At 66.5% G+C, this 56,964-nt stretch carries 51 protein-coding genes and 1 tRNA gene (2 of these 52 cut by a window edge); 32 read left to right on the forward strand and 20 right to left on the reverse strand.

What is annotated here, in order from left to right; translation table 11 throughout:
* The 3 genes in view from OOZ48_RS04730 to OOZ48_RS04740 are tightly spaced (at most 36 nt apart) and all read left to right on the forward strand, a layout consistent with a single transcriptional unit that may run on beyond the window.
* Window positions 1–76 carry the 3' portion of an inositol monophosphatase family protein gene (locus tag OOZ48_RS04730; RefSeq protein WP_269496121.1) on the forward strand. The gene continues 704 nt to the left of window position 1, outside the view, so only the last 76 of its 780 coding nucleotides appear in the window; the start codon falls outside the window, past its left edge; its stop codon occupies window positions 74–76.
* A 10-nt stretch (window positions 77–86) separates the two neighbouring features.
* A complete protein-coding gene (locus OOZ48_RS04735) occupies window positions 87–1,679 on the forward strand; it encodes a TerC family protein (protein WP_269496123.1) in 1,593 nt (530 codons plus the stop codon).
* A gap of 36 nt (window positions 1,680–1,715) precedes the next feature.
* Window positions 1,716–2,570 carry an undecaprenyl-diphosphate phosphatase gene (locus OOZ48_RS04740; RefSeq protein WP_269496125.1) on the forward strand — a complete coding sequence of 285 codons (855 nt, stop codon included), beginning with the start codon at window positions 1,716–1,718 and terminating at the stop codon, window positions 2,568–2,570.
* Here OOZ48_RS04740 and OOZ48_RS04745 read toward each other — a convergent pair.
* From OOZ48_RS04745 to OOZ48_RS04755, 3 genes are all read right to left on the reverse strand, one after another.
* A complete protein-coding gene (locus tag OOZ48_RS04745; RefSeq protein ID WP_269496336.1) occupies window positions 2,567–3,361 on the reverse strand; it encodes a UDP-2,3-diacylglucosamine diphosphatase in 795 nt (264 codons plus the stop codon). The two genes, OOZ48_RS04740 and OOZ48_RS04745, sit on opposite strands and share 4 nt — an antisense overlap.
* Window positions 3,354–3,863, reverse strand: coding sequence for a peptidylprolyl isomerase (locus OOZ48_RS04750; RefSeq protein WP_442867536.1), 510 nt, complete (start codon window positions 3,861–3,863; stop codon window positions 3,354–3,356). Before OOZ48_RS04750 ends, OOZ48_RS04745 begins: the two co-directional genes overlap by 8 nt.
* 160 nt (window positions 3,864–4,023) lie before the next feature.
* On the reverse strand, window positions 4,024–4,608 hold the full coding sequence (locus tag OOZ48_RS04755) for a tetratricopeptide repeat protein (protein ID WP_269496130.1): 585 nt from the start codon (window positions 4,606–4,608) through the stop codon (window positions 4,024–4,026).
* A 276-nt stretch (window positions 4,609–4,884) separates the two neighbouring features.
* Between OOZ48_RS04755 and cysS the strand changes: the two genes are divergently transcribed.
* From cysS to OOZ48_RS04785, 6 genes are all read left to right on the forward strand, one after another.
* Window positions 4,885–6,327: a cysteine--tRNA ligase gene (gene cysS, locus OOZ48_RS04760; RefSeq protein WP_269496133.1), complete on the forward strand. Its 1,443-nt coding sequence runs from the start codon at window positions 4,885–4,887 to the stop codon at window positions 6,325–6,327.
* Window positions 6,328–6,330: 3 nt separating this feature from the next.
* On the forward strand, window positions 6,331–6,984 hold the full coding sequence (locus OOZ48_RS04765; protein WP_269496136.1) for a DNA-3-methyladenine glycosylase family protein: 654 nt from the start codon (window positions 6,331–6,333) through the stop codon (window positions 6,982–6,984).
* 28 nt (window positions 6,985–7,012) lie between these two features.
* Window positions 7,013–7,978, forward strand: coding sequence for an acetyl-CoA carboxylase carboxyltransferase subunit alpha (locus tag OOZ48_RS04770; protein ID WP_269496139.1), 966 nt, complete (start codon window positions 7,013–7,015; stop codon window positions 7,976–7,978).
* Entirely contained in the window at window positions 7,978–8,991 is a 1,014-nt protein-coding gene (gene tilS / locus OOZ48_RS04775) for a tRNA lysidine(34) synthetase TilS (protein WP_269496142.1), read from the forward strand. The genes OOZ48_RS04770 and tilS overlap by 1 nt, the downstream gene beginning before the upstream one ends.
* A gap of 50 nt (window positions 8,992–9,041) precedes the next feature.
* The gene (locus OOZ48_RS04780; RefSeq protein WP_269496145.1) at window positions 9,042–10,310 is read left to right on the forward strand and encodes an aspartate kinase; all 1,269 of its coding nucleotides are present in this window, start codon (window positions 9,042–9,044) and stop codon (window positions 10,308–10,310) included.
* A gap of 38 nt (window positions 10,311–10,348) precedes the next feature.
* Window positions 10,349–10,441, forward strand: a tRNA-Ser gene (locus OOZ48_RS04785).
* Between the two features lie 246 nt (window positions 10,442–10,687).
* On the opposite strand, the gene OOZ48_RS18515 is transcribed toward OOZ48_RS04785, so the two are convergent.
* The 4 genes from OOZ48_RS18515 to OOZ48_RS04800 form a co-directional block, all read right to left on the reverse strand.
* On the reverse strand, window positions 10,688–10,873 hold the full coding sequence (locus tag OOZ48_RS18515) for a type II toxin-antitoxin system HicA family toxin (protein WP_442867527.1): 186 nt from the start codon (window positions 10,871–10,873) through the stop codon (window positions 10,688–10,690).
* Window positions 10,870–11,142, reverse strand: a complete 273-nt coding sequence (locus OOZ48_RS04790) for a DUF1902 domain-containing protein (protein ID WP_269496147.1) — start codon at window positions 11,140–11,142, stop codon at window positions 10,870–10,872. Before OOZ48_RS04790 ends, OOZ48_RS18515 begins: the two co-directional genes overlap by 4 nt.
* 245 nt (window positions 11,143–11,387) lie before the next feature.
* Window positions 11,388–11,606: a hypothetical protein gene (locus tag OOZ48_RS04795; RefSeq protein WP_269496150.1), complete on the reverse strand. Its 219-nt coding sequence runs from the start codon at window positions 11,604–11,606 to the stop codon at window positions 11,388–11,390.
* 23 nt (window positions 11,607–11,629) lie between these two features.
* A complete protein-coding gene (locus OOZ48_RS04800) occupies window positions 11,630–12,169 on the reverse strand; it encodes a hypothetical protein (RefSeq protein ID WP_269496153.1) in 540 nt (179 codons plus the stop codon).
* 168 nt (window positions 12,170–12,337) lie between these two features.
* On the opposite strand from OOZ48_RS04800, the gene OOZ48_RS04805 reads away from it, so the two are divergent.
* Window positions 12,338–13,252, forward strand: coding sequence for an ATP adenylyltransferase family protein (locus OOZ48_RS04805; RefSeq protein WP_269496156.1), 915 nt, complete (start codon window positions 12,338–12,340; stop codon window positions 13,250–13,252).
* A 39-nt stretch (window positions 13,253–13,291) separates the two neighbouring features.
* On the opposite strand, the gene OOZ48_RS04810 is transcribed toward OOZ48_RS04805, so the two are convergent.
* Both OOZ48_RS04810 and OOZ48_RS04815 read right to left on the reverse strand, forming a co-directional pair.
* On the reverse strand, window positions 13,292–14,521 hold the full coding sequence (locus tag OOZ48_RS04810) for a nucleoside recognition domain-containing protein (RefSeq protein ID WP_269496158.1): 1,230 nt from the start codon (window positions 14,519–14,521) through the stop codon (window positions 13,292–13,294).
* Between the two features lie 102 nt (window positions 14,522–14,623).
* Window positions 14,624–15,766 (reverse strand): alpha-hydroxy acid oxidase, encoded by a 1,143-nt coding sequence (locus OOZ48_RS04815; protein ID WP_269496338.1) that lies wholly within the window; start codon window positions 15,764–15,766, stop codon window positions 14,624–14,626.
* A gap of 399 nt (window positions 15,767–16,165) precedes the next feature.
* Between OOZ48_RS04815 and OOZ48_RS04820 the strand changes: the two genes are divergently transcribed.
* Both OOZ48_RS04820 and OOZ48_RS04825 read left to right on the forward strand, forming a co-directional pair.
* The gene (locus OOZ48_RS04820) at window positions 16,166–17,311 is read left to right on the forward strand and encodes a porin (protein WP_269496162.1); all 1,146 of its coding nucleotides are present in this window, start codon (window positions 16,166–16,168) and stop codon (window positions 17,309–17,311) included.
* 525 nt (window positions 17,312–17,836) lie between these two features.
* The gene (locus OOZ48_RS04825; protein ID WP_269496165.1) at window positions 17,837–18,958 is read left to right on the forward strand and encodes a porin; all 1,122 of its coding nucleotides are present in this window, start codon (window positions 17,837–17,839) and stop codon (window positions 18,956–18,958) included.
* Between the two features lie 210 nt (window positions 18,959–19,168).
* Here the strand turns inward: OOZ48_RS04825 and OOZ48_RS04830 are convergent, their stop codons facing one another.
* Entirely contained in the window at window positions 19,169–19,906 is a 738-nt protein-coding gene (locus OOZ48_RS04830; protein WP_269496168.1) for a DUF4351 domain-containing protein, read from the reverse strand.
* Window positions 19,907–20,258: 352 nt separating this feature from the next.
* Between OOZ48_RS04830 and OOZ48_RS04835 the strand changes: the two genes are divergently transcribed.
* The 15 genes from OOZ48_RS04835 to OOZ48_RS18520 all read left to right on the forward strand — a co-directional run bounded on the left by OOZ48_RS04835 (window position 20,259) and on the right by OOZ48_RS18520 (window position 35,347).
* A complete protein-coding gene (locus OOZ48_RS04835) occupies window positions 20,259–20,618 on the forward strand; it encodes an NADH-quinone oxidoreductase subunit A (RefSeq protein WP_269496170.1) in 360 nt (119 codons plus the stop codon).
* Between the two features lie 17 nt (window positions 20,619–20,635).
* The gene (locus OOZ48_RS04840) at window positions 20,636–21,112 is read left to right on the forward strand and encodes a NuoB/complex I 20 kDa subunit family protein (protein ID WP_269496173.1); all 477 of its coding nucleotides are present in this window, start codon (window positions 20,636–20,638) and stop codon (window positions 21,110–21,112) included.
* Between the two features lie 42 nt (window positions 21,113–21,154).
* Window positions 21,155–21,769 carry an NADH-quinone oxidoreductase subunit C gene (locus tag OOZ48_RS04845; RefSeq protein WP_269496176.1) on the forward strand — a complete coding sequence of 205 codons (615 nt, stop codon included), beginning with the start codon at window positions 21,155–21,157 and terminating at the stop codon, window positions 21,767–21,769.
* Window position 21,770: 1 nt separating this feature from the next.
* Window positions 21,771–23,024, forward strand: coding sequence for an NADH-quinone oxidoreductase subunit D (locus OOZ48_RS04850; protein ID WP_269496179.1), 1,254 nt, complete (start codon window positions 21,771–21,773; stop codon window positions 23,022–23,024).
* Between the two features lie 42 nt (window positions 23,025–23,066).
* Complete coding sequence (nuoE, locus tag OOZ48_RS04855) at window positions 23,067–23,555, forward strand: NADH-quinone oxidoreductase subunit NuoE (protein ID WP_269496182.1); 489 nt, start codon at window positions 23,067–23,069, stop codon at window positions 23,553–23,555.
* Window positions 23,556–23,629: 74 nt separating this feature from the next.
* Entirely contained in the window at window positions 23,630–24,922 is a 1,293-nt protein-coding gene (gene nuoF, locus OOZ48_RS04860) for an NADH-quinone oxidoreductase subunit NuoF (RefSeq protein ID WP_442867537.1), read from the forward strand.
* Window positions 24,923–24,937: 15 nt separating this feature from the next.
* Entirely contained in the window at window positions 24,938–27,265 is a 2,328-nt protein-coding gene (nuoG, locus tag OOZ48_RS04865) for an NADH-quinone oxidoreductase subunit NuoG (RefSeq protein WP_269496188.1), read from the forward strand.
* The gene (gene nuoH / locus OOZ48_RS04870; RefSeq protein ID WP_269496190.1) at window positions 27,265–28,338 is read left to right on the forward strand and encodes an NADH-quinone oxidoreductase subunit NuoH; all 1,074 of its coding nucleotides are present in this window, start codon (window positions 27,265–27,267) and stop codon (window positions 28,336–28,338) included. The genes nuoG and nuoH overlap by 1 nt, the downstream gene beginning before the upstream one ends.
* 10 nt (window positions 28,339–28,348) lie before the next feature.
* Complete coding sequence (gene nuoI, locus OOZ48_RS04875) at window positions 28,349–28,837, forward strand: NADH-quinone oxidoreductase subunit NuoI (RefSeq protein WP_269496192.1); 489 nt, start codon at window positions 28,349–28,351, stop codon at window positions 28,835–28,837.
* A 15-nt stretch (window positions 28,838–28,852) separates the two neighbouring features.
* Window positions 28,853–29,473, forward strand: a complete 621-nt coding sequence (locus OOZ48_RS04880) for an NADH-quinone oxidoreductase subunit J (protein ID WP_269496195.1) — start codon at window positions 28,853–28,855, stop codon at window positions 29,471–29,473.
* Window positions 29,470–29,778 carry an NADH-quinone oxidoreductase subunit NuoK gene (gene nuoK / locus OOZ48_RS04885; protein WP_269496198.1) on the forward strand — a complete coding sequence of 103 codons (309 nt, stop codon included), beginning with the start codon at window positions 29,470–29,472 and terminating at the stop codon, window positions 29,776–29,778. Before OOZ48_RS04880 ends, nuoK begins: the two co-directional genes overlap by 4 nt.
* A gap of 10 nt (window positions 29,779–29,788) precedes the next feature.
* A complete protein-coding gene (gene nuoL, locus OOZ48_RS04890) occupies window positions 29,789–31,810 on the forward strand; it encodes an NADH-quinone oxidoreductase subunit L (protein ID WP_442867528.1) in 2,022 nt (673 codons plus the stop codon).
* Window positions 31,811–31,821: 11 nt separating this feature from the next.
* Window positions 31,822–33,309 carry an NADH-quinone oxidoreductase subunit M gene (locus OOZ48_RS04895; RefSeq protein WP_269496201.1) on the forward strand — a complete coding sequence of 496 codons (1,488 nt, stop codon included), beginning with the start codon at window positions 31,822–31,824 and terminating at the stop codon, window positions 33,307–33,309.
* A 12-nt stretch (window positions 33,310–33,321) separates the two neighbouring features.
* Window positions 33,322–34,806 carry an NADH-quinone oxidoreductase subunit NuoN gene (gene nuoN / locus OOZ48_RS04900; protein ID WP_269496204.1) on the forward strand — a complete coding sequence of 495 codons (1,485 nt, stop codon included), beginning with the start codon at window positions 33,322–33,324 and terminating at the stop codon, window positions 34,804–34,806.
* Window position 34,807: 1 nt separating this feature from the next.
* Window positions 34,808–35,347 carry a DUF2818 family protein gene (locus OOZ48_RS18520; RefSeq protein WP_269496206.1) on the forward strand — a complete coding sequence of 180 codons (540 nt, stop codon included), beginning with the start codon at window positions 34,808–34,810 and terminating at the stop codon, window positions 35,345–35,347.
* A 28-nt stretch (window positions 35,348–35,375) separates the two neighbouring features.
* Here OOZ48_RS18520 and OOZ48_RS04910 read toward each other — a convergent pair whose 3' ends face one another.
* The 6 genes from OOZ48_RS04910 to OOZ48_RS04935 all read right to left on the reverse strand — a co-directional run bounded on the left by OOZ48_RS04910 (window position 35,376) and on the right by OOZ48_RS04935 (window position 42,854).
* A complete protein-coding gene (locus OOZ48_RS04910; RefSeq protein WP_269496209.1) occupies window positions 35,376–36,458 on the reverse strand; it encodes an alpha-hydroxy acid oxidase in 1,083 nt (360 codons plus the stop codon).
* Window positions 36,459–36,515: 57 nt separating this feature from the next.
* The gene (locus OOZ48_RS04915) at window positions 36,516–36,914 is read right to left on the reverse strand and encodes a type II toxin-antitoxin system VapC family toxin (protein WP_269496342.1); all 399 of its coding nucleotides are present in this window, start codon (window positions 36,912–36,914) and stop codon (window positions 36,516–36,518) included.
* Between the two features lie 14 nt (window positions 36,915–36,928).
* The gene (gene vapB / locus OOZ48_RS04920) at window positions 36,929–37,168 is read right to left on the reverse strand and encodes a type II toxin-antitoxin system VapB family antitoxin (protein ID WP_269496212.1); all 240 of its coding nucleotides are present in this window, start codon (window positions 37,166–37,168) and stop codon (window positions 36,929–36,931) included.
* A 60-nt stretch (window positions 37,169–37,228) separates the two neighbouring features.
* A complete protein-coding gene (locus OOZ48_RS04925) occupies window positions 37,229–37,909 on the reverse strand; it encodes a Fe2+-dependent dioxygenase (RefSeq protein WP_269496215.1) in 681 nt (226 codons plus the stop codon).
* Between the two features lie 109 nt (window positions 37,910–38,018).
* Window positions 38,019–40,325: a TonB-dependent receptor gene (locus OOZ48_RS04930; RefSeq protein WP_269496218.1), complete on the reverse strand. Its 2,307-nt coding sequence runs from the start codon at window positions 40,323–40,325 to the stop codon at window positions 38,019–38,021.
* A gap of 288 nt (window positions 40,326–40,613) precedes the next feature.
* Window positions 40,614–42,854: a TonB-dependent receptor gene (locus tag OOZ48_RS04935; protein ID WP_269496222.1), complete on the reverse strand. Its 2,241-nt coding sequence runs from the start codon at window positions 42,852–42,854 to the stop codon at window positions 40,614–40,616.
* A 204-nt stretch (window positions 42,855–43,058) separates the two neighbouring features.
* On the opposite strand from OOZ48_RS04935, the gene serB reads away from it, so the two are divergent.
* Both serB and OOZ48_RS04945 read left to right on the forward strand, forming a co-directional pair.
* Window positions 43,059–43,916: a phosphoserine phosphatase SerB gene (gene serB, locus OOZ48_RS04940; RefSeq protein WP_269496225.1), complete on the forward strand. Its 858-nt coding sequence runs from the start codon at window positions 43,059–43,061 to the stop codon at window positions 43,914–43,916.
* 39 nt (window positions 43,917–43,955) lie between these two features.
* Window positions 43,956–46,016: a S9 family peptidase gene (locus OOZ48_RS04945; RefSeq protein WP_269496229.1), complete on the forward strand. Its 2,061-nt coding sequence runs from the start codon at window positions 43,956–43,958 to the stop codon at window positions 46,014–46,016.
* Between the two features lie 4 nt (window positions 46,017–46,020).
* Here the strand turns inward: OOZ48_RS04945 and OOZ48_RS04950 are convergent, their stop codons facing one another.
* The 3 genes from OOZ48_RS04950 to mfd all read right to left on the reverse strand — a co-directional run bounded on the left by OOZ48_RS04950 (window position 46,021) and on the right by mfd (window position 53,119).
* Window positions 46,021–47,343, reverse strand: coding sequence for an MFS transporter (locus OOZ48_RS04950; protein ID WP_269496232.1), 1,323 nt, complete (start codon window positions 47,341–47,343; stop codon window positions 46,021–46,023).
* Window positions 47,334–49,409 carry a TonB-dependent siderophore receptor gene (locus OOZ48_RS04955; protein ID WP_269496236.1) on the reverse strand — a complete coding sequence of 692 codons (2,076 nt, stop codon included), beginning with the start codon at window positions 49,407–49,409 and terminating at the stop codon, window positions 47,334–47,336. Before OOZ48_RS04955 ends, OOZ48_RS04950 begins: the two co-directional genes overlap by 10 nt.
* Before the next feature lie 242 nt (window positions 49,410–49,651).
* Entirely contained in the window at window positions 49,652–53,119 is a 3,468-nt protein-coding gene (mfd, locus tag OOZ48_RS04960; protein WP_269496239.1) for a transcription-repair coupling factor, read from the reverse strand.
* Between the two features lie 146 nt (window positions 53,120–53,265).
* Between mfd and OOZ48_RS04965 the strand changes: the two genes are divergently transcribed.
* From OOZ48_RS04965 to ispF, 3 genes are all read left to right on the forward strand, one after another.
* A complete protein-coding gene (locus tag OOZ48_RS04965; protein ID WP_269496242.1) occupies window positions 53,266–55,227 on the forward strand; it encodes a S8 family serine peptidase in 1,962 nt (653 codons plus the stop codon).
* 72 nt (window positions 55,228–55,299) lie between these two features.
* Window positions 55,300–56,070, forward strand: a complete 771-nt coding sequence (gene ispD, locus OOZ48_RS04970; RefSeq protein ID WP_269496245.1) for a 2-C-methyl-D-erythritol 4-phosphate cytidylyltransferase — start codon at window positions 55,300–55,302, stop codon at window positions 56,068–56,070.
* Window positions 56,067–56,558 carry a 2-C-methyl-D-erythritol 2,4-cyclodiphosphate synthase gene (ispF, locus tag OOZ48_RS04975; RefSeq protein WP_269496248.1) on the forward strand — a complete coding sequence of 164 codons (492 nt, stop codon included), beginning with the start codon at window positions 56,067–56,069 and terminating at the stop codon, window positions 56,556–56,558. Before ispD ends, ispF begins: the two co-directional genes overlap by 4 nt.
* Before the next feature lie 43 nt (window positions 56,559–56,601).
* On the opposite strand, the gene OOZ48_RS04980 is transcribed toward ispF, so the two are convergent.
* Window positions 56,602–56,964, reverse strand: partial view of a peroxiredoxin gene (locus OOZ48_RS04980; protein ID WP_269496251.1) — the 3' portion only. The gene runs 186 nt beyond the window's last position; the window shows 363 of its 549 coding nt (coding positions 187–549); the start codon falls outside the window, past its right edge; its stop codon occupies window positions 56,602–56,604.

Consider the following 56,964-nt stretch of genomic DNA (forward strand, 5'->3'; position numbering starts at 1 on the left):
CTGGATGGCCAGCGGCAACCTGCTGACGGCCACCCCGAAGGTATTCCCGCAGATGATCGGCTACCTGAGCGCCTGAGGACCGATCGATGGAATGGATGCTGGACCCTTCCGCATGGGTCGGCCTGCTCACCCTGATCGTCCTCGAGATCGTCCTCGGGATCGACAACCTCGTCTTCATCGCCATCCTGGTCGACAAGCTGCCGCCCAAGCAGCGCGACCGCGCGCGGGTGCTGGGCCTGGGCCTCGCGCTGGCCATGCGCCTGCTGCTGCTCACCCTCATGTCGTGGTTGATCAAGCTCACCGCGCCTATCGTGTCGTTCGGCGAGTTTGCCTTCTCGGGCCGCGACCTGATCCTCATCGGCGGGGGGCTGTTCCTCCTCACCAAGGGCACCTTCGAGCTGCATGACCGCGTCGAGGGGCGCACGGCGCATGCCTCGGGCTCGCGCCTGCATGCCGGCTTCTGGGTGATCGTCACGCAGATCGTGATTCTGGACGCGGTGTTCTCGATCGATTCCGTCATCACCGCGGTTGGCATGGTCGACCATCTGCCCGTCATGATGATCGCGGTGATCGTCGCGATGGCCATCATGCTGGTGGCCTCCAAGCCGCTCACGCAGTTCGTCAATGCCCACCAGACAGTGGTCATCCTGTGCCTGGGCTTTCTGCTGATGATCGGTTTCTCGCTGCTGGCCGAAGGCTTCAGCTTTGCCGTGCCCAAGGGCTACCTGTACGCGGCCATCGCCTTCTCGGTCATCGTCGAATCCCTGAACCAGCTGGCGCGCCGCAATATGCGCCGCGTCGAATCGCGCCGGCCCATGCGCGAACGCACCGCCGAGGCGGTGCTGATGCTGCTCGGACGCCGCCCCATGGTGGGCCCAGGCCTCGATACCGATCCGGGCATGGCGGCCGATGCGACGCCCATCGAGGCCTTCGGCGACGAGGAGCGCAACATGGTCAGCGGGGTGCTGACCCTCAGCGACCGCAACGTGCATTCGGTGATGACGCCGCGCACGGACGTGTCGTGGATCAACCTCGAGGCCGATCCAGCCGAGCTGCGCGAGCAGATCACCCGCGAGCCCCACAGTTTCTTTCCGGTGTGCCGCGGCACCCTGGACGAGGTCGTGGGGATCGGCCGCGCCAAGGAGCTGATCACCGATCTGTTGATCCACGGCACCATTCGCGAGACCCGCCTGCGCGAACCCATCATCGTGCACGAGTCGATCGAGATCCTGCAGCTCATGGATACGCTCAAGCGCTCCCGCGGCCTGCTGGTGCTGGTGGCCGATGAATTCGGCTCCATCGTCGGGGTGGTCACGCCCATCGACATCTTCGAGGCGATCGCCGGCGAATTCCCCGACGAGGACGAGGCGCCCGACATCATCGACCAGGGCAACGGACGCTGGCGCGTCGACGGCGCGGCCGACCTGCATCACCTCGAGCAGGTCATGCACACCGACGGCCTGGTCGACGAGGACGAGGAATACGCCACGATTGCCGGCTATCTGCTCGAGCGCTTCGGGCGGCTGCCGGCGGTGGGCGATTCCTGCGATCTCGTGCAGGGGGAATGGCCCGCATTCCGCTTTACCGTGCTCGAGATGGATGGGCGGCGCATCGCCACGGTCCAGATCGAGCGGATCCACCTGCCCGACCCGGATGCCGAGGCCGAGTCCTCCGACTAGGCCGACCGGCACAATACAGCACAGCGGAAAGGACGCATGAACGATAGCGCGTGGTTTTTGTTGCAGGCCCTGTTTCTGGGCCTCGTCGAAGGTTTTACCGAATTCATTCCGGTCTCCAGCACCGCCCACCTGCTGCTGGTGGGCGACTGGATCGGTTTTTCATCGGGCAACGACAAGGTGTTCGAGGTCGTCATCCAGCTCGGCTCCATCCTGGCGGTGATGTGGGTGTTTCGCGCGCGCATCCTGCAGATGCTGGGCGGCTTCTTCGCCGGCGATCCGCAAGAGCGCCGCTTTGTGTGGAACCTGGCGATCGCGTTCATGCCGGCCGCCGTGATCGGCGCCCTGGGGATCCGCTACGTCAAGGCGCTGTTCCATCATCCGGGCGTATTCGCCATCACCCTGGCGCTGGGCGGGCTCATCATGTTGTGGGTCGAGCGCAAGCCCCGCTATGCCAAGCGGCCCGACGACCCGTCCGAGACCGAGGTGTCGCAGCACGCCAGCGCGCATACGCTCGAGCAGATCAGCTGGAAGCAGGCACTGGCCGTGGGGTGCGCGCAGGTCCTGGCGATGGTGCCGGGCACGTCGCGGTCGGGGGCGACCATCATCGGCGGCATGCTGGCCGGGATCGATCGGCGCACGGCCACGGAATTTTCGTTCTTCCTCGCCATGCCGACGATGCTGGCCGCCTCGGTGTACGACCTGTACCGGCATGGTGCGGCCCTCGACGAGTCGCAGATGCTGGCGATCGTGGTGGGCTTTGTCGCGGCATTTCTCAGCGCCCTGGTGCTGGTGCGGGCCGTGCTGGCGTTCGTCGCGCGGCGCACGTACCGGCCCTTCGCCTGGTACCGCATCGGCCTGGCGGTGGTCGTGGCCTGCTGGGTGCTGCTCTAGCGTCCGGGCGTATCGCCGCCGCCCAGGGGCTCGTCCAGCATGAGGCGCGGGCCGCCGGCATCCAGCACCAGCCAGCCGCCGCGCCCGGGCGGCTGGTCGTAGTCCCAGTCCGGCAGGACGAAACGCCGGCAGGCGCGTCCGCCGGCATCCAGCGCGTGCACCGCAGGCCGGTGGGTATGGCCGTGGACCAGCACATCCGATCCCGAGGCCGCCAGCGCATCCGCGACGGCTCGTGGATTGACGTCCATGATCCGCATGGACTTGCCGCGCCGCGCCCGGCGGCTGCGGGCGCGGGCCCAGGCGGCGATGCGCCGCCGCAGGGCCAGCGGCAGCGCGAGGAAGGCCCGCTGCACCCACGGCGCGCGCACCAGGCGCCGCAGGCGCTGGTAGCCGGTGTCGTCGGTGCAGTATTGGTCGCCGTGGGCCAGCAGCAGTGTGCCCGCGGCCGTGGTCAGCAAAATTTCATCGTCCAGCAGGCGCGCGCCCAGGCTGCGGGCGAGCGCCGCGCCCATCAGGAAGTCGCGGTTGCCGTGTCCCAGCCACAGCGGGATGTCGTGCGCGGTGTCGCGCAGGGCCGTGAGGGCCCTGGCCAGCCAGGCCGGCGGATCCCGCAGGGCGTGGTCGTCGCCGATCCAGGCCTCGAAGATGTCGCCGCACAGGACGAGGGCGTCGGCCTCGCGACGCGCCCGTTCGAGGAAGCGGAAGAATGCCGCCGCCGTGCCGGGATTATGTTCGCCCAGGTGGATGTCCGAGGCGATCCAGACCGTGCCCGGCAGCGCGAGCTCACTCAACCAGGGTGGCGCTTTCGATGACGACGTCATCGACGGGGACGTCCTGGTGGAAGCCCTTGTTGCCGGTCTTGACCTGCTTGATCGCATCGACCACCTCGGTGCCCTCGACCACCTTGCCGAACACGGCATAGCCCCAGCCGTTGGAAGTGGGCGCGGTGAAGTTCAGGAAATCGTTGTCGGCGACGTTGATGAAGAATTGCGCGGTCGCCGAGTGAGGGTCGGCGGTGCGGGCCATGGCCAGCGTGTAGCGGTCGTTCTTCAGGCCGTTGTTGGCCTCGTTTTCGATGGGCGCGTGGGTTTGTTTCTGCTTCATTCCGGCTTCGAAGCCGCCGCCCTGGACCATGAAGTTGTTGATGACGCGATGGAATATCGTACCGTCATAAAAGCCTTCCTTGACGTAGGTGAGGAAATTTTCCACGGTCTTGGGGGCTTTTTCGGCGTCGAGCTCGATCAGCAGGTCGCCCTTGTTGGTGTGCAGTTTGACTTGGGGGTGGTTGCTCATGGACTTGCCTTGGTCATGGGTGGTGGGGCCTTGTGCGACGGCCGCCGCGCCCGGTATCAGGGCGACGGCGCAGGCCAGGCACAGAACGCGTATCCAGGAGGACAGGATACGCAGGAATGAGAGATGGGACATCGGGGCAGGTCTCCGGGGCATGGGACCGCTATTGTGCCGCATGGGCGGGGTCCGGGTCGACCGGGCGCTGTGCCGGCCTTGCGGGTTTGCCGCGCAACACGCGGGCCCGATCGAACGCCTGCTGGGCCAGGCGCGTGTCGACGTGGCCGAGGTTCTCCAGGGCCGGCACGAAGGCGGGATCGATCGTCAGAGCGGTCTGCAGCGCCTCGCGGGCGCGCTCGAGCTGGCCCATGCGGGCGTACTCGATGGCCAGTGCGTTCCAGGGTTCCGGCAGCTCCGGGAAATCGATGGTCATTTCGCGCCAGATCCTGGTGGCCTCGTCGTGGCGGCCCAGTTGGGCCAATGCGCGCCCATGCAGGTAGGCCAATTGGACGTCGGTGCCCAGGCTGCCGGCCTCCTCGCGCTGGGCCTGGCGTTTCTGGATCAGGTCCAGCGCGGCCTCGGCCCGCCCCTCGTCCAGCATGGCCGTGATGTGGCTGGTGATCTGCGAGGGCGTCAGGGGGATCGCGGTGTTGACGCCGGGGGTGGCGGCCTCGAGCAGGTCGGCGAAGGCGCGCCAGCCTCGCTCGGGCGGCGGAGGGTTGGTGAACTGGCCGGTTTGCGGATCGTACACCGGGTCCGCCAAAAGCCTGCCGTCCGCGTTAAGATGGTCAGCTGGGCTTTGGGCGGACGCCGCCGCCATGCAGGCGCACAGGACCAGTGCGGGGAAAGAATATCGAATCACGGCTGAGGGACGCCTATGTCTGGGGCTGAGGAAAATCGTCGGGGGAAGGTATACTTGTCAGCTCATTTTAGCCTTGCCGTGCGCGGGATGCCTGTGGCGGGCACGGCCTGCGCCACGCCTTGCAACCGCCGTCCCGCCGCCTTCCGCGCTCCTGCCTGACCGATCATGCTGCACATTTATAACACCCTTTCGCGCCGCAAAGAGGCCTTCGATCCCGTCGAGCCGGGGACAGTGCGGATCTATGTGTGCGGCATGACGGTTTACGATTTCTGCCACCTCGGCCATGCCCGGATGCTGGTGGGATTCGACGTGGTGCAGCGCTGGCTGCGGGCCAGCGGCTGGCGCGTGACTTTCGTGCGCAACATCACCGACATCGACGACAAGATCATCCGGCGCGCCGTGCAAAGCGGCCGGCGCATGCACGAGGTCACCGATTTCTTCATCGAGGCCATGCGCGCCGACGAGCGCGCCCTGGGGGTCCAGCCGCCGGATGCCGAGCCGCGCGCCACCGAATACGTGGGCCGGATGCTCGACATCATCGGCACGCTCGAGGCGCGCGGCCTGGCCTATCGCGGCGAGGACGGCGACGTCAATTTCTCGGTGCGCAAGTTCCCGGGCTACGGCAAGCTCTCGGGCAAGTCGCTCGACGACCTGCGTGCGGGCGAGCGCGTGGCGGTGGCCTCGGCCAAGCACGACCCCCTGGACTTCGTCCTGTGGAAGGCGGCCAAGCCCGACGAGCCCGAGGAATCGCGCTGGCCGTCCCCCTACGGGCCGGGACGGCCTGGCTGGCACATCGAGTGCTCGGCCATGAGCCACGCCTTGCTCGGCATGCCGCTGGACATTCACGGCGGCGGCCCGGACCTGAAGTTTCCCCACCACGAGAACGAGATCGCCCAAAGCGAAGGCGCTTTCGGCGGCACCCTGGCGCGGACCTGGATGCATTGCGGCCCGATGATGGTGGATGCCGAAAAAATGTCCAAGTCCCTGGGCAACTTCCAGCGCATCCGCGATACGCTGGCCGGGGGCACGCCCGCCGAGGATGCGGCGGACTACGAGGCCAACCCGCGCGAGGCCGAGATGCTGCGCTTCTTCATCGTGCGCAACCACTATCGCAGCATCCAGAACTACGCGCCCGACAACCTGCTCGATGCGCAGCATGCCCTCGACAGGCTCTATCAGACCTTGGCGAACGTGCCGCCCGATCCGGCCGGGATCGACTGGGATCATCCGGCGGCCGCGGCTTTCAAGGCCGCCATGGACGACGATTTCAACACCTCGGGCGCCGTCGCCGTGCTCTTCGAGCTGGCGGGCCAGGCCAACCGCGAAGGATCCGCCCAGGCCAGCGGGCTGATGCGCGCCCTGGGCGGCGTGCTGGGCCTGCTGCAGGGCGATCCCGAGGCTTACCTGAAATCCCCGACCCGCTATCTGGGCGGGGCGGCGGGCCCGGGGCTGGAGGCCGCGGCCATCGACGCGCTGGTGGCCGAGCGCGCCCGCGCCAAGGCGGACCGTGATTTCGCCCGTGCCGACCGGATCCGCGCCGACCTGCGCGACCAGGGCGTCGAGCTCGAGGACAAGGCCGGCGGGCTGACTCAATGGCGCAGGGTGTAGGCGATGGACACCCTTGAACGCCGTGTCGCCCAACGGAACCGCCCCGCCTATTGGGATCGCGCCTGCGAACACCTGATGCGGCGCGACCGCATCCTGCGCAAGCTCATCCCCGCCTTTGGCGACGAGTCGATCGCCCCGCGCCGCAGCCCCTTCGCGACGCTGGCGCGCATCGTGATCGGGCAGCAGATCTCGCCGGCCCTGGGGCGCGACCTGTGGGGCCGCCTGGTGCGGGATTGCGGCGCCGATCCGTCGCCGGCCTGCATCGCCGCCTTCGACGAGGCCTCATTGCACGCCATGGGCCTGTCGCGCCGCAAGGCGCAGTACTTGCTGGATCTGGCCGGCTATTTCCAGGCCGACGGCGGCGAGGCCGACTGCTGGGACGGCATGGACGATGCGGCGGTGATCGCCGAACTGTGCACCATTCGCGGGGTCGGGCGCTGGTCGGCCGAGATGTTCCTGATCTTCAACCTGGGCCGTCCCGATGTGCTGCCGCTGGACGACACGGCGCTGCTCAAGGCGATTTCCCGGCATTATTTCAGCGGCGAGCCCGTCTCGCGCTTCGAGGCGCGAGAGGTCGCGCAGGCCTGGGCGCCGTGGCGCACCGTCGCCAGCTGGTATTTGTGGCGTAGCATGGAAGCCGCCGCCATCGAATACTGAATTGCATTCCCCTGGAAAAACAGTCCTCATGCGAAATACATTTCTCGAATTCGAACAGCCTCTCGCGGAACTCGACAACAAGATCGAGGAGCTGCGCTTCGTGCAGGCGGACTCGGCGGTGGACATCTCCGAGGAGGTCAGCCGCCTGCAGCAAAAGAGCCAGTCCCTGGCCAAGAGCATCTACGCGAAACTCACGCCCTGGCAGACCGCGCTGGTCGCGCGCCATCCCCAGCGTCCCTACACGCTGGATTACGTGCGCGAACTCTTCACCGATTTCCATGAACTGCATGGCGATCGCATGTATGCCGACGACCAGTCGATCGTGGGCGGGCTGGCGCGCTTCAACGGCAGCCCCTGCATGGTCATCGGCCACCAAAAGGGCCGCGACACCAAGGAACGCGCCATGCGCAATTTCGGCATGCCGCTGCCCGAGGGGTATCGCAAGGCCTTGCGCCTGATGCGGCTGGCCGAAAAGTTCCGCCTGCCGGTGTTCACCTTCGTCGACACCCCGGGGGCGTACCCCGGCGTGGGCGCCGAGGAGCGCGGACAGTCCGAGGCCATCGGACACAACCTGTTCGCCATGGCGGGCCTCAAGGTCCCCATCATCGTCACCATCATCGGCGAGGGCGGTTCGGGCGGCGCCCTGGCGATCGCCGTCGGCGACGTGGTGATGATGCTGCAGTACGCCACCTACTCGGTGATCTCCCCCGAGGGCTGCGCCTCGATCCTGTGGCGCAGCGCCGACAAGGCCGCCACCGCGGCCGAGGCGCTGGCGATCACCGCGCCGCGCCTCAAGGACCTGGGGTTGATCGATCGTGTGGTCAACGAGCCCGTGGGCGGCGCCCACCGCGATCCAGTCACCATGGCGCGCCAGTTGCATCGCGCCCTGGCCGATGCGCTGCGCCAGGTCTCGGGCCTGGATACCGACGAGCTCCTGCGCCTGCGCCACGAACGCATCGCCGCCTACGGACGCTTCCAGGAAGCGCGCGTCTAGTGCCCCGGCAAGCGGACTGCGATCCTGAACTGCTCCAGTCCGTGCGCGAGGTGTTGGCCGGCTGTGACGGCCCGGTTGCGGTGGCGTTGAGCGGCGGCGCGGATTCGGCCATGCTCGCGCTGCACGCGGCGCGCGCCGCGGCCGAGGCGCACCGCACTTTGCATGCTTTTCACGTGCACCACGGCCTGCAGGCCGAGGCCGACCGTTGGCAGGCGCACGCCCACCGCCTGGCCGCCCAGTTGGGAATGTCCTGCCATAGCCTGCGCGTCGACGTCTCCATCAGTGGCGACGGCATGGAATCGGCCGCCCGCGACGCCCGCTACGGCGCGTTCGCGCAACTCGCGGCGCTGGCCGGCGTGCGCACCATCCTGCTGGCCCATCATCGCGACGACCAGGCCGAAACGGTGCTGCTGCGCCTATTGCGCGGCGCCGGGCCGCTGGCGTTGGGGGCGATGGCGCCCGATACCGTGCGCGACGGCCTGCGCTACCTGCGCCCCTGGCTCGCGGTGCCGCGCGCGCGCATCCTGCGCTGCGCCGAGCGCTATGGCGCGCGCAGCGGCTGGCGGCCGGTCGACGATCCCAGCAACGCCGATCCGCGCTATACCCGCGCCGCCTTGCGCGAGCGCCTGGCCCCCGTGCTCGACGATCGCTGGCCGGGCTGGCGGGACATCCTTGTGCGTCATGCCGCGCAGGCCCGCGAATTGACCCTGCTGGTCGACGAGGCCGCGCGCGCCGACTGGGCCGGCCTGGACCCCGCGCCGGATGCCGCCAGTTTCTCCCTGGCGGCCTGGCGCCTGCTGCCGCCGGTCCGCCAGGCGCAAGTGCTGCGCCATTGGCTCGGCCTGCACGGCTTGCGCGCCCCCACCGCCGCCCGCCTGGACGAGCTCATGCGGCAGTTGCGCGGCCTGCATGCCTTGGGCCACGACCGGCGCATGCGGCTGCGCCACGACGGCCGCTGGATCGCCTGCGTGCGCGGGCGCGTGGTGCTCGAGCCGAAAACACAGGTAGAATAAGCAGTTTTGGCGCGTTCGCGCGCCTTTTGACCTTCCACCTCGATCGCATCATGTCTCTCATCGTTCAAAAGTACGGCGGCACCTCGATGGGCTCCGTCGAACGCATTCAGAACGTCGCGCGCCGCGTCGCCAAATGGCATGCCGCCGGCCACCAGGTCGTGGTCGTGCCCTCGGCCATGTCCGGCGAAACCAATCGCCTGCTGGGCCTTGCGCGGGAAATTTCGCCCACGCCCGATCTGCGCGAACTCGACATGCTGGCGGCGACCGGCGAGCAGGCCAGCAGCGCCTTGCTGGCCATCGCCTTGATGCGCCAGGGCGTGGCCGCGCGTAGCTACGCCGGCTGGCAGGTGCCCGTGCGCACCGACAGCGCCTACACCAAGGCGCGCATCCGCTCGATCGATGATGCGCGCGTGCGGGCCGACCTGGACGCCGGACGCGTGGTCATCGTCACCGGCTTCCAGGGCATCGACGACGAAGGCAACATCACCACGCTGGGCCGCGGTGGCTCCGATACCTCGGCGGTCGCGGTGGCCGCCGCGATGGGCGCCGACGAATGCCTGATCTTCACCGACGTCGACGGTGTCTACACCACCGATCCGCGCGTGGTGCCGGAGGCCCGGCGCATGAACGTGATTTCCTTCGAGGAAATGCTCGAGATGGCGTCGCTGGGCTCCAAGGTCCTGCAGATCCGCGCGGTCGAATTCGCCGGCAAATACCATGTCCCGCTGCGCGTGCTGTCCTCGCTGACCGATCCCCTGATCCCGGTCGAGGACGAAATGCACTCGGGCACACTCATCACTTTCGAGGAAGACCAGAAAATGGAAACCGCCGTTGTCTCGGGCATTGCCTTCAGCCGCGACGAGGCCAAGATCACCCTGCGCAACGTCCCCGACACCCCGGGCGTGGCCTATTCGATCCTCGGGCCCGTGGCCGCCGCCAACATCGACGTCGACATGATCCTGCAGAACATCTCGCTGCAAGGCATGACCGACTTCTCGTTCACGGTCAACCGCAACGACTTCGCCCGTACGCTCGAGCTGCTGCGCAACCAGATCGCCCCCGCCGTGGGCGCGGGCGAGGTCGTCTCCGACGACAAGGTCGCCAAGGTCTCCATCGTGGGGATCGGCATGCGCAGCCACGTCGGCGTCGCCAGCCTTATGTTCCGCACGCTGGCCGAGGAGGGCATCAACATCCAGATGATCAGCACCTCGGAAATCAAGACCTCGGTGCTGATCAACGACAAGTACATGGAGCTGGCCGTGCGGGCCCTGCACAAGGCCTTCGAGCTCGACCAGGAATCGGTCCAGCCCGAGGCCTGAGCAGGCCATTTCCCTGTGTTAGAATGCCGGTCTTGTCCGGAGACGTGGCCGAGTGGTTGAAGGTACTCCCCTGCTAAGGGAGCATGCGGCTTATACCCGCATCGAGGGTTCGAATCCCTCCGTCTCCGCCAAAGAACAAAGCCCTTGTTTTCCAGGGGCTTTTTCTTTTCTGGGTAAAGAAACTGGTAAAGAATTGGTAAAAAGTGCCGACCTGCCACCTGGCCATTTATGCCAGATCCCTGAATCTGCCCAGGACTGGACGCAAGCCATGAACCAATTCGCTATCCTCTATCAGGATCGATTCAACCGCCTTTCCGTGTAAGGCTCAACCCGACTCAAACACGGAATTTCTGACATTCCCTGGCGTCAACGTGCCATCAGAACTTCTGCTCGATTCCTGCCTGCTTCATGATTGTGTTGGCCGTGTGGCGAGATACGCAATTGGTCGAAACGGTCACGCGGACGCGTCCTCTGCCCCACATTTGGTGTGAGCCCTTCTGCCTGATAAACGAAAAGCCGTGCTGTTCAAGCACGGCCTTTACTTTTTCGTAGTACCCGTTCACGCGAGGGCGGTCTCTCTCGGAAAACGGAAAAGCGGTTCGGGCGAATGCTCGCCGTCGCGCAAGATATTTTCCATCAGCATATCGAGTGCGTTGTTAGTTTCCTGAACCAGCTCATCCACTGTAGCTGCCTCAACAACCAAACCGCGAAGATTCTTGCTCGTCGCAATAAAAACCCGTGCCTCCCTGTCATACTCGACGTTGATTTGCAAGGCGACGGGTATACCGCTACGAGCGACCACCTTCCATAGGGGGTAGCCAACCTTGTACATGATGTCCTCCTGCAAGTGCCGGGTGACGAAGGCTACACCCAGAATTATGTGAACCAACTTATTCACAAGTTCGGCACTTTATCCACATCTGACCTGTGGATAGCTGCTTTCTGTGAGTATATCACTCCGGCTCCCCGCCATGATCGTTTTGTTCTGTTCACCGCCCCATCCAGGGCAGTTGCCGTCTGTCCCAACAGCATGATGATCTGGCCCCATCGAACACGCACGTAGCGCAGGCCGGCGTCCTATTTCAGGAACGGCGCAAGCAGCTGCCTGGCGATTTGTTCGTCATTGCGATGAACCATCAGCATCTGCGCGTTGAGGTCCGTGGCCACGGGCCCGGGGTACATCTTGCTGAATGCCCCGCCCCGGATGAAGAACTCGATGCCGTACGCCTGCATCATCGATGTGATGACGGCGGCCTCGGACTCGGTCTGAAGCGCATAGATGGGTACCAGATCCATTGTCGGCCAGACCAATCGCGGCCCTAGAAGGGCAGCCCGCGCTCTTCCTGCAGGTACATCGGATCCGGGCCCGGGTGAAATTGAGTGACCCGCGCGCCGTCCCGGCCGAAGAACACGAACATCAGCGAATTCCAGACGCCCTCCTGGCGATAGCGATAGTTCCAGACGATCTGCCGCACGGACGGCAGGCCGACGGTATCGATTTTTGCCGGCGGGCCGAATTCGCAGCGCACCTGCTCGGGCGTCCACTCGCCCTCGGCCAGCACCTTGAAGTGCGTGTCGGTCAGCACCGGCTCGATCCGCTGGACGCGGCCGTCGGGCGTCAGGTCCGAACCCCAGGCGAATTGACCGAAGGGCTGTTGCGACCAAATGGCGCGCGGCTGGCCCGCGCGCGATGTGCAGGTGAGGGTCGGCGCGCCGAACTGTGCCTGCACCTGGTCCAGGGGCGTGCCCGGCGGGGTGGCTGCGATATTGGCGCATGCCCCCAGGGCGAGGCCCGACCCGACGATGAGGACGAGGCGGACCGCGGTGGCGAACCGGTAGGGAGGACTGGTCTTGATCATGGCGACCTCGCTGTGCCTGCGGCCGAGAGATTCCGGGCCTGCATGCTGTCATCTTAGCGCACTGCGGCGGCCGCCAGAGGGGGTGGGGATATCCTACAATCGGCACACCGAACAACCGTCCGGGCCGGGCGCGTCGCGAAGGTGCCTGCGCCCAACCAGGAGACAGCCGTGGATTCGACGTTCATGCGCGCGGTGCGCGAGCGCACCGACGCCGCGATCGCTTCGGGCGATTTGCAACCCATTGTCGCCGAACAGGTCGTGATTCACGACGGCGGCCTGCCATTCACCGTGCGCTGGGTCGCCGCATTGGCGGCCAAGGATGCGGCCAAGGCTGGTGCCGCATCGGGCGTCACCTTGCCCGGCGGCCCGCGCGATCCGAATTTCAATCCCTTTCTACCGCCCGACCCTGTGTTGACGGTGGGCCCGCTGGGCGCGCATCACAACGTCGTCCTCAACAAGTTTCCCGTCTGCCTGCATCATCTGGTTTTGGCGCGGCGCGAGTTCGCCGAGCAGCTCAGCCCGCTGGAGCCCATCGACTTCCTTGCCCTGGCGACGGTGCTCTCCGATGCGGGCGGGCTGGGCTTCTACAACGGCGGCGCGGCGGCCGGCGCCAGCCAGCGGCACAAGCACGTCCAGTGGATCCCCGCCGTCGCAGGCAACGCCTCGCTGCGGCATCTGGGCGCGGGCCTGCCCGCCGGCCTGGCACCCGGCGACCTGGCGCGCCATCCGGGCCTGCCGCTGCGTCATTGCTTTGTGCGTGTCGAGGCCGGCCGCGGTTGCGACCCTGCGGCCGCCGCGCAAGCCATGCACGAGGCCTTCGGCCGCGCCTGCGATGCCCTGGGTTTGGAGCCCGGGGACGAGGACGGGCTGCTGCCGCCGTGCAACATGCTGGTGGGCGACGATTGGATGCTGGTGCTGCCGCGCAGCCGCGAGCATTTCGAGGGGGTGTCCCTCAACGCCTTGTCCTATGGCGGCACGGTCTATGTACGCGAGCCCGCCCAGATCGAGGCGATTCGCGCCGTCGGGCCGCTCAGGGCGCTGGCGGCCGTCGGTATCCCCGATTCGGAAACCGCCGGCGCTTGAGGCGCGAAGGCCATGAGGCCGGGCCGCTCTGGCCCCGCCTTAGCCAAAGAACCAATAACACACCCCGATCGAGGCCAGCACGCCGGCCAGGTCCGCCAGCAGCGCGCAGCCCACGGTGTGACGCACGCGCTGCACCCCGACCGCCCCGAAATACACGGCCAGCACATAAAAGGTGGTTTCCGTGCTGCCCTGCACGGTGGCCGCCAGCAGGGCGGGGAAGCTGTCCGGACCATAGTGCTGCATGGTCTCGATCAGCAGGGCGCGCGCGGCGCTGCCCGAAAACGGCTTGACCAATGCGGTGGGCAGCGCGTCTACGAAGCGTGCGTCCAGTCCCGCCGTCAGTACCAGCCAGCGGATGCCGTCCAGCAGCACGTCCAGCGCGCCCGAGGCGCGCAGCACGCCGATGGCGCACAGCATGGCGACGAGGTAGGGCAGCAGATTCTTGCAGACCTCGAAGCCGTCCCGGGCGCCCTCGACGAACTGTTCATAGACCGGGATGCGTTTCCAGGCGCCGGCCAGCAGGAAGGCGATGATCACGCCGAACAGCACCAGGTTGCCCAGCAGCGAGGACAGGGACGCCACGGCGGCGGCGCTGAGCGAGGCCAGCAAGGCCATGAAGCCGCCCAGTATCAGGCACGTCCCGCCCAGCCAGGCCAGCACCACCGGATCCCGCAGCCGCAGGCGCTGCATGAAGGCCACGGCCAACAGGCCCACCAGGGTCGAGGCCGAAGTCGCCAGCAGGATGGGCAGGAAGACCAGGGTCGGGTCCGGCGCGCCCTGCTGGGCGCGGTACATGAAGATCGTCACCGGCAGCAGCGTCAGCGATGAGGAATTCAGCACCAGGAACAGGATCTGCGCGTTGGTGGCGGTGCGCGGCTCGGGATTGAGCGTCTGCAGCGCGTGCATGGCGCGCAGGCCGATCGGCGTGGCCGCATTGTCCAGGCCCAGGCCGTTGGCCGCGAAGTTCAGAGTGATCAGGCCCAGCGCCGGATGGCCGGCCGGCACGCCCGGCATGAGGCGGCGAAACAGCGGCGCCAGCAGGCGGGCCAGCCATTCCACCAGGCCCGCCGATTCGGCGATGCGCAGGAACCCCAGCCACAGCGTCAGCGTGCCGAACAAGAGCAGCATGAGCTGCACCGACAGTTCCGCCATGTCGAACAGGCTGGCGATCAGGCGCGCGAACACCTCGGCATCGCCCAGGGCCAGCCATTGGAACAGGCCGGCTGCGGCTGCCACCAGGAAAAACCCGAGCCACAGAATGTTCAGCATGCGGCAGTGTAGCGCGCTGCGGGTCGTTGCCGTGAACTACGAATGGCGGCTGTCATGCTGGTGGGATGACAAGCACCGTAAACCCTGAGTCCGAAGCGTCAATCAGTCAAACACTCCCGGGTTCAGCAATATCGTCCGGTCCACATCCTCGATGCGCGTGCGGCCGCAAAAGGCCATCGAGACGTCCAGTTCGTTGGCGATCAAGCCCAGGCATCGCGTGACGCCGGCCTCGCCCATGGCCGCCAGCGCGTACAGGAAGGCACGCCCGACCATCACGCCGCGCGCGCCCAGCGCCACCGCCCGCAACACGTCCTGGCCGCCGCGCACGCCGCCGTCCATCAGCACCTCGATGTCACCGCCCACGGCGTCGGCGATCGCCGGCAGGGCCGAGATCGACGAGGGCGCCCCGTCCAGTTGCCGGCCGCCGTGGTTCGACACCACCAGCGCATCGGCGCCGGCCTTGACCGCCAGGCGCGCGTCCTGGACGTCCATGATGCCCTTGACGATCAGCCGCCCGCCCCAGCGCGCCTTGATCCACGCCAGATCGTCCCAGTTGAGCGAGGCGTCGAACTGCTGCGTGGTCCAGGCGGCCAGCGAACTCATGTCGCTGACGCCCTGCACGTGTCCCACGATGTTGCCGAAGACCCGCCGCCGCGTGCCCAGCATGCCCAGGCACCAGCGCGGCCGCAATGCCAGGCCGGCCAGGTTGGCCAACGTCGGCTTGGGCGGGGTGGACAAGCCGTTCTTGATGTCCTTGTGGCGCTGGCCCATCACCTGCAGGTCCACCGTGACGACCAGGGCCGAGCATCCCGCCGCCTTGGCGCGGTCGATCAGGCGGCCGACGAAATCGCGGTCGCGCATGACGTACAGCTGGAACCAGAAGGGCCGCTGGGTGTGCGCGGCGATGTCCTCGATCGAGCAGATGCTCATGGTCGACAGCGTGAACGGAATGCCGAAGCGTTCTGCGGCGCGTGCCGCCAGGATCTCGCCATCGGCATGCAGCATGCCCGTCAGGCCCGTAGGGGCCAGGATCACCGGCATGGCGGCGTCCTCGCCCAGCAGGGTGGCGCGCACGCTGCGCCGGGCAATGTCCACGGCCACCCGCTGGCGGAATTTCAAGGCCTGGAAATCGGTCTCGTTCGACCGGTAGGTGTCCTCGGTCCACGAGCCCGAATCCATATAGTCATAGAACATGCGCGGTACGCGCCGGCGGGCGAGCCGACGGAAGTCTTCGACGCAGGTCATGTGAGCGAGGGCGGGCAAGGGGATCTCCTGAAGGCCGGCGGGCGCGCCGAATCGGGCCCTATGGCCGCCAGCGCGATGATGAGCAATAATGATACGGTGCCCACGCGCGAATGAGGCGGCGGTGTCATGTGCGACACGCCGTCATGTGTCCGGGCTCCCCATTTTGCAGTTGGATTTCCAATCTAGGGTAAACCCTTATCCGTTGAAACCCAAGTGTCATAGTTGTGGTTCAAACACAACGCAATGGCTGGAAACTCGCGGATTTAAACGGGGTGTCATAGCGCTCCCTGCGGATTTTTGATGCAATACCTACAACTTCCCATCGCGGAGTTAGAAGGAGCAGCAGCACAGGTAGTTGTTGGGCTGCTCTGATTTACTCAATCTACGGAGATTTCTTACATGAAAAAGACTCTGCTCGCTGCTGCTCTGATCGTCGGTTTCGCCGGCGTTGCTCAAGCAGAAACGTCCGTCACGATGTACGGTATCCTTGATACCGGCTACGGTTATTCGAACGCCAAGTTTGACAAGAACGGCGTCGTCATCAAGAGCACCGCCTCCGGCCTGCGTGGCGACGGCGTGTTCAACGGCAACCGCTGGGGTGTCCGTGGGTCCGAGGATCTGGGCAATGGCCTGCGCGCCATTTTCAACCTCGAGGCCGGTTTTGACATCGGTAACGGTAAGCAAGCCCAAAGCTCCAGCACGACCAACTCCGACCGCCTGTTCGGCCGTCAAGCCTGGCTCGGTCTGGCCAGCGACAACTGGGGTACCCTGACCATGGGCCGCCAGTACAACGTGGGTACCGCCACCACCTACGCCAACAACATGGGCGTGAGCATGGGCGATATGGACAAGACCTTCGGCGGCCTGGGCCTGGGCAACCGCATGGACAACTCGTTCAAGTACATGACCCCCAGCTTCTCCGGCTTCCAGTTTGGTGTCGCCTACGGTAACGAGGTCACCACCGTCAACCGTGTCGAAACCGCCGCTGGTACGGCTGGTTTCGGTGCCAACAATGGCGATCGCAGCAACTGGGTGTCGACTGGTCTGAAGTACGCCAATGGCCCGATCAACGTTGCCGCCAGCTATGACCGCGCCAGCAACACGCTGGACAACGCGACTACCAACTGGACGATCACCGGCTCCTACGACTTCGAAGTCGTGAAGCTGGCTCTGGGCTTTGGTCAAGACCGCTACGGCAAGCTGGGCTGGGGCAACCAGTCCGGTTCGGTGGCTAATGCCAACACCCCGCTTGGCGCCTACAGCCTGGGCAACGACTTCAAGTCCAGCAACTACTACGTCGGTCTGTCGGCGCCTGTCGGTACCGGCACCCTGGCCGCGACCTGGAACCGTTCCTCGTCCAACCTGGATGACGCCGACAAGTGGGGCGACGACGCCAAGGCTCAGAACATCTACCACCTGAACTACAGCTACCCGCTGTCCAAGCGCACCAAGGTGTACGCCTATGGTTCGTATGGCACGGGCATCGCCTACATCGACGGCCTGAAGGCCCGCGAAGCCGGTATCGGCCTGAACCACCAGTTCTAATCGCTGCGCATGGGATATCCCATGCCGCGAGGCCCGGTCCGCCGGGCCGCATGAACCTGGTTCGGGAACTCCGGTTCCTGATCGCAAAAAACCACCCTCTGGGGTGGTTTTTTGCATTGGGGGCAGCGCGAAGAAGGCGGGTGATGTGGCGTGCGAGCAACGGTTCGTGGGTTGCGGAATACACCTCCTGTATGCGGCAATCCCGGACGGGCTGGGTATTTATGGCAATACAGTGGCGGATTTCCGGGCTGCGTCGAGCGCTGCGGCGGTCTCCCGCTCATAGGGTGTCACGGGATCTGCGGCCATCCTGTCATTGATCCAGGGTCGTATGTCATTGAATTGAAGCAATTTCGTCACTAAATTGAAATATGTTTCAATAGGGATTTTCACCTAGAAAAAGCGCTACGCACTGCTAGACTCCGTTGCAGCTCTGATCACAACGTTTGCGTTGCGGCAGGGACGGGAGTAGCGGCACACGTCGTTGGTGGGCTGCTCTGAATCACTCAACCTACGGAGATCTCTCTCATGAAAAAGACGCTGCTCGCTGCTGCTCTGATCGTCGGTTTCGCCGGCGTTGCTCAAGCAGAAACGTCCGTCACGATGTATGGCATCCTCGACACCGGCTATGGCTACAGCCAGGTCAAGTACGACAAGAACGACGTCCGGATCACGGGCACCAGCTCGGGTCTGACGTCCGGTGTGGTCAGCGGCAACCGCTGGGGTGTCCGCGGCTCGGAGGACCTGGGCGACGGCCTGCGCGCCGTCTTCAACCTCGAGGCCGGCTTCGACTTGGGCACCGGCCAGACATCCAATACCGGCAGACTGTTTCATCGCCAGGCCTGGGTCGGCCTGTCCAGCGACAACTGGGGCGCCTTCACCATGGGCCGTCAGTACAACCTGGCCTACAACGGCTTCACCCACGACGTCAACGAGGGGGTGAGCATGGGCGACATGGACCGCAGCTTTGGCGGCCAGGGCTCCAGCAACCGCATCGACAATTCGTTCAAGTACGTCACCCCCAGTTTTTCGGGCTTCAAGGCGGGTGTTGCCTACGGCAATCCCAGCACGAGCATCGAGCGTATCGAGACCGCCGGCGTGACCACGTCCATTGGCGAGCGCAGCAACTGGTTGTCGACGGGCCTGATGTACGAGAACGGCCCTCTGTTCGTCGCGGCCAGCTATGACCGCGCCAGCAGCGCGCTGGACAAGGCGACCACCAACTGGGCGATCGCCGGCGCCTACGACTTCGAGGTCGTGAAACTGTCCCTGGCCTACGGCCAGGACCGCCACGGCAAGCTGGGCTGGCAGAATGCGGCCTCCGATTTGTACACCAGCACCTCCAGGCCGCTGATCGGCGCCTACGCGCTGGGCAACGACTTCAAGTCCAGCAACTACTACGTCGGTCTGTCGGCGCCTGTCGGTACCGGCACCCTGGCCGCGACCTGGAACCGTTCCTCGTCCAACCTGGATGACGCCGACAAGTGGGGCGACGCCGCCAAGGCCCAGAACATCTACCACCTGAACTACCAGTATCCGCTGTCCAAGCGCACCAAGGTGTACGCCTACGGTTCGTATGGCACGGGCATCGCCTACGTCGATGGCGTGAAGGCGAAAGAAGCCGGTGTCGGCCTGAACCACCGGTTCTGATCGCCGCGCGTCGAACCCTGAACGCTGCGAGGCCCGGTCCGCCGGGTCATCCGATCCGTTTCAATAGGCCGGGCTGTCTCAGCGGGCGGGGCTCTTGAAAATGCAAGCAGCCATCCCTCGGGGTGGCTGCTTGCCGTCGGCCGGTACCGCCACGTTCCCCTATCGGCTTGGTGTGCCCCTGTCAGTGTCGGCGAACGGCCTTTTAGAGCGTCATTGGCGGAATACATCCTCCAGGATCTGGGCGTCGAGGATGTTCAGCGACCATGTCTCGAGTTGCGCGGCGGTGGCGGAACGGATGCGTTTGGCCATGTCATCGGAGATGGCCCCGAACTTGCGAATTAACTGTCGTTCCAGCAAGGCGGCTTCACCCTTCTGTATCCCTTCCTGTTCCCACTGGCGGGCCCAGATGCCCGGCTTTTCGCTGATCAACATGGCGATCTCCTGCAGATTCGTGACGGGCGGCAAGGCTTCCCGGGGCTGGGCGCGCGACAGCACGATGTGGCGCACGTATGCGGTGAAGCTGCGGTCCAATTCCTCGAAGCCCGGTCCTTGCAGCACCTGCTGCAGAGTGTGCAGGATTTCCTGCAGTTTCTCAATGCTGTCGCTGTGCTCCAGGCGAAACAGCAGGGCGGCCAGGTTGCGGTCGGGCAGACCACCGGCGCGCAGCAACGCGCCCTCGTCAACCAGCAGATAGCGCATGCGCAATTGATAGTCGGCCAGGTCCGGTACGCGGGGTTCGATCAGTGCTGCCATGTCCAGCGGCGCGCGCCAGGCGCCGTCGCCGGCGCGCTCATGGAGCTGGTCACTGACGTAGTGAATATTGACCGGCTGCAGGCCGGACCAGTCCAGCCGCGCCAGCCAATCGGCGTCCAGCACGCAGGCGAGCAGGTCGCGCAGCAGTTGGGAATGCTCGAACAGGCGCCGGTAGCTGGCATCGTGCTCGCCCATGGCGGCCTCCGCATAGATATGAAGGTATCCATGATGGGCCAGGTGTTGGCGCAAGGGACGGCGAAGGCGACGGAATAGTCCCTGTGGAAAGTACGCCTGGATAGGTTTCTAGGTGCCCTGCGCAGCGCGCTGATCGCCCGGTCCGCGGGGCCGCTTGAGCCTGTTTCAGCAGGTCAGGCTCTGGAAAGCAAGAAGTCACCCCGAGGGGTGGCTTCTTTGCCGTTGTTCAGGTTGATGTAAACCTTGTCTGCCACGATCCGCGATATGTTTCCGCACAGGGTTATCCCGCTGAAAGACCCTGTCGAAATGCTACAATCCCAGGGTTTAGTTATTGCGAACAGAGGTCTAGCGCATGAATCTGCAACAGTACTTTCCCGTGCTGCTTTTCATCATCGTGGCGACCTTGATCGGCGCGGCCTTGCTGGTGGCGGGGCGGTTCCTTGGGCCCAACCGGCCCGATCCCGAAAAACTGTCCGTCTACGAGTGCGGTTTCGAGGCGTTCGGCGATTCGCGCATGAACTTCGACGTGCGCTATTACCTGGTCGCCATCCTGTTCATCATGTTCGACCTGGAAATCGCCTTCCTGTTCCCCTGGGCCATCGCCAACGGGGTGGTGGGGATGGTCGGCTTCTGGGCGGTGGCGGTGTTCCTGGCCGTGCTGACGGTGGGCTTCATCTACGAGTGGCGCCGCGGCGCGCTGGACTGGGAATAACCCCGGGGGGATCAATCATGGCAATCGACGGCGTACTCAACGAAGGCTTCATCACCACCAGCGCGGACAAATTCCTCAACTGGGCCAAGACCGGCTCCCTGTGGCCCATGACCTTCGGCCTGGCCTGTTGCGCGGTGGAAATGATGCACGCGGGCGCGGCCCGCTACGACCTGGACCAGTTCGGCATCATTTTCCGCCCCAGCCCCCGCCAGTCCGACCTGATGATCGTGGCCGGCACGCTGTGCAACAAGATGGCCCCGGCCCTGCGCAAGGTCTACGACCAGATGCCGGAACCCCGCTGGGTCGTGTCCATGGGATCGTGCGCCAATGGCGGCGGCTATTACCACTATTCCTATTCCGTGGTGCGCGGCTGCGACCGGATCGTCCCGGTCGACGTCTACGTGCCGGGCTGTCCGCCCACGGCCGAGGCCCTGGTCTACGGCTTGCTGCAAATGCAGAACAAGATCCGCCTGACCAACACCATCGCCCGCTAGGTCCGTGCCCGGGCCTGCTGAACCTCTTTCGACGACCTGTATATGACACGGCTACAGACTCTACACGACAACTTGCGCGAGGTCTTCGGCGCGGCGGCCGACCTGGTCGAGGCGCGCGGCGAATTGACGCTGCAGGTGCCCGCCGATGCCTGGATCGACACCTGCCGCAACCTGCGCGACCACGCGCAGCTGCGCTTCGAGTCCTGTATCGACCTGTGCGGCATGGACTATTCCGCCTGGAAGGCCCCGACTTACGAGTCGGGGCCCGCGTCGTTCCCGCGGCGCTTTGCCGTCGTGGTGCACCTGCTGTCGGTCACTCACAATTGGCGGCTGCGCGTGCGGGTGTTCGCGCCCGACGACGAGTTCCCGGTCCTGCACTCGCTGGTCGACGTGTGGCCGGCGGTCAACTGGTACGAACGCGAGGCCTTCGACCTGTACGGCATCGTGTTCGAGGGGCATCCCGATTTGCGCCGCATCCTCACGGACTACGGCTTCATCGGCCATCCCTTCCGCAAGGATTTCCCCATTTCCGGCCACGTGGAAATGCGCTACGACGCCGAGCAGAAACGCGTCATTTATCAACCGGTGACCATTGTGCCGCGCGAGATCACGCCGCGCGTGGTGCGCGAGGACCACTACGGAATAGAGCGGTACTGACATGGCAGAAATCCAGAACTACAACCTGAACTTCGGCCCGCAGCACCCGGCGGCCCACGGGGTGCTGCGCCTGGTGCTGGAACTCGACGGCGAGGTCGTGCAGCGCGCCGACCCGCACATCGGCCTGCTGCATCGTGCCACTGAAAAACTGGCCGAGCACCGCACCTTCCTGCAGGCGCTGCCCTACATGGATCGCCTCGACTATGTGTCGATGATGTCCAACGAGCACGCCTATTGCCTGGCGACCGAGCGCCTGCTGGGCATCGAGGTGCCCCTGCGCGCCCAGTACATCCGCGTGATGTTCGACGAGATCACGCGCGTCCTCAACCACCTGATGTCGCTGGGCTCGCACGCGCTCGACGTGGGCGCGATGGCGGTGTTCCTGTATGCCTTCCGCGAGCGCGAAGACCTCATGGACTGCTACGAGGCGGTGTCGGGCGCGCGCATGCACGCGGCCTATTACCGCCCGGGCGGCGTCTATCGCGACCTGCCCGACACCATGCCGCAGTACGCGCCCAGCAAGTACCGCAGCGACAAGGAAATGCGCGCCATGAACGATGCGCGTTCGGGTTCGCTGCTGGACTTCATCGAGGACTTCACCAACCGTTTTCCGGCCTGCGTGGACGAATACGAGGTCCTGCTGACCGACAACCGCATCTGGAAGCAGCGCCTCGTCGACGTCGGCGTGGTCTCGCCGGAACGCGCGCTGGCGCTGGGCTTCACCGGCCCCATGCTGCGCGGCTCGGGCATCGAGTGGGACCTGCGCAAGCACCAGCCCTACGAGGTCTACGACCGCCTGGAATTCGACATCGCGGTGGGGGTCAACGGCGACTGCTACGACCGCTACCTGGTGCGCATCGCCGAGATGCGCGAGGCCAACCGCATCATCCGCCAGTGCGTGGAATGGCTGCGCAACAATCCGGGCCCGGTGATCGTCGACAACCACAAGGTCGCGCCGCCCAAGCGCGAGCGCATGAAGACCGGCATGGAAGACATGATCCATCACTTCAAGCTGTTCACCGAGGGCATGCACGTGCCCGAGGGCGAGGCCTACGCCGCCGTCGAGCATCCCAAGGGCGAATTCGGCATCTACATGGTGTCCGACGGCGCCAACAAGCCCTACCGGGTCAAGATCCGCGCGCCCGGCTTCGCCCACCTGCAATCGCTCGAGGAAATGTCGCGCGGCCACATGATTTCCGACGTGGTGACCATCATCGGCACCCAGGACATCGTGTTCGGCGAGATCGACCGCTAGCCGGCCTCGTCGACCGCCACAGGACGCCAATCAGAGATCCCTATGCTGCTTTCCGAACAAGCCTACCGCAAGATCGACCGGGAACTGACCAAGTTCCCGCCCGAACAGAAACGCTCGGCCGTGATGGCCGCGCTCACCATCGCCCAGGACGAGCATGGCTGGGTGTCGCCCGAGATCATCCGCGACGTCGCCCAGTACCTGGGCCAGCCGCCCATCGCGGTCCAGGAGGTCGCGACCTTCTACAACATGTACAACACCAAGCCGGTCGGGCGCTACACGCTGGCGATCTGCACGAACCTGCCCTGTGCGCTGCAGGACGGCGTGAAATCGGCCGAGTACCTCAAGGAAAAGCTCGGGATCGACTTCCACGAGACCACCGCCGACGGCTTGTTCACCCTGGTCGAGGGCGAGTGCATGGGCGCCTGCGGCGATTCGCCCGTCATGATCGTCAACGGCAAGCACATGTGCTGCCGCATGCAACCGGAAAAGATCGACGCCCTGATCGGCGAACTCAAACAGGAGTCGGCATGAGCGGTCTGGACGTATTGCAGAAATTCTCCACGGACGCGCTGTCCCCGGACCTGGGCGGGGATCCCTCGCGCAGCATGATCTTTCACGGCCGCCACATCCAGCCGCAGATCCTGGCGGGCCTGGACGGCAGCAACTGGGGCCTCGAGGACTACGTGGCGCGCGGCGGCTATGAGGGCCTGCGCCGCATCCTCACCACGGGCATGAAGCCCGAGGACGTGATCGCCGAGGTCAAGGCCTCCAGCCTGCGCGGCCGTGGCGGCGCGGGCTTTCCGACCGGCCTCAAATGGAGCTTCATGCCGCGCAACCTGCCGGGCCAGAAATACCTGGTCTGCAATTCCGACGAGGGCGAGCCCGGCACCTTCAAGGACCGCGACATCCTGCGCTACAACCCGCATTCCGTGATCGAGGGCATGATCATCGGCGGCTACGCCATGGGCATCAGCGTGGGCTACAACTACATCCACGGCGAGATCTTCCAGATCTACGAGCGCTTCGAAGAGGCGCTGGAACAGGCCCGCGAGGCCGGCTTCCTGGGCACCGACATCCTCGGCTCGGGATTCGATTTCCAACTGCATGCCTTCCATGGCTTCGGCGCCTACATCTGCGGCGAGGAAACGGCGCTGCTGGAATCGCTGGAGGGCAAGAAAGGCCAGCCGCGCTTCAAGCCCCCGTTCCCGGCCAGTTTCGGCCTGTACGGCAAGCCCACCACCGTCAACAACACGGAAACCTTCGCCGCGGTGCCCTGGATCTTTCGCCACAGCGCCCAGGAATACCTCGAGGTTGGCATCCCCAACGCCGGCGGGACGAAAATATTCTCCATCTCGGGCGACGTCGAACTTCCCGGCAACTATGAAATCCCGCTGGGCACGCCTTTCGCGACGCTGCTGGAGCTGGCCGGCGGCATGCGCGGCGGGCGCACGCTCAAGGCGGTGATTCCGGGGGGCTCCAGCGCCCCGGTGCTGCCCGCCGACATCATGATGCAGACCAACATGGACTACGACTCGATCGCCAAGGCCGGGTCCATGCTGGGCTCGGGCGCGGTCATCGTCATGGACGACACCCGCTGCATGGTCAAATCCCTGATGCGCCTGTCGTACTTTTATTTCGAGGAATCCTGCGGCCAGTGCACGCCGTGCCGCGAGGGCACCGGCTGGCTCTACCGCATGATGCATCGCGTCGAGCACGGACGCGGCACGCCCGAGGACATCGAAACCCTGGATTCGGTCGCGCACAACATGATGGGACGCACCATCTGCGCCCTGGCCGACGCCGCCGCCATGCCGGTGCGCAGCTTCATCAAGCACTTCCGCGACGAATTCGTACACCACATCGAGCACAAGGATTGTGTGGTGTCCAAATATCTGTAGGATCAGGACACGCTCATGGTAGAACTCACCATAGACGGCCTCAAGGTCGAAGCCGCCGAGGGCAGCATGGTCATCCAGGCCGCGCATGCGGCCGGCCTTTACATTCCGCATTTCTGCTATCACAAGAAACTGAGCATCGCGGCCAACTGCCGCATGTGCCTGGTCGAGGTCGAAAAGGCGCCCAAGGCGCTGCCGGCCTGCGCCACCCCGGTGACCAACGGCATGGTGGTGCACACCCGCTCCGACAAGGCCGTGGCCGCGCAGCGCGCCGTCATGGAGTTCCTGCTGATCAACCACCCGCTGGATTGCCCGGTCTGCGACCAGGGCGGCGAGTGCCAGCTGCAGGACCTGGCGATGGGCTACGGCGAGTCGGCCTCGCGCTACAAGGAACCCAAGCGCGTGGTCTTCCACAAGCCCATGGGCCCCTTGATCTCGGCCGAACAGATGCAGCGCTGCATCCATTGCACGCGCTGCATCCGCGTGGGCGAGGAAATCGGCGGCATCATGGAAGTCGGCATGCTCAACCGCGGCGAATTTTCCGAGATCACCACTTTCGTGGGCGAGGCCGTCGAATCCGAACTGTCCGGCAACATGATCGACGTGTGTCCCGTGGGCGCGCTGCTGTCCAAGCCCTTCATGATGTCGGCGCGGACCTGGGAACTGGCCCGCCGCCGTTCGGTCAGCCCGCACGACAGCGTGGGCGCCAACCTCGTGGTCCAGACCAAGATGGACCGTGTCATGCGCGTCGTGCCGTTCGAGAACGAGGACGTCAACGAATGCTGGATCAGCGACCGCGATCGTTTCGCCTATTGCGGGCTGTACACCGAGGATCGGCTGCAGCATCCCATGGTCAAGGGGTGCGACGGCCAGTGGCATGAGGCCTCGTGGTCCGACGCCCTGCAGGCCGTGGTCGACGGCATCAACCAGGTGCGCGAGGAATCCGGCCCGGCCCAGATCGGCGCCATCGGCACCGAGACCGCCACGCTCGAGGAACTCGCCCTGCTGGCGCGGCTGACGCGCGCACTGGGCTCGGACAACGTCGACTTCCGCCTGCGCGGCGACGGCGCCGCGCTGGACGGCGCGCTCTCCGGCGCGCCCTGGCTGGGCCTGCCGATTGCGGGCCTGAACCACCTGGACCGCGTGCTGGTGGTGGGTTCGTTCCTGCGCAAGGACCATCCGCTGTTCGCACAGCGCCTGCGCCAGGCGGCCAAGCACGGCATGCAGCTTTCGCTGATCGAGTCCGTGACCACCGATCCGCTGGTGCCGGTCGCGGCGCGCATGACCGTGGCGCCCTCGGCCTGTGCCAACGCGCTGGCCGAGGTCGCGGTGGCGCTGGCCGAACAGGCCGGCCAGGCCGCGCCCGAGGCCTTCGCCGGCGTGCAGCCGGGCGAGTCCGCGCGGGCGATCGCCGCCAGCCTCGCCTCGGGCGAGCGTGTCGCGGTGCTGCTGGGCAACATGGCGGTGGCCTCGGACCAGGCCGCGCTGCTGGCGGCCAACGCCGCCGCGTTGGCGCAGGCGGCCGGCGGCACCTTCGGCTTCCTCACGGCCGGCGGCAACACGGTCGGCGGCTATCTGGCCGGCGCCGTGCCCTCGCAAGGCGGCCTGGACGCGGCGCGCATGCTGGCCCAGCCGCTCAAGGCCTACATCGTGCTGCATGCCGAGCCGCGGCTGGACAGCGACCTGGGCGAGCGCGCCGTGCGCACGCTGCAAGGTTCCGCGCTGGCGGTGGCGCTGACCTCGTACCGCTCGGCGGCCGAGGACTGGGCCGACGTGATGCTGCCGGTGGCGCCGTTCACCGAGACCTCCGGCACCTTCGTCAACGCCGAGGGGCGGGCGCAAAGCTTCAAGGGCGTGGCCGTCCCGGTGGGCGACACCCGTCCCGCCTGGAAGGTCCTGCGCGTGCTGGGCAACCTGTTCGAACTGCAGGGCTTTGACGACGAGACCTCCGAGTCGGTGCGCGACACCGTGATGGTGGGCGGCCTCGAGGGCCGCCTGTCGAACGCGATCCGCACGGCCCCCGGCCTGCACGCCCCGGCTCAGGGCCTGGAGCGCATTCCCGAGGTGCCCATCTATCGCAGCGACGCCCTGGTGCGCCGCTCGCAGCCCTTGCAGGAACACGTCGCCTCGGCGCCGCCCCGCGCCGCGATGAACGCGGCCACGCTGCAGGCCCTCGGCGCGCAGGACGGCGATGCGCTGCGGATCTCCAGCGCCCATGGCGCGATCGAACTGCCGGCGGCCCTGGACCCCGCCGTGGCCGACGGCGCCGTGCGCATCGCCGGCGCGTTCGAGCAGACCGCCGCCCTGGGCTGCGGTCAGGGCCAAATCACCGTGGAGCGAATCTAATGGACTGGTTGAACGCCCTCAACGCCTACGGCACCGGCCTGATCGGCGAGACGCCCTGGCTGGTGGTCTGGACGCTGATCAAGATCGTCGTCATCGCGGTGCCCATCATCCTGTGCGTGGCCTACCTCACCTATTGGGAACGCAAGATGATCGGCGCCATGCACGTGCGGCTCGGGCCCACGCGCGTGGGCTACCGCGGCCTGCTGCAGCCCTTCGCCGATGTCTTCAAGCTCCTCACCAAGGAACTCATCGTCCCCTCCAAGGCCAACAATGTGCTGTACATCCTGGCCCCGGTGGTCACCCTGATGCCGGCCCTGGCCGCCTGGGCGGTGATTCCCTTCCAGCCCGAGGTGGTCCTGGCCGACATCAACGCCGGCCTGCTGTTCATCATGGCGATCACCTCGGTGGGCGTCTACGGCGTGATCGTCGCCGGCTGGGCCTCCAACTCCAAGTACGCCCTGCTGGGCGCGCTGCGGGCGGCCGCCCAGATGGTGTCCTACGAACTGGCCATCGGCTTCGTCATGGTGACGGTGCTGCTGGTGTCGGGCACGCTCAACCTCAGCGGCATCGTCGAGGGGCAGGGCGTGGGCACCTTCGCCGCCATGGGGCTCGGCTTCCTGTCCTGGAACTGGCTGCCGCTGCTGCCGCTGTTCGTGATCTACGTGGTCTCGTCGGTGGCCGAGACCAACCGCCATCCGTTCGACGTGGTCGAGGGCGAATCGGAAATCGTCGCCGGGCACATGGTCGAATATTCGGGGATGGGCTTCGCGCTGTTCTTCCTGGGCGAATACGCCAACATGATCCTGCTCTCGGCGGTGGCCTCGATCATGTTCCTGGGCGGCTGGCTGCCGCCGCTGGATTTCGCGCCCTTCACCTGGGTACCGGGCTGGATCTGGCTGGGCCTCAAGACCTTCGTCGTGGTGTCCATGTTCATCTGGTTCCGCGCCACCTTCCCGCGCTACCGCTACGACCAGATCATGCGCCTGGGCTGGAAGGTCTTCATCCCGCTGACCGGCGTCTGGCTGGTGGTGGTGGCGATCTGGATGCAGACGCCCTGGAACATCTGGCAATAAGAGGTACGACATGGAAGCGATCAAGGATTTCTTCGGCAGCCTGATGTTGAAGGAAATGCTCGAGGGCATGCGCCTGACGGGCAAGTATTTCTTCAAGCGCAAGATCACGCTGCGCTACCCGACGGAAACGACGCCGGCCTCGCCGCGGTTCCGCGGGCTGCACGCGCTGCGCCGCTATCCCAACGGCGAGGAACGCTGCATCGCCTGCAAGCTGTGCGAGGCGGTCTGTCCGGCCCTGGCGATCACCATCGAGTCCGAGCAGCGCGAGGACGGCACGCGCCGCACCACGCGCTACGACATCGACCTCGCCAAGTGCATTTTCTGCGGCTTCTGCGAGGAAAGCTGCCCGACGGACTCCATCGTCGAGACGCACCTGTACGAATACCACGGGGAAAAGCGCGGCGACCTGTACTACACCAAGGACATGCTGCTGGCCATCGGCGATCGCTACGAGCCCGAGATCGCCGCGCGCCGTGCGGCCGACGCGCCTTACCGTTGAAGCGGAACACAGACCATGACGTTCGATACCGTACTGTTTTACATCCTCGCGCTGGTGCTGGTGGTCGCCGCGTTCCGCGTGATCACCGCCACCAGTCCCGTCACCGGCGTGCTGCACCTGATCCTGACCTTCTTCACCGCCTCCATGATGTGGATGCTGATCCAGGCCGAGTTTCTCGCGCTGGTGCTGGTGCTGGTCTACGTCGGCGCGGTGATGGTGCTGTTCCTGTTCGTGGTGATGATGCTGGACATGCGCACCGAGGGCCTGAAGGAAGGCCTGCGGGTGTACCTGCCGCTGGGACTGGGCATCGGCATCGTCATGGTGCTGGAAATGGCCTTCGTGGTGCTGCGCTCGTGGGGCGACGCGCCGCCGCCGGCGCCGGTGGCCGATGATTTCGACAACACGCTGGCGCTGGGCACGGTCATGTACACCGACTACGTCTATGCGGTCGAGATCGGCGGGCTGGTCCTGCTGGTGGGGATGATCGCGGCGATCGCGCTGACGATGCGCAAGCGCGCCGACTACAAGCGCACCAGCCCGTCCCGGCAGGTGCGCGTGCGCGCGGCCGACCGTGTGCGCCTGGTGAGCATGCCCGCGCAGGTCGAAGCCGCATCCAAGGAAGGAGAAGAAAAATGACACTGGGCCTGACGCATTACCTCATCGTGGGCGCCATCCTGTTCGCCATGGGGGTGTTCGGATTCTTCCTGAACCGCCGCAACCTGATCGTGCTGCTGATGTCGATCGAACTCATCCTGCTGGCGGCCAACATGAATTTCGTGGCGTTTTCCACCTGGTCGGGCGATCTGGCCGGGCAGGTGTTCGTGTTCTTCGTGCTGACGGTCGCGGCGGCCGAGGCCGCCATCGGGCTGGCCATCCTGGTGCTGCTGTTCCGCAATCTCTCCACGATCAACGTCGACAAGCTCGACCAGCTCAAGGGATGACAGGCGCATCATGAACGCACAGAGTCTTTATCTACTGATCGCCCTGGCGCCCCTGGCGACCGCCATCGTGGCCGGGTTCTTCGGCACCGGCTTCATGGGCAACTGGATCGGCCGGCGCGCCTCGCACGTGATCACCATCCTCGGGGTGGCGGTGTCCTTTGCCGGATCCCTGATCGTGCTGCAGCAGGTGCTCGACGGCCAGGTCTACGACGGCACGGTCTACACCTGGTCGCTGATCGGCACCGCCAAATTCGAGATCGGCTTTCTCATCGACCCGCTGTCGGCGCTGATGATGGTGGTGGTCACCTCGGTGTCCTTGATGGTGCACATCTACACCATCGGCTACATGGCCGACGATCCGGGATACCAGCGCTTCTTCTCGTATATTTCGCTCTTCACGTTCTCGATGCTGATGCTGGTCATGTCCAACAACATGCTCCAGCTGTTCTTCGGCTGGGAGGCGGTCGGCCTGGTGTCCTACCTGCTGATCGGCTTCTACTACACGCGGCCGTCCGCGGTCTTCGCCAACCTCAAGGCCTTCCTGGTCAACCGCGTGGGCGACTTCGGCTTCGTGCTGGGCATCGGCCTGCTGTTTGCCTACACCGGTAGCCTGCACTACGGCGAGGTGTTCGCCCAGGCCGATCGCCTGGCGGGCCTGGCCTTCCCGGGCACCGACTGGCAATTGCTGACCGTGGCCTGCCTGGCGTTGTTCGTGGGCGCCATGGGCAAATCGGCGCAGGCGCCGCTGCACGTGTGGCTGCCCGACTCGATGGAGGGCCCGACCCCGATTTCCGCGCTGATCCACGCGGCGACCATGGTCACGGCCGGGATCTTCATGGTGGCGCGCTTTTCGCCGGTGTTCGAGCATTCCGACACGGCCCTGGCGGTGATCATCGTGATCGGCGCGTTCGGCGCGCTGTTCCTCGGCATCCTGGGCGTGGTCCAGAACGACATCAAGCGCGTGGTCGCGTATTCGACGCTTTCGCAGCTGGGCTACATGACCGTGGCGCTGGGCGCCTCGGCCTACTCGGTGGCGATCTTCCACCTGATGACGCACGCGTTCTTCAAGGCGCTGCTGTTCCTGGGCGCCGGCTCGGTCATCATCGGCATGCACCATGACCAGGACATGCGCAACATGGGCGGCCTGCGCAAGTACATGCCCATCACCTGGATCACCATGCTGATCGGCACGCTGGCCCTGGTGGGCACGCCGTTCTTCTCGGGCTTCTATTCAAAGGAACACATCATCGAGGCGGCGGGCGCGGCCGGGGTCTGGGGCGCGAACTTCGCCTATTACGCCACCCTGTGCGGCGTGTTCGTGACCTCGCTGTATTCCTTCCGCCTGTACTTCATGGTCTTCCACGGCAAGGAACGCTTCAATGATGCGGCCGACGCGCACGGCCACGGCCACGGCGAGGCGGCGCACGGCGCTGATCACAGGCACCACGGCGGCACGCCGCACGAGTCGCCCTGGGTGGTGACGCTGCCGCTGGTGCTGCTGGCTATCATGTCGGTGGTCGCCGGCGTCTGGTTCATCGATCCGCTGCTGTTCGAGGGTTATTTCGGCCAGACGATCACCGTGCTGGCGCAGCATCCGGCGATGGCGGAACTGGCGCACGAATGGCATGGCTGGGTCGCCTATGCGCTGCATGGCTTCGTCACGGTGCCGTTCTGGCTGCTGGTCGCCGGGTTCGTCGTCGCCTGGTACTGCTATCTGGTCAATCCGCGCGTGCCCGCATCGCTGGCCGCCTCGTTCTCGGGCCTCTATCGCCTGCTGGACAACAAGTACTACTTCGACTGGGTCAACGAGCAGATCATCGCGCGCGCCGCCCGGGCGCTGGGACGCGGCCTCTGGCAGGGCGGTGACCGCGGCCTGATCGACGGCCTCATCATCAACGGCAGCGCGCGGATGGTCGGCCTGGTGGCCGCCGCCGGACGCCTGGTGCAGTCGGGCTACATCTACCATTACGCCTTCGCCATGATCATCGGCATCATGGTGTTTCTCACATTCTTCGTCTTGATGGTTCACTGATGGCTAGCGAAATGGCGTCCTCTACACTCCCCTGGCTGACACTCTCGATCTTCGTGCCGATCGTCTTCGGGCTGCTGGTGCTGCTGGTCGGGCGCGACGACAACCCGGGCCCGGCGCGCGTCCTGTCGCTGGTGGGATCCATCCTCGGCCTGCTGGTGACCCTGCCGCTGTACACCGGCTTCGACGCCGGCACGGCCGACATGCAGTTCGTCGAGAACACGCCGTGGATCGAGGCCTTCGCCATGAACTACCACCTGGGGATCGACGGGATCTCGGTGTGGTTCGTGCTGCTGACCGCCTTCATCACCATCATCGTGATCCTGGCGGGCTGGGAGGTCATCAAGTCCCGCGTGGCGCAGTACATGGCGTCCTTCCTGATTCTTTCGGGGCTGATGATCGGCGTGTTCTGCGCCCTGGACGGCATGCTGTTCTACGTGTTCTTCGAGGCCACCCTGATCCCAATGTACATCATCATCGGGGCGTGGGGCGGACCGAACCGCGTGTACGCGGCCTTCAAGTTCTTTCTCTATACGCTGCTGGGCTCGCTGCTGACCCTGATCGCCTTCATCTACCTGTGGCATGCGGCCGGCGGTTCCTTCGACATCCACGCCTGGCACGAGGTGCGCCTGAGCTACACCGAACAGGTCTTCGTCTTCGTGGCGCTGCTGGCGGCCTTCGCGGTCAAGGTCCCCATGTGGCCGGTGCACACCTGGCTGCCCGACGCCCACGTCGAGGCGCCCACCGGCGGCTCGATCGTGCTGGCGGCCATCATGCTGAAACTGGGCGCCTACGGCTTCCTGCGCTTTTCGCTGCCCATCGCCCCCGACGCCTCGCACAGCCTCGCCGGCCTGATGATTGCGCTGTCGCTGATCGCGGTCATCTACATCGGCCTGGTGGCCATCGTCCAGGACGACATGAAAAAGCTCGTCGCCTATTCGTCGGTGGCGCACATGGGCTTCGTCACGCTGGGATTCTTCGTCTTCAACGTCACGGGCCTCGAGGGCGCGATCGTCCAGATGATCTCGCACGGCTTCGTCTCGGGCGCCATGTTCATGTGCATCGGCGTCATGTACGACCGCCTGCATACGCGGCGCATCGATGCCTACGGCGGCGTGATCAACCGCATGCCGCGCTTCGTCACGTTCTTCGTGCTGTTTTCGATGGCCAACGCGGGCCTGCCGGGCACCAGCGGCTTCATCGGCGAATTCACGGTGATCCTGGGCGCGGTCGAGTACAACTTCTGGATCGGCCTGCTGGCGGCGACCGCCCTGATCTGGGGCGCGGGCTATTCGCTGTGGATGGTCAAGCGCGTGGCCTTCGGCCCGGTGGCCAACGAGCAGGTCGACGGGATGTCCGACCTGTGCAGCCGCGAATTCCTGATCCTGGGCCTGCTGGCGATCCTGACGCTGTTCATGGGGATTTATCCCAAGCCCTTCACGGACCTGATGCATCCCTCGGTGCAGGCACTGCTGCAACACGTGTCCATCTCGAAACTGTAGGCCTGAATCACTATGCAAAACCCATTCGACTTCGCCCTGGCTACGCCCGAGATCGTGCTGCTGGTCCTGACCGGCGCGGTGCTGCTGATCGACGCCTTCGGCCGCGAGCCGCAGCGCCGCATGACCTTCATGCTGACCATGGCCACGCTGCTGGTGCTGGTCCTGGTGTCCTGGGGGCAGTGGGGCGAGGACGTCCAGGGGCGCACCTTCAGCGGCCTGTACGTCACCGACTCCTTCGCGCATTTCCTCAAGATCCTGTCTTGCATCGCGGTGGCGGCCACCCTGATCTATGGCCGCGCCTACGCTGAAAAGCGCGACATGATGGCCAACGGCGGCGAACTGTATTCGCTGGCGCTGCTGGCGCTGCTGGGCGAGTTCATCATGATCTCGGCGGGCAGCATGCTCACGGTGTACCTGGGCGTCGAACTCATGTCCTTCGCCCTGTACGCCCTGGTGGCGCTGCGCCGCGAGCATCTGCCCGCCACCGAGGCGGCGATGAAATACTACGTGCTGGGCTGCCTGGCCTCGGGCATTTTGCTCTACGGCATGTCGATGATCTATGGCGCGACCGGGCACCTGGGGCTCGAGCAGATCGCCCAGGTCATCCGCGACGGCGGCGCCGATCGCCTGCCGCTGGTGTTCGGGGTGGTCTTCATCGTGTCGGGCCTGGCCTTCAAGCTCACGGCGGCGCCGTTCCACATGTGGACGCCCGACGTCTACCAGGGCTCGCCCACGACGGTCACGCTGCTGGTGGGGGCGGCCCCCAAGTTCGCGGCCTTCGCCATCACCCTGCGCCTGCTGATGGAGGCCCTGCACGGCATCGCCGTGGACTGGCAGCCCATGCTGCTGATCATGGCCGTGCTGTCGCTGGCGGTGGGCAATATCGTCGCCATCGCCCAGACCAACTTCAAGCGCATGCTGGCCTATTCGACGATCTCGCAGATGGGCTTCGTCTTCCTGGGCCTGCTCTCGGGCGTCTATGAGGGGCAGCCCGGCGCCAGCGCCCAGGCCTACGGCGCCTCGCTGTTCTATGTGGTGATCTACGTGCTGACCACGCTCAGCACCTTCGGCCTGATCCTGCTGTTCAGCCGCCAGGGCTTCGAGTGCGAGGAGATCTCCGACCTCAAAGGCCTGAACCGGCGCAATCCGCTGCTGGCCGGCGTGATGATGCTGTCGATGTTCTCGCTGGCGGGCATTCCGCCGCTGTCGGGCTTCTACGCCAAACTGGCCGTGCTGCAGGCCCTGGTCGGCGCCGGCCACGTGGCCGTGGCGGTGATCGCCGTGCTGTTCTCGCTGATCGGCGCGTTCTATTACCTGCGCGTGGTCAAGGTGGCGTATTTCGACGAACCCGAGGACGGCGTGACGCTGGACTCCGGGACGATCGCGACCCGCAGCGTCATGTCCATCAACGGCCTGCTGGTCATCGGCCTGGGGATCCTGCCGGGGGGGCTGATGACGCTGTGCGTGCAGGTCATCCAGCGTTCCCTGACGTTCTGACATGGGTTTGTCGGCCGCTGCCTGGACGGTCATCGCGCTGGCCCTGGTCGCCGCCAATCTGCCTTTCGTGATCGAGCGGCCCCTGGCCGCGCTGCCCTGGACGCGGGCAGGCTCCGCGGGGGCGGGCGCGCGCTGGCTGCGCAGCCTCGTCTTTTTCGCCCTGGCCGCCGCCTGGGGCTGGGGCACCCTGACCCTGGTGGGCGGCTCCTTTGCCGGCGGTGGCGACACGGCGTTGCTGTTCCTGCTGAAACTGGTCCTGATGTGCGCGCTGGCCGCGGGCCTGCTGGCCCTGCCGGGCTGGCGCATCGATGCGGGGCGGGAGGCCAAGCCGTTTTTCGACCGCCTGCTCGAGGTGCTGGTGTGCTATGCCCTGGTCGGCACCCTGGGAATGTCCCTGGAATTGAACCTGGGCAACGCCTTTGCGCGCACCTGGGAGTTCTACGCCATCACCCTCAGCCTGTTCCTGGTGCTGGGGTACCCGGGCTTCGTGTTCCGGTATATGCTCAAGCGCCGCAAGGGCGCGGGCCGGAAATCCGCCTAGGCGGGGGGCGCATGCGCCTCGGCCGGCCTCACGTCCTCCAAAGCACGTCCGGGCCGATGTCCTCCAGGGTCCGGCAGCCGGTCAGCGCCATGGCGACCTCGAGTTCGCCGCGCAGCACCTGGATCAGGTGGGCGAGGGCCGGGGCGCCGCCGACGGCCAGCGCATGCAGGACCGGCCGGCCGATCAGCACGGCCTGGGCACCCAGGGCGAGGGCCTTGAGGATGTCGGTGCCCCGGCGGATGCCGCCGTCCAGCAGCAGCGGCACGCGGCCGTCGACCGCGCGGGCGACGGCCGGCAAAGCCTCGAGCGTGGCCGGCAGGGTGTCCAGGCAGCGGCCGCCGTGGTTCGAGACCATGATCCCGTCGATGCCGATGTCCAGCGCCTGGCGCGCGTCGTCGGGGTCCAGGATGCCCTTGAGCCAGAATGGGACGTCCGGGAACTGCGCCCGCAGCCAGGCCACGTCCTCCCAGGTCGGCGCGGCATCCAGCAGGCCGCTGTCGAACAGGGGGCTGCCGCCCGGCGGGGCGGGCCGCGCCGTGGCCGGCGACAGGCCCTCGAGATGGACCGAACGGATGTGGGGCGGCACGCGAAAGCCGCTGCGCTGCTCGGCGTTGCGCACGCCGTTGACCGGCGCGTCCACGGTCAGGACCAGGGCCCGGGCGCCGGCCCGCAGGGCGCGGCCGGCCAGGGCCAGGGTGTCTTCGCGCCGCGCCTGGGCGTAGAGCTGGAACCACAGCAGCGGCGCCGGCGCCATGGCGGCCAGATCCTCGATGGCGGTGCCCGATTGGGCGCTGAGGACCAGGGGCGTGCCCGTCGCCGCCGCCGCCAGCGCCGTGGCGCGCTCGCCCTCGGGGTGGACCAGGCCATGCCAGGCCGAGGGCGCGATCAGGAGCGGATGGGCGAGGGCCTGGCCGCCGATCGTCAGCCGGGTATGCGCCCCCTCCAGGGGCCGCAGCACCCGGCCGCGCAGGCGGATTTCCCGGAACGCGGCCGGGTTGTGTCCGGCGGTGATCTGATCGGCGCCGCCCGATTCCAGCCATGCCCAGACGGCGGGATCGAGGCGCGCCCGCGCGAGTTCGGCGTAGTCCTGGGCGCAGAGCGGCTGGGTCATGCGGTGGTCTCCGTAGGGGCGGACAGAACAGTGGTCGGGCCCGAGCGCAGGCGCGGCTCAGGTCCAGTCCTCGAGCGCCAGATGCGGCACCCGATGGAATTCCCGGGTGTTGTTGGTGATCAGCACGCAACCCTCGGCCAAGGCGTGCCCTGCGATCGCGGCATCGTTGTTGCCGATCGGTGTACCGCGAGCGGCCAGGTCGGCACGCAGACGCGCGGTTTCATCGACGGCCGCCGCGTCCCAGGGCAGGATGGCGTCCAGGCGTTGCACAAAGGCATCCACCATGGTCGAAGTCCGGGGCGAGGCCCTTGGGCTGATGGCGCCAAAGCGCATTTCGGAATACGTGATGGCCGATACGACGATGCGGTGCCGGCGGGCGGCGGCCTTTTCCAGGCGGGCCAGCACCGTCGGCGGCCGTTCGCGCATGATGAACGAACAGATATTCGTATCGAGCATGTAGGTCGTCGGATTCACGGGAGCTCGTCTGGGAAGAAGCGATTCTCCTCGATGATATCCCGGCGTTCGGCCAGGAAGTCGGCATCCGCGGCCGGAATGTCGCACAGTGATTCCCACGAAGGGCGGATGGGACGCAGGGTCAGGGTGTTGCCCTGGCGGGTGATCTGGAGTTCCGAGACGCCGTGGAATTCCATGTCGCGGGGAATGCGGATCGCCTGGTTCCGGTTGTTTCTGAAGATGGATACAGTGCGCATGAGGGAGCCTCCAGGGCGGCTGGGTGACAGCTTCCATCATAGCATATGCCGGGCATATGCCTAGAGCTCGGACCACATGCGCAGCAGGTTGTGGTAGACGCCGGTCAGTTGCGCGACCACCTCGGGGTCGGCGCCGGCCTGGATCAGGCGCTGGATGGCGACGTCCTGTTCCAGCAGCAGGGCGCGGCGGCCATCGTCGCGCACCAGGCTTTGGGTCCAGAAAAACGAACCGTAGCGCACGCCCCGCGTCACGGGGGTGACGCGGTGCAGGCTGGTGCCGGGGTAGACGACGGCGTGGCCGGACGGCAGCTTGATGCTGTGTTCGCCATAGGTGTCCCGGATGATGAGCTCGCCGCCCTCGTACTCGTCGGGATCGCTGAAGAACACCGTGGTGGAGATATCGCTGCGCACGCGCGTCGTGGTGTTCGGCGCCTGAAAGATCGCGTTGTCAATATGGAAGCCGTATGCCTCGCCGCCCTCGTAGCGGTTGAACCTCGGCGGCAGGATGCGCTGGGGCAGGGCGGCCGACATGAAGGTCGGATTCGTCGACAGGGCCTGCACGATGGCCTGGCCCCAGTGTTGCGCCACCGGGTGGTCCAGCGGCAGTTGCCGGTTGTTCTTGACCTGTACGGCGACGTGGCCGGCCGTGTCGCGGCCGTCGACCCAGGCGGCTTGTTCGAGGGCGGCGCGGCACTGGCGGGTCTGTTCGGGGGTCAGCAGTTCGGGGATGGACAGCAGCATGGGTCGGATTCCGTTCGGCAATGAAAAAAGCCCTTGGGCAAGGGGGACAGCATAGCAAGCCGGCGGGGCGCCGCAAGGCGCCCCGTGCCATGCCGTTCGTGCGAGGCCCCTAGAAGCTGGCCTCCGCGCTCAGGATGACGCTGCGGCCCGCGCCCGGCACCCCGAACAGCTGGAAGCCGTCGGAGCTGCTGGACACCTGCTGATAATAGAACTTGTCGAACAGATTGTTCACGTTCAGCCGCAGGTTCAGGTTCTTGTGGGCCTGGTAGGCCAGCGCCGCATTGGCGACCCAATACGAGGGGGCGTAGACGTCGGCGGAATGGCCGCCCTTGGCCGCCACGGTGTTGCCTTCGCGGAATCGGCGCTTGCCGACGTACTGGCCACCCAGGCTGCCGGAAAATTCCGGCGTGAAGGCGTAGGTGGTCCACAGATTGAAGGTCATGTCGGGCACGTTCTTCATCTTGCCGCCTTCCTGCAGGGGGTCGGCCGTGTCCTCGAGGATCTTGCTCTGCATGAAAGCCGCCCCCGCGTAGGCCGACCAGCGTGGCGTGAAGGACCCGGCCAGGCCCAGTTCCAGGCCGCGCACCCGCTCCTTGGCGGAGCGCTGGGTCGGATTGCCCAGGTCGTCGGTGTCGGAGGGATTGCTGCGCTCGACCTGGAACAGGGCCGCCGTGGCCAGCAGGCGGCGATCGAACAGGTCCCATTTGGTGCCCAGTTCCCAGGTGTTGGCCACCCCCGGCGAGTAGCCGGACACATTGGCGTTGCCGCCGCCGCCGCTGCGCGAGGCCGCGGCCGAGGCGGAAGGCTGGGAGGCGCGGCTGTACGACACGTAGATGCTGCCGTTCTCGGCCGGCTTGTAGATCAGGCCCAGGCGGCCGCTCCAGATCCCGTCGCTCTGGCTGTAGGGCTGGACCTGGCCGTTGGCGTCATACCATTTCACCTTGTAGCGGTCGTAGCGCAGGCCGGCGGCGACTTCCCATTGCGGGGTCAGGGTGATCTGGTCGTAGGCATAGAGGCCCCAGTTGGTGACCTCGGCGCCGCTGTTGTCGGTGCTGGTCTTGGTGCCCCACGGGCCCTCGTACCGGGTCAAGGGGTCGCGCACGTCGATCACGTAGCGCTGGTTGCTGGCGAGATTCGGCAGAAACCGGCTGTAGGGATCCTTGCGGTAGCTCTCCTGGTAATACTCGATCCCCGTGACCATCTGGTGGCGGACGGCGCCGGTCTGGAAATCCAGGTTCAGGTCGGTCTGGTTGGCGAAGATCTTGCCCCGGTAGGAATTGACGTTGCCGAACAGGCGCGCCACGGCCCAGTAGTCGGTGGGGTAGACTTCGTTGCCTGCATTGTCGTAGCCCCAGTAATTGCTCGTACCGGGATTGGTAATGATCTGGCCCTGGTGGGTCGCGCCGGGCGCGTTCAGCAGGCGGCCGCCGGTGGTCAGGTGCGTGAAGCGCTTGGTCTGCGACCAGCGGCTATGGTTGCGCACGGACACCTTGTCGGTGAAATCGTGCTCCAGGTTCAGGTCGAAGGCATCGACCTCGGTTTCCTCGACGTCGGCGTTCTCCAGGCCGCCCCAGAAATCCCGGTCGACGTATTGCATGCGGTCGCCGTTGCGGTTCACCGGAACGCCGAAATCCGGCGTGTTCTTGTCCTTCTGGTGGAAATAGGACACGGTCGCGCGGGTAGGCGTGCCCAGGCCGAAGCTCAGCGACGGCGCAAAGCCCCAGCGCTCGAAATCGGTGGGGCCGCGTTCGGGCACGCGATTGTAGTGATGCATGGCGTTGACCCGGAAGGCCACGGTGTCGCTCAGCTGCTGGTTGATGTCCGCCGTGACCCTGCGGTAGTGGTCAGTGCCCACGCCGCCGGTGACGCGGTAGGCATTGCCCAGGTGAGGCGTCTTGCTGACCAGGTTGACCGATCCGCCGACGGCCGCCACGCCGGATTCGATCGAGCCCGTGCCCTTGTAGACCTCGGCCTGCTCCATGTTGAAGATATCGGTACGGGTCGAGAGCTGGCTGTCGCGCACGCCGTCGACCGTGATGCTCTGCTCGGCCGAGAATCCGCGGATGGTGAACATGTCGCCCCAGCCGGCGCCGCCTTCGCCCGACGAAAAGGTGATGCCGGGCACGTTGCGCAGCACGTCCTGCAGGCTTTGCGCACCCTGCTGTTCCAGGACCTCGGCCGGCACGATGCTGATGGTCTGCGGCGTATCGACCATGGGCGCCTGGAATTTCACGGACTGGACGTGGTCGGCCTTGAAGGCCGGCGCGTTGCCGGTGACCTGGACCGGGGTCAGCTCGGCCACCCCGGCATCCTGGGCCAGTGCCAGGCCGGGCGCCAGCAGGGCGCTCCACAGGGCGGTGTGCAGGGGGTTCGTGCGATTTGCCGGACGTTTCGCGGACTTGAGTGCGGAATGCACGTCGATTTCCTCCATTTGATGACAATGCCATTGTTAGATCAATGAGAGGGCTTATGATAACCGTTCTCATTCAGTATTCAGGAAAATGTCAGACAAAAGAAAGGAATGGCCATGTCGGCCATAGGGTTTGTCGCATGACGGCAACAAAAAATACCCCCACGCTGCGCCTTCGGCTTGCTGCCCCCCAGGGGGGCCGTTTTTGCCTTGGGGCGGCCCGGCGGCAAAAAACATCCCCGCGACGGCGGGCCGTGGCGGGGATGCGGGCTGGGGCGTCGCCCCCGGCCTGGATCAGTACTTCAGATTGGCGGTCAGCATGAACTGGCGGCCCGGGCCGAAGTCGGCGTGGTGCACGCCGTTGGTGTGGGTGTAGTAGTCCTTGTCGGTCAGGTTCAGCACGTTCAGCCGCAGGTCGAGGTTCTTGTTGACGTTATAGGCGGCCATGGCGTCGAAGCGCCAGTAGGCCGGCATGTAGACGCCATTGGCGCCGCCGCCCGCGCCGCCCTGGTTGCCGCCGTAGGTCTTGCCCACGTAGTAGGCGCCGGCGCCCAGCGTCAGGGGCGGCAGGACCTTGTAGGTCGACCACAGGCTGAAGCTGTGCTTGGGGGTGTTGGCGAGGGGATCGCCGACATTGACGTTGTTGTAGGCGCCTTCCACCAGCTTGCTGTCCATGTAGGTGTAGCCGCCGTAGACCGCCCATTTCGGCGTGATCAGGCCGGCCGCGCCCAGTTCCAGACCCTGCACCCGGGTCTTGCCGGCCTGCGCGACGACGCCGGGATCGACCTCGATCTGCGCGTTGCGCCGTTCCGTATGGAACAGGGCGGCGGTCAGGCTCAGGCGTTGGTCCAGGACGTCCCATTTGGTGCCCAGCTCGATCGTTTTGCTCTTTTCGGGTTCCAGTTCGTCGATGGTCGGGCTGATGCCCTCCTGGTCTCCGCCGGACATGGTCGGCGGTGTCGAGGCGGTGGCATAGCTCAGGTAGATGCTGCCATTCGGTGCGGGCTTGTAGACCAGCCCCAATTGATAATTGAACATGTTCCACGAGCCCTCGCCAGGCTCCATGGTGGTCGAGCCGCGGCCCACGGTCGATTCGCCCGATATCCGGTAGCGATCGTAGCGGATGCCGGCGTCGATCCGGAATTGCTCGGACAGCGCGATGCTGTCAAAGAAATAGGCGGCCTGGGTCGTGGATTTGGCATCCAGGCTCAGCGGATTGCGGGTGATGCTGCCGGACCAGGGGTCGCCGGGGTTCGGGTTGTAGAGCGGCGTGCAATCGAACTTGCCGGCGCCGATCACGGCCGGGCAGGCCGAACCGCCGGTGGTGGTGACGTTGTAGCTGGCGTTCTTGGTCGTTTCGCGCGAGAGCTCGATGCCGGCGTTGAAGCTGTGTTTGAGGCTGCCGGTGTCGAACTTGCCGCTCAGCTCGGTGACGTTCGCCAGGATGGTGCTTTTTTGCCAGCGGGACTTCAGGCCGCGCTGCATCCACCACTGGTTGGTGACCGGGTCGAATTTCTTGGTGCCGTCGCCCGGGTTGGTCAGCACGTAGTCGTTGAGGGTCTCACCGTAGCGGGTGACGTTGCGCACGGTCAGCCGGTCGGTGAGGTCGTGTTCCAGCTCGATGGTGCCGATGTCGGCCTGGGTCTTGCGGTAGTCGCGCTTGTGCAGGCCGTAGAAGGTGTCGCGGTCCACGTCCAGGATGCTGGTGTCGGTCTCGATGGTGGTGCCGCGGGTCAACGGCACGCCGTAGTCCGGCATGCCGTCGGTCTGGTAGTGGTAGTAGCTGATCGAGGCGCGGGTCGGCGTGCCCAGGCCGAACGAGATCGTCGGCGCCACGCCCCAGTTCTTGTAGTCCACGTCGCTGCGCCCGGCCATGTCGCCCTGGGCGCCCATGACGTTCAGGCGGAAGGCGCCGGTGTCGCTGAATTGCCAGTTGCCGTCGACGGCGGCGCGCAGGTAGCGGTCGGTGCCGATGCCCAGGCTGCCGCTGGCGGCGTTGCCCAGGTGGGCGTGCTTGCTCGACAGATTGATGCTGCCGCCGCCGGTGCCGCGTCCGCCCAGGGCCGAGTCCGCGCCGCGCACGATCTCGACGCTCTCGACGTTGAAGATCTCGCGGGTCTGGCCGCCGGGGTCGCGGATGCCGTCCACATAGATGTTGCTGCCCGACGACGCGCCGCGGATGAAGGGGCGGTCGGCCAGGGGCTGGCCGCCTTCGCCGGCACCGAAGGTGATGCCCGGCGAGTTGCGCAGCACGTCCTCCAGCGAGGTTGCGTTGGTGTCCTCGATCACGGCCTGGGGAATCACTTGCACCGACTTCGGAGTATCCAGCAGCGGGGCGGTGAACTTGGCCTGCGAGGCCTCATTGACTTTGTATTCCTCACCGCGATCGCCCTGAACCTTGACGGGGCTGAGGGTGGCGGGGCTGCCGGAGGCCTGGGCTTGCGCGGCGACGGGCAGGAAGGCGCCCGGCGCGGCCAGCGCCAGCGCCAGCGACGAGCCCAGTAGAGTGCGGGACGGCGAGGATGGTGATGTCAAGAGCTTCTCCATGAAGTGTTATAGGAATACAAATAAGAATCAGTCTTATTTTAATCATAAAATGACAATTGTGAAGAAAATAAGGAGAAAAATTGATAAAAGTCGTAGGCGAGGGCCGGTCAAAGTGGGGCGGAGCGCCCGCCGCGCATGACCGGTGTAGGTACAATCACCGGCAATTCCGCCTGTTTCCAGCCTTCCTCCTCCATGCCCCACCTGATTCTGCAAGCGCCCAATCTCCTGCCGGCCGACATCGAACGCATCGCCGCCCTGGCCAATGCCGGCGGCGTGCAGGAGGTCGGGCCGACCCACGTGCGCATCCTGGACGTGGATCCCGACGGCTTGGGCGAGGCGCTGGCGGTGTGTCGCCAGCGCCGCATCGACGCGGCCTGCCTGGACCAATTGGTCCCGCTGCGCAGTTGCAGGCTGCTGGCGATGGACATGGATTCGACGCTGGTCAACATCGAATGCATCGACGAGATCGCCGACATGGCGGGCCGCAAGGCCGAGGTCTCGGCGATCACCGAGGCCGCCATGCGCGGCGAGATCGCCGATTTCAGCGAAAGCCTGCGCCGCCGCGTGGCGCTGCTGCGCGGCGTGCCCGAATCCGCGCTGCAGCAGGTGTTCGAGGAACGCCTGGCCCTCAATCCGGGCGCGCAGCGCCTGATCGAGGTGGCCCAGGCGTCGGGCCTGCACACCCTGCTGGTGTCGGGCGGCTTCACCTATTTCACCGAACGCCTGCGGCGCGGCCTGGGCCTGGCCGAGGCGCATTCCAATACGCTGGAGATCGCCGACGGCGTGTTGACGGGGCGGGTGCTGGGCGACATCGTCGACGGCCGGGCCAAGGCGGAATACGTGGCGCGCGCGGCGGCCCGGCTGGGCGCCTCGCCCGAGCAGATCATCGTGGTGGGCGACGGCGCCAATGACCTGCCCATGATGGCGCATGCGGCCTATTCCGTGGCCTATCGGGCCAAGCCGGCGGTGCGCGCCCAGGCGCGCTTCACGCTGGACTACAGCCCGCTGGACGCGATCCTGAACTGGTTCAGGCTGGCGACGGTGCGCTGAGGGCGTTCGATGGTATCCTGGCCCCCTGTCCGGCCGCCCGTGGCGCCACGCGAGTCGTGCGAGATCCTGCAGCTCGGGCGGCTGCGGGACGACCCCTATGCCTGGATGAAGTTCATACCGCCGTCCGGCCTGCGCACGCTCGAGAGCCTGCCGCCGCGGTTGCGCGGACACCTGGACGCCGAGATGCGCTACGCGGACGATGTCCTGCGGCCCCTGGCGGCCGACGCCGGGTGGTTTCGCCGGCGCATGGCGGCCCGCGCCCTGGATGCCGGCGAGCCGCCGCCCACGGCGCTCGCCGGCTGGCGCTACGGATCCGAACAGCCCGCGGGCGCATCGCATCGCGCGTTCTTGCGCATCGGCGCGGACGGGCGGACCCAGCGCCTGCTGGACGAGGCCGGCCGCGCCGCGGGCCAGGCATACTATCGCGCGACGGACCACCAGCCCAGCCCGGACGACCGCTACTTCGCCTGGGCCGAGGACGTGGTGGGCGATGACCGCCACCGCATCTGCGTGCTCGATATGGACAGTGGCGCCGTCCGCACCGTGGTGCAGGCCGATGCGTTCGGCTATGGCGGTTTCACCTTCTCGCCGTCGTCCCGCTATCTGTTCTGGATCTGGCGCGACGCGCACAGCCGGCCGACGCGGCTGTACCGTTCCCCGGTGGACGGCGGCGAGGCGGTGCTGGTCTATGAGGAACACGATCCGGCGATCTTCATGCAGGTGGCGCGCACGGCCGCCGGCCGTCACGTGATGCTGACGCTGGCCGGCCCGGACATCGGCGAGGTGCGCCTGATCGCCGCCGAGGCGGAGGCCGCGCCGCCGCGGCTCGTCCAGCCGCGGCGGCGCGGGGTGCGCTATGAGATCGAGGAATGGAACGATGCGCTGCTGATGCTGACCGACGCGGATGGCGCCGCCGACCGCAAGCTGCTGCGCCTCGATCCCCGCAGCTTTGCCGTGCGGGATGAACTGGTGCCCCACCGGGCCGGCGTGCCGATCCTCGCCGTCCGGCCCTTTGCCGGGGGCCTGCTGCGGCTCGAACGTGTCGACGGATTGCGCCGCCTCGTGCTGATGCGCCCGGACGGCAGCGAGGCCTTGATCGATTTCGACGATCCCGCGTATTTCATCGATCTGGCGCCTCTGCAGCCGTATGACACCCCGCAAGTCCGTGTCGTGCACGAAACGCCGGCCAGCCCGCCCCGCTGGCTGGACGTCGACCTGGCCACCGGAGGATGCCGCGCGGCCGGCCAGGCCGTGCCGGCCGGCGTCGATCCCGCCGCCTATCGGGTCGAGCGCCTGCAGGCGCGCGCGCCCGATGGGGAAACCGTCCCCATCACCGTGCTGTCGCGAAACGACGCGCCTGCGGATGCGCCGCGGCCCCTGCTGCTGACGGGTTACGGCGCCTATGGCATTGCCAGCGAGCCGGGTTTTTCCTTGCCGGCGACCGTGCTGGTGGATGCGGGTTTCCGCTACGCCATCGCGCACGTGCGCGGTGGATCGGAAAAGGGCGCGCGCTGGTACCAGGAGGGGTGCCGCGAGAAAAAAATCAATTCGATGACCGACTTCATCGCCTGCGCGCGCCATTTGCTGGACATCGGCTATGCCGCGCCGGGCGGGATCGTGGCCCATGGCGTATCGGCCGGCGGCCTGCTGGTGTGCGGCGCGATGAATCTGGCGCCCGAACTGTGGGCGGGGGTGATCGCCCAGGTGCCGTTCGTCGACATGCTCAACACCATGAGCGACGCCGGGCATCCGCTGGTGCCGCTGCTGCGTCCGGACTGGGGCGATCCGCTGGCCGATCCCCGGGCCTATGACCACATTGCCCGCATTTCACCGTACGAGAACGTCGGCCGGACGGATTATCCGCCGGTGCTGTGCACCGCGGGCTTGAAGGATGATCGCGTGCCGTACTGGGAGCCGGCCAAGCTGGTGGCGAACATCCGCCATCGCGCCACCGGCGGTCAGCCGGCCGTGCTGCTGCTGAATCCGGACAGCGGCCATCAGGACAGCGACGACCGCGACGGCGCGTTTGCGCAGGCGGCGCTGTTCTGGGCGTTTGCCTGCCGCTGCGCGGGCGTGCCGGTGCCGCCGGGCGGCCTCTAGACCCCTAGGCGAGGCGTTCCTTGGCCTGTCCCCGCCTTTCCTTCAGCGACCGCAGCACATAGCGCAGGGCGCAGACGGCCGACACTGTCAGCGCCGGGATGGCGATGGCGGCGATGGCGTGCAGCAGGCGCTGTTCGAACAGCCGTTCCGAGAGCATCCCGGCCAGTAGCGGGCCGGCCGCGCCGAACAGCGAGACGACCAGGGTCCAGATGGCAAAGCAGCGCGCCCTGAGGGTCGCGGGGGCCAGGTCCTGCAGCATGGTGGGCACCAGGGCGTTGGCGGTGCAGGTCATGAACAGGAATGTGCCCACGGCGATGAAGGCGCGGTCCAGCGTCGCCGCGGACATCAGCAGCCAGAGCACCGGGATTGCCGCGACCACCGACAGGCCCATGATCAGGGGGCGCACCGCGGTCCCCAGGCGCCGGGCCATGGCGCGGTCCAGCAATCCGGCCACTGGCAGGCAGCCGACGCTCGTCACGAGGATGATGAGGCCCATGGCGTGGCCGATGTCGCCGGGCGCCGCGTCGAACCGGCGCTCCAGGGCCAGGGCGATCAGCTGGTTGAGCGCCTGCACCCCCGTGATCAGGCAGCCGGCCACGCCGACGAACAGGCCGATGGTCCGCCAGCGGTGGCGGAGGAAGACGCGCAGCGACGAGGCGTCCGCCAGGTCCGCCGCCTCGAGGCGCCGGGGCGGATCGGCGGTGAGCGTGCCGAGCAGCAGCAGGGGCAGGCCGGCCAGGCCCAGCAGTAGGAAGCCCTTGCGCCACGGCTCCGCAGACCAGGCGAACAGCGCGTCCGCCGCGGACAGGATGTCGCCGCTGAAGTAAAAGCCGCCGCTTGCGCCGGCCGCGACCAGGGCGGCGAAGCTGAGGTTGGCGGCGACCCGGTGACGTTCCGGCGCGAGGTCGGGAATCATAGAATAGACCAGCGGGACCATCGCGAATTCAGTGATGCCCGCCGCCGATCGGCCGATGAAAAAGAGCGGGAAATTGTGTGCGATGGCGCTCAGCCCCATCATGGCCGACGAGGCCGCGATCAGCCACAGCAGCACCCGTTTGCGCGAGTAGCGGTCCGCGAAGCGCGCCAGCGGGATCGCCAGGGCGCTGCCGATCAGGACGCCGGCCAGCCCCTGCAGGGCGCCCAGGGCGGTGTCGCCCACGCCGAAGCTGCGCTGGATGGCGGACAGGGACACGGCCTGCAGCCCCATGTCGGCCAGTTGCAGGCCGGCGGCGATGCCGAGGAACGCGACTGTGAAAATGCCCTGCGCAGTCCAGGCGGGCTGCGCAGGGCATGGTCGGCCCGGGGCGGTCTCCGCACTCAGCGCCATTGATACTGGAACTGCATGTCGATGGTGCGTTCGCCGCCGTAGTAGCAATAGAAATCGCAGCCGCTGACGTAGGTCTTGTCGGTCAGGTTGCGGGCATTCAGCTGCAGGGCCCAGTTGCGGTCGACCTGGTAGCGCGCCATGAAGTCGAGCAGGGTATAGCTGGAAATGGTCTCGCCGCGGTAATAGCGCTGATCCTCGGTCGACCCGTTATAGCGCGCGCCGGCCGCGACCGTCAGCGCGCCGCCGCGGGGCATGTCGAAGCGGTGATCGACCCAGAGGCTGGCCTGGTTCCGCGGGATCAGCGGGGTGCGGATGGTGAGCCCGCCGTCGATGTCCTGACGGGAGTGGTTGTAGGTATAGGCGACCTTCAGGCCGGTGCGCGGCGTGAGGCGGAAATCGCCCTGCAGCTCCACGCCCTTGTTGGTGCGTTTGCCGCTTTGGGACTGGATGTTGGACGCATCCGACACCAGCGCGTTCTTTTCCTCGATGTCGAAATAGGCGAGCGTGATGGTGCCATTCAGCCAGTCGGGCTCCAGTTTGAGACCGGCTTCCACCTGCCGCCCTTCGTAGGGCAGATAGGCACTGCCACTGCTGTCCGCACCGGGGATCGGCCTGAATGACTCCGAGTAGCTGATGTAGGGTGCGATGCCGTAATCGCTGATGTACATGGCCCCCACATTCACACTATTGTGGCCGACGTTGTAGCCGGAACTGGCGCCGGCAATCATGCTGTCGCTGCTGGCCTGGTCGTGGCGGATGCCGGCGTTGAAGTTCCAATGCGATCCGACACGGGCTTGGGCGGAGGCGTACAGGCCCAGTTGCTGGGAATTCAGATCGTAGGGATCCGCGGTCACCGCAAAGGGTTTGCCGTAGACAGGGTCGAACATGTCCAGGTTCGGCGCCCCGCCAAAGCCGTTGTTGCGGCCGGACGTGCGGGATTTCAGGTAATCGATGCCGAAGACCGGCAGGATCTCGACGCTGTCGCTCACGCGCACGCGGCCCTTGAGGCGGTGGTCGATGTAGTGGTTGCTGGTGCTGCCGTCGGTCAGCGAATAGCCGCGCCACAGCTCGCGATTATTGTCCGAACCATAGGCAAAGACGTTTTGCTGGTCGATGTCCAGGTGCGAATACTTGTAGTTCTGCGTGAAGGTCCAGTCCGGGGTGAGCTTGTGGCTGAGCAGCCAGCCGGCGCTGATCTGGGTGCGCTTCAGGTGGTCGAAGCCGGGCTCGCCCGCGTTCAGGCGCCGGTCGATCTGGCCGTAGGGCGTGTCGATGATGGTGCCGTAGGCGGGCAGGAAGCCGTTGGTGGGGTGGCCGTCCTCGTGCTGGATGCTGGCCAGCAGGGTGAGGGACGTGCGATCGGTGAAGTCCATCGTCACACTGGGCGCGAGGTAGTAGCTCTTCATGTCCGTTTCGCGCTGCATGCTGTCGGCGCGGCGGGCCTGGGCGACGATGCGGTAATAGACGTTGCCGGCCTCGTTGGCGATGCCGTTGTAGTCGATGCCCAGGCCCAGGCGCTTGCGGTGGCCCGCTTCCAGGTTCATCAGCAGGGATTCTTCTTTGTGGGGGCGCTTGGTCACGAGGTTGACCACGCCGCCGGTGCCGGACGCGCCGAATTCGAGGGCGCTGGGCCCTTTCAGGATCTCGGCCGACTCGACGCCGAAGATCTCGGGCTTCCAGACGAAGAATCCGTTCGGGGTCGTCGGCGTGCCGTCCAGCGAGATCGAGGCGTCGAAGCCGCGGATCTTGAACCATTCGACCTTGTTGTCCGCGCCGAAGGGTTCGCTGAGGATGCCCGCCTGGTACTGCAGGGCCTCGTCGAGCTTGCGGGCGCCCTGGGTCTCGATGTCCTTGGCGCTGATCACCGCGCTGGAATTGGGGGCGTAGAAGTCCAGGCTTTGCAGGTCGCCCACGGAGCCGGTCACGGTCACCGTGTCCAGTTCGCTGACGGCGCCGCCGCCCGTCTCGTCGGCGTTTTGCGCATGGCCTGGCGCCGGGGCGAGCGCCATGGATCCGGCGGCGGCGAGGATCGCCCAGGCAATGGGGGAACGGGTCGGTGTCTGCATGTCTCTTCCGTGGGTTGTGTGGATGGCGGTGGCGGGCCGGCCTGTGGATGGCGCCGGCCGGTCTATCCGGGTTTTCATGCAGGCATTCCCCGGAATGAGATGCTGCATGATAAGCATTCTCAATAAAGAGGGCATTCTAAAACAAGGATCGCCTGTTATACAAATTGTGCAGGCATCGTCCGTTGCGCAGGCGCCATGCGTCGTGCAGGCCGCCTGCGGCGGCGCCGTCGCCGTCGGAACGGCTACGCTGTCGCCCCGCCGCCCAGGCGCTGCAGGAGGCCGCGCAATGTTCTGACGCGGCCGGGCACGTCCACCGCGCCGCCATAGGTGATTTTCAGGCGGTCGGGGCCGTTCAGGCGGATGGACCGATCCTGCTGCACCAGCTCGATGATGCGCAGCGGCTCGATGGCCGGCTGGGCCGAGAACTGCACGGCGGCTTGCGTTTCGCCGGCGTCGATCTTGATCACCCCCAGGGGTTCGGCCAGCAGGCGCAGGCGGTGCAGGGCCAGCAGGTTCTGGCCCGCCTCGGGCAGCTTGCCGTAGCGATCGACCAGTTCCTCCTGCAGGAGCGTGATTTCGTCGCTGTCGGCCGCATGCGACAGGCGCTTGTACAGCCCCAGGCGGGCATGGACATCGGGGCAGTAGTCCGCCGGCAGCAGGGCCGAGGCATGCAGGTTGACCTCGCACTGCGCCGCGAAGGGCGAGTCCAGGTCGGGCTCCTCGCCGGACTTGAGCGCGCGCACGGCGGCGCCCAGCATGTCGTTGTACATGGAAAAGCCGATTTCCTGGATGTTGCCGGATTGGGACTCGCCCAGGACCTCGCCGCTGCCGCGGATCTCGAGATCGTGCATGGCGAGGAAAAATCCGGCGCCCAGCTCCTCCATCGACTGGATCGCCTCCAGGCGCTTCTTGGCGTTGCTGGTGATCGCGTCCTCGCCGGGCGTCAGCAGGTAGGCGTAGGCCTGGTGGTGCGAGCGGCCCACGCGGCCGCGCAACTGGTGCAGCTGCGCCAGGCCGAGCTTGTCGGCCCGGTGGATGACGATGGTGTTGGCCGTGGGGACGTCGATCCCGGTCTCGATGATGGTGGTGCACAGCAGCACATTGCTGCGCTGCTGGTAGAAGCCCTTCATGACGTCCTCGAGTTCGCGCTCGCCCATCTGGCCGTGAGCCACCGCGATGCGCGCCTCGGGCACCAGTTCCTCGAGGCGCGCACGCCGGTTCTGGATGGTTTCGACCTCGTTGTGCAGGAAATAGACCTGGCCGCCGCGCTTGAGTTCGCGCAGGATGGCCTCGCGGATGGTGCTGCCGTCCTCGCGGCGCACGAAGGTCTTGATGGCCAGGCGCTTTTGCGGCGCGGTGGCGATGACCGAGAAATCGCGGATGCCTTCCAGCGACATCCCCAGTGTGCGGGGGATGGGCGTGGCGGTCAGGGTCAGCACGTCGACCTCGGCGCGCAGGGCCTTCAGGGCCTCTTTCTGGCGCACCCCGAAGCGGTGCTCCTCGTCGATGATCACCAGGCCGAGCTGCTTGAAGCGCACGTCCCTGGAGAGGATCTTGTGGGTGCCGATGACGATGTCCACGCTGCCCGCGGCCAGGCCCTCGATGGCGCGCGCGGTCTCCTTGCCGGTGCGAAAGCGCGAGAGCTCGGCGACGCGCACGGGCCAGTTGGCAAAGCGCGTGGCGAAGTTCTGTGCGTGCTGTTCGGCCAGCAGGGTGGTCGGGCACAGCAGCGCGACCTGGCGGCCGTTCATGACGGCGAGAAAGGCGGCGCGCAGGGCGACCTCGGTCTTGCCGAAACCCACGTCCCCGCACACCAGGCGGTCCATCGGGCGCCCCGAGGTCATGTCGTCGATGACCGCGGCGATGGCCGCGGCCTGGTCGGGGGTTTCCTCGAAGCCGAAGCCCTCGGCGAAAGCCTGGTAGTCGCTGGCCGGCAGCTTGAAATGGAAGCCTTCGCGCGCCGCCCGCTGGGCGTACAGCGCCAGCAGTTCGGCGGCGGTGTCGCGTGCCTGGCGCGCCGCGCGGCGCCTGGCCTTGTCCCATTGGCCCGATCCCAATGGATGCAGGGGCGCGTTATCGGGATCGGCGCCGCTGTAGCGGGCGATCAGGTGCAATTGGGAGACCGGCACGTATAGGGTGGCCGCCTGCGCGTATTCAAGGTGCAGGAGCTCGATCGGCCCTTCGCCCAGATCCATCTCGACCAGGCCCTTGTAGCGTCCGATGCCGTGCTGGACGTGGACCACCGGATCGCCGATGCGCAGCTCGGCGAGGTCGCGCACCATGGCATCGATGTCGCTGGTGCGTTCCTGGCGCCGCCGGGCGCGGGCGGCGCGGCCGGCCTGGCTGGGATACAGGTCGTTTTCGGTCAGCAGGGCCGGTCCGGCCGCGGCCAGCTGGAAACCGCTGGACAATGGGGCGACGACCAGGGCGAAGCGTGCCTCGCCCTGAAGGAAATCCTGCAGCGTGTCGTGCACGGCGCCGGGCGTCAGGCGGTGCTCGTCCAGCAGTTCGGCGATGGTTTCGCGCCGGCCGGGGGTGTCCACGCACAAGGCGGTGCGCCGCCCGCCGTCCAGGTGCCGGCGCAGGCCGGCCAGCGGGTCCTCGGCCCGGCGATTCACGGCGACGTCCGGGCAGGGCAGGAAGTCGGGGTGTGGTTGGCCCTCGATCAGCGCCAGGCGCGGGAAGGCTTTCAGCCCGGCGTGGAATTCCGCCTCGTCGAGGAACAGGGCCTCCGGGGCCAGCACCGGCCGCTCGCGGTCGGATTTCAGGAACTGCCAGCGGTTGCGCGTATCCTGGCCGAACTGGGCGATGGCCGCCGGCGCGTCGCCCAGCGTCACGGCCAGCGCATCGGCGGGCAGGTAGTCGAACAGCGTGGCGGTGCGCTCGAAAAACAAGGGCAAATAATATTCGACGCCCGCGAAGGCGATGCCGTTGCCGATGTCCTTGTAGGGCAGTGCCCGGGACGGATCGCCCTCGAAGATCTCGCGAAAGCGCGAGCGGAAGCGCCCGCGCGATTCCTCGTCCATGGGGAATTCGCGGCCGGGCAGCAGCTCGATCTCGCGCACCGGATACAGGCTGCGCTGGGTGTCCACGTCAAAACTGCGGATCGACTCGATCTCGCGGTCGAACAGGTCGATGCGGTAGGGCAGGACCGAACCCATGGGAAACAGGTCGATCAGGCCGCCGCGGATGCTGAACTCGCCCGGTGCGGTCACCTGGGTGACGTGGCTGTAGCTGGCCAGCGTGAGCTGCTCGCGCAGCTTCGCCTCGTCCAGGGTGTCGCCCTGGCGGAAGCTGAAGGTGTAGGCCGCCAGGAAGGCGGTCGGCGCCAGCCGGTACAGGGCCGTGGTGACGGGCACGATCAGCACGTCCACGGCGCCCTGGGTGAGGGCGTGCAGGGTGCGCAGGCGCTCCGAGATCAGGTCCTGGTGCGGCGAGAAACCGTCGTAGGGCAGGGTCTCCCAGTCCGGCAGGAAGCGGACCCGCAAATCGGGGTCGAACAGCGGGATCTCGTCGGCCAGGCGGCGCGCCGCCAGTGGGTCGGCGCACAGGGCGGCCAGCGGCCGGCCCGCCGCGCGCGCCAGACCGGCCAGCAGGCAGGCGTCGCCCGATCCCGGCGGGCGCGGTTGCACGTAGCGCTGGCCGGGCCGCAGGGCCGCGAGGGTGGCAGGGATCGAGGGAAGGTCGAGGAACGGGGCGGGGCGGGTCATCAGGCTGGGGATTATACCGTCGCGTCCCGCTGCGACGGGCTGTCGTCCCGGGGAAGGCGGCTGGACAGCGATGTTCGATACCTATAGCAATGTGAAACAATATTTAGTAACATTTGTCCCATCTTCATTGGCCTGGGTGAGATCGGATGACGCGGACAACGACGCTGCGGCGCTGCTTTTTTCCCGCGCTGCTGGTGCTGCTCGCGGCCTGCGACGGCGGCGGCGGGGATGGGCCGGGGCCTGTGGCCTCCACCTGCACCGAGGACGGGCCTCACGCCTGCCGGACCGGCGCGACCGAGCCGCTGTACACCTTCCAGTGGGCCCTCAATTACGGGGACAGCTATTTCAACGACTATCCGGACACCTTCGGCGGCGGGCTGGACCTGAATGTGGAGCCCGTGCACCGGCAAGGCATCAAGGGTCAGGGGGTCAGGGTGCTGGTGCTGGACACCGGCACCGACCTGCACAACGAGGATCTGGCGCCCAACGCCGACTTCGGCATGTCGTGGAATTTCATCACGGGGCAGAGCGACCCCTATCCCGCAGAGCGCAATCCGGACGACGATCCGCATGGAACGAATGTCGCGGGCATGATCGGCGCGGCGCAGAACGGCAAGGGCGTCATGGGGATTGCCCCGCGGGTCGTGCTGGGCGGAGCCAACTACCTGCAGAGCGACTTTTCGATCATCGCCCTCGCCGAGGCGCTGGGCGGCGCGCCCTGGTCCAGCCAGGCGCATGTCATCAATGCGTCCTATGTTTCTGATACCGGGGCCGCGCCCTATGACAACGGCACGGACCCCGGGACTCCCATCCTGCGCGGCCTGAAGCAACTGCGCGGGGGTCGCGGCGCGATCTATGTGAAAGGCGCCGGTAATTCGTTCGACCTGGGCGGCTGCGACGCGCTCTATCCCGCCGGCATTCATTTCTATTACGGCTGCACCAACCCCGCCAACGATCCGGACGCGCTCGAACCCGAAACCATCGTCGTCGCTGCCCTCGATGCACAAGGCAAGGCCAGCGCCTACAGCAGCGCCGGCTCGGTGCTCTGGGTGACCGGCATGGGCGGCGCATACGACGGCGGCGGCACTTATGGCGAAGGCGCCGTCGGGCCGAAGAACGGGCCCACCATTTTTACCACCGATATCCGGGGCTGTGTGCGAGGCTACAGCCATACGGGTGCGAGCACAGCCTTTCTGAACGGGACCAGCGCGCGCAACGGCGTGCCGGACAATCCCCAGTGCGACTACAGCTATATGAATGGCACCTCGTCGGCCACGCCGACGATCTCGGCGGTGGTCGCCCTGATGCTCAATGCCAATCCCGATCTGAGCTGGCGTGATGTGCGCGACATCCTGCGCCTGTCGGCGCGCCGGGTGGATCCCGACTATATCCACACCTCGCCCGACGGCGACATACCCTATGGCGCGCAAATGGATCTGACGGATAATTCCCTGGATACCGTGGTCGGCGACGCGGCCGACATCGAGAACGGTTCGGTCAGGATCCCGATCGACCTGGGTTGGCAGCGGAACGCCGCCGGCCACTGGTATTCCAACTGGTATGGCTTCGGCGTGCCCGATGCGGAAAAAGCGGTGGCCCTGGCGGGCGACTACCGGCGCGATCCGACGCTGGGCCGCGCCACCGATGTCAGGGTCATGGGGTTCCAGACGATCGCCGATTGGGACAGCGCGGTGCCCTTCCCGTATCGGAAAGTCACCAAGGTGGGCGCTTTGACGGTCGCCGACGGGATCGCCGATCTGTTCCAATTGCGCCTGACCGGAGACAAGGTTTGCCTGGGTGCGGTGGGTTTTGCCGTGCGCTCGCCGTCGGGCACGACCTCCTTGCTCAAGCTGCCCAATGATCATTTCCGCAGGGGCAAAGTGGATCCCGTGACGAAGGAGACCTCCAAAGTGGATACCTTCAAGGCCTACGGATTGAGTTCCGCCGCATTCTATGGCGAGTCCATGCAGGGGGACTGGGAGGTTTTCCTCCTGGCATCCAATCCGGACGACGGTCTGCCGGGGGGCTGGGATCCCTGCACGTCCACCGAAGGTGGCGTTCCGGTCGCCTCTGAACTGGAGGTCGAGGCGCGCATCATCGCGCAATGAGCCGTGGTATGAGGTGCCGAGCCCCAGATCCGTGCGGCCCGGCGCCCTCGGCTAAAATCGGCCGCTATGAGCATGAACGAGGATACCGTGGTCGCCATCGTGCCGGCCGCGGGCCAGGGGGCCCGCGCGGCGACGGCCGGCGGCCTGCCCAAGCAATACCGGCGCCTGGCCGGCGAGCCGATGCTGCGCCGCACGGTGCGCGCCTTGCTGGCCGAGCCGCGCGTGGCGCAGGTTCGCGTGGCGGTGGCACCCGGGGATGCCTGGGCCGGCGAGGCCCTTGCGGGCCTGCCGCGCACGGTCTGGCGGCCCTGCGGCGGGCCCACGCGCGCCGACACCGTGCGCGCGGCCCTGCGCGATGCCGCGCTGCCGCCCGCCGCATGGGTCATGGTCCATGACGCGGCGCGCCCGGGCCTGCCGCGCGAGGCCTTGGCGCGCCTGATCGATGCCTGCCTGCGTCATGGGCGCGGCGGCCTGCTGGCCCTGCCGGTGGCCGACACCGTGAAATGCGCCCGCGAGGCGGACCCGCGCGGCGCGCCCCCGTCGGTGGGCCGCACGCTGGCGCGCGCAGGCCTGTGGCTGGCACAGACGCCGCAGATGTTCCGTGCGGGTGTGCTGCTGGATGCCTTGGACGCGAATGCCGGGGATGCGCGCGTGACCGACGAGGCCTCGGCCGTGGAACTGGCCGGCAACGCCGCTGCGCCGCTGCTGGTGCGGGGCGCGCGCGCCAATGACAAACTGACCTGGCCCGAGGACTTCGAATGGTTCGAGCGGCTCATGGGTGACGGGCCGGCGCCGGATGCGGGCGCGGGCCGGCTGGCTGATCGGGAGGACGACGGGCCGTGACGAAACAGATTCCTTTCAGGGTGGGCCAGGGCTATGACGTGCATGCCCTGGCCGAGGGCCTGCCGCTGATCATCGGCGGCGTGCGCATTCCCCACGATCATGGGCTGGTGGGCCATTCGGACGCGGACGTGCTGCTGCACGCCGTCACCGACGCGGTCCTGGGGGCCGCGGGGCTGGGCGACATCGGCCGGCATTTCTCGGACCGCGATCCGCGCTGGGCCGGCGCCGACAGCCGGATGTTCCTGCGCGAGGCGGCGCGCATGGCGCGCGCGGCGGGCTGGCAGGTGGTCAACGTGGATGCCACCGTGCATGCGCAGGCGCCGCGCATCGGACCGCATGCCGCCGCCATGGCCGCGCACATCGCCGAGGACCTGGACCTGGACGTCGGCCAGGTGAACGTCAAGGCCAAGACCAACGAGGGGCTGGGCTATCTGGGCCGCCGCGAGGGGATCGCGGCCAGCGTGGTGGCGCTGCTGGCGCGGCCCTGAGGCGCTGCCACGCCGCCGCATCGGCGCGTGACGGGCGGGGAGGCTACAGCGTGGCGCCGCCGATGGCGCGATTGCAGGCGCACAGGCCGTCGGTCTGCAGCGCATCGAGGATGCGCAAGGTTTCCTCGGGATTGCGGCCGACGTTGAAATTATTGACCGAGACGTGCTGGATGATGTTGTCCGGGTTGACGATGAAGGTCGCGCGCAGGGCCACGCCCTCGGATTTCTCGCGGATGCCCAACTGGTCGATGAGCGAACCCGTCGTGTCGCCGAACTGGTAGTGATTGAGCTTGTTGAGGTCGGGGTGTTCGCGCCGCCAGGCGAGCTTGACGTGCTCGTTGTCGGTCGAGCCGCCCATGAGGATGGCGTCGTGTTCCTCGAAGGCGTCCGCGAGCTGGTTGAAGCC

It is taken from the genome of Castellaniella sp. S9 (assembly GCF_027257175.1).
GTDB lineage: Bacteria > Pseudomonadota > Gammaproteobacteria > Burkholderiales > Burkholderiaceae_B > Castellaniella.

Bases quoted from the DNA above. Each gene is read 5' to 3' on its own strand.
- OOZ48_RS04735 (WP_269496123.1), top strand. From the start codon at position 87: ATGGAATGGATGCTGGACCCTTCCGCATGGGTCGGCCTGCTCACCCTG.
- OOZ48_RS04740 (WP_269496125.1), top strand. From the start codon at position 1,716: ATGAACGATAGCGCGTGGTTTTTGTTGCAGGCCCTGTTTCTGGGCCTC.
- OOZ48_RS04750 (WP_442867536.1), bottom strand. From the start codon at position 3,863: ATGAGCAACCACCCCCAAGTCAAACTGCACACCAACAAGGGCGACCTG.
- cysS (WP_269496133.1), top strand. From the start codon at position 4,885: ATGCTGCACATTTATAACACCCTTTCGCGCCGCAAAGAGGCCTTCGAT.
- OOZ48_RS04765 (WP_269496136.1), top strand. From the start codon at position 6,331: ATGGACACCCTTGAACGCCGTGTCGCCCAACGGAACCGCCCCGCCTAT.
- OOZ48_RS04770 (WP_269496139.1), top strand. From the start codon at position 7,013: ATGCGAAATACATTTCTCGAATTCGAACAGCCTCTCGCGGAACTCGAC.
- OOZ48_RS04780 (WP_269496145.1), top strand. From the start codon at position 9,042: ATGTCTCTCATCGTTCAAAAGTACGGCGGCACCTCGATGGGCTCCGTC.
- OOZ48_RS04790 (WP_269496147.1), bottom strand. From the start codon at position 11,142: ATGTACAAGGTTGGCTACCCCCTATGGAAGGTGGTCGCTCGTAGCGGT.
- OOZ48_RS04795 (WP_269496150.1), bottom strand. From the start codon at position 11,606: ATGGATCTGGTACCCATCTATGCGCTTCAGACCGAGTCCGAGGCCGCC.
- OOZ48_RS04800 (WP_269496153.1), bottom strand. From the start codon at position 12,169: ATGATCAAGACCAGTCCTCCCTACCGGTTCGCCACCGCGGTCCGCCTC.
- OOZ48_RS04810 (WP_269496158.1), bottom strand. From the start codon at position 14,521: ATGCTGAACATTCTGTGGCTCGGGTTTTTCCTGGTGGCAGCCGCAGCC.
- OOZ48_RS04815 (WP_269496338.1), bottom strand. From the start codon at position 15,766: ATGACCTGCGTCGAAGACTTCCGTCGGCTCGCCCGCCGGCGCGTACCG.
- OOZ48_RS04820 (WP_269496162.1), top strand. From the start codon at position 16,166: ATGAAAAAGACTCTGCTCGCTGCTGCTCTGATCGTCGGTTTCGCCGGC.
- OOZ48_RS04825 (WP_269496165.1), top strand. From the start codon at position 17,837: ATGAAAAAGACGCTGCTCGCTGCTGCTCTGATCGTCGGTTTCGCCGGC.
- OOZ48_RS04830 (WP_269496168.1), bottom strand. From the start codon at position 19,906: ATGGGCGAGCACGATGCCAGCTACCGGCGCCTGTTCGAGCATTCCCAA.
- OOZ48_RS04835 (WP_269496170.1), top strand. From the start codon at position 20,259: ATGAATCTGCAACAGTACTTTCCCGTGCTGCTTTTCATCATCGTGGCG.
- OOZ48_RS04840 (WP_269496173.1), top strand. From the start codon at position 20,636: ATGGCAATCGACGGCGTACTCAACGAAGGCTTCATCACCACCAGCGCG.
- OOZ48_RS04845 (WP_269496176.1), top strand. From the start codon at position 21,155: ATGACACGGCTACAGACTCTACACGACAACTTGCGCGAGGTCTTCGGC.
- OOZ48_RS04850 (WP_269496179.1), top strand. From the start codon at position 21,771: ATGGCAGAAATCCAGAACTACAACCTGAACTTCGGCCCGCAGCACCCG.
- nuoE (WP_269496182.1), top strand. From the start codon at position 23,067: ATGCTGCTTTCCGAACAAGCCTACCGCAAGATCGACCGGGAACTGACC.
- nuoF (WP_442867537.1), top strand. From the start codon at position 23,630: ATGATCTTTCACGGCCGCCACATCCAGCCGCAGATCCTGGCGGGCCTG.
- nuoG (WP_269496188.1), top strand. From the start codon at position 24,938: ATGGTAGAACTCACCATAGACGGCCTCAAGGTCGAAGCCGCCGAGGGC.
- nuoH (WP_269496190.1), top strand. From the start codon at position 27,265: ATGGACTGGTTGAACGCCCTCAACGCCTACGGCACCGGCCTGATCGGC.
- nuoI (WP_269496192.1), top strand. From the start codon at position 28,349: ATGGAAGCGATCAAGGATTTCTTCGGCAGCCTGATGTTGAAGGAAATG.
- OOZ48_RS04880 (WP_269496195.1), top strand. From the start codon at position 28,853: ATGACGTTCGATACCGTACTGTTTTACATCCTCGCGCTGGTGCTGGTG.
- nuoK (WP_269496198.1), top strand. From the start codon at position 29,470: ATGACACTGGGCCTGACGCATTACCTCATCGTGGGCGCCATCCTGTTC.
- nuoL (WP_442867528.1), top strand. From the start codon at position 29,789: ATGAACGCACAGAGTCTTTATCTACTGATCGCCCTGGCGCCCCTGGCG.
- OOZ48_RS04895 (WP_269496201.1), top strand. From the start codon at position 31,822: ATGGCGTCCTCTACACTCCCCTGGCTGACACTCTCGATCTTCGTGCCG.
- nuoN (WP_269496204.1), top strand. From the start codon at position 33,322: ATGCAAAACCCATTCGACTTCGCCCTGGCTACGCCCGAGATCGTGCTG.
- OOZ48_RS18520 (WP_269496206.1), top strand. From the start codon at position 34,808: ATGGGTTTGTCGGCCGCTGCCTGGACGGTCATCGCGCTGGCCCTGGTC.
- OOZ48_RS04910 (WP_269496209.1), bottom strand. From the start codon at position 36,458: ATGACCCAGCCGCTCTGCGCCCAGGACTACGCCGAACTCGCGCGGGCG.
- OOZ48_RS04915 (WP_269496342.1), bottom strand. From the start codon at position 36,914: ATGCTCGATACGAATATCTGTTCGTTCATCATGCGCGAACGGCCGCCG.
- vapB (WP_269496212.1), bottom strand. From the start codon at position 37,168: ATGCGCACTGTATCCATCTTCAGAAACAACCGGAACCAGGCGATCCGC.
- OOZ48_RS04925 (WP_269496215.1), bottom strand. From the start codon at position 37,909: ATGCTGCTGTCCATCCCCGAACTGCTGACCCCCGAACAGACCCGCCAG.
- serB (WP_269496225.1), top strand. From the start codon at position 43,059: ATGCCCCACCTGATTCTGCAAGCGCCCAATCTCCTGCCGGCCGACATC.
- OOZ48_RS04950 (WP_269496232.1), bottom strand. From the start codon at position 47,343: ATGGCGCTGAGTGCGGAGACCGCCCCGGGCCGACCATGCCCTGCGCAG.
- OOZ48_RS04955 (WP_269496236.1), bottom strand. From the start codon at position 49,409: ATGCAGACACCGACCCGTTCCCCCATTGCCTGGGCGATCCTCGCCGCC.
- mfd (WP_269496239.1), bottom strand. From the start codon at position 53,119: ATGACCCGCCCCGCCCCGTTCCTCGACCTTCCCTCGATCCCTGCCACC.
- OOZ48_RS04965 (WP_269496242.1), top strand. From the start codon at position 53,266: ATGACGCGGACAACGACGCTGCGGCGCTGCTTTTTTCCCGCGCTGCTG.
- ispD (WP_269496245.1), top strand. From the start codon at position 55,300: ATGAACGAGGATACCGTGGTCGCCATCGTGCCGGCCGCGGGCCAGGGG.